Here is a 57,170-nt window from a genome sequence, read left to right as displayed (position 1 = left end):
TCAGCCACCTGGTCACCCACGCATACCGCCACCGAAATGGCCATGCAACGCTCGCCGCACGAACCGTAGGCCGCCCCCATCAGTGCGCTCACGGCATTGTCCAGGTCGGCATCCGGCATCAGCACCGCATGGTTCTTCGCACCACCCAGAGCCTGCACACGCTTGCCGCGCTTGGTGCCTTCAGCGTAAATGTACTCGGCGATCGGAGTCGAACCGACGAAGCTCAGGGCCTTCACTTCCGGCGCTTCGATCAGCGCATCCACCGCTTCCTTGTCGCCATGCACCACGTTGAGGATACCCTTCGGAAGGCCGGCTTCCAGCAGCAGCTGGGCGATGAACAGAGTCGAGCTCGGGTCGCGCTCGGAAGGCTTGAGGATGAAGGCGTTGCCGCAGGCGATGGCCAGTGGGTACATCCACAGCGGCACCATGGCCGGGAAGTTGAACGGGGTGATACCGGCAACCACGCCCAGCGGCTGGAAGTCGGACCAGGCATCGATGTTCGGGCCGACGTTGCGGCTGTACTCGCCTTTGAGCACTTCAGGCGCGGCGCAGGCGAACTCGACATTCTCGATGCCACGCTTCAGTTCGCCGGCAGCATCTTCCAGGGTCTTGCCGTGCTCTTCGCTGATCATCTGCGAGATACGCGCTTCGTTCTGCTCCAGCAGTTGCTTGAAACGGAACATCACCTGGGCGCGCTTGGCCGGTGGGGTGTTGCGCCAGGCCGGGAAGGCAGTCTTGGCCGAGTCGATCGCTTCCTGCACGGTCGCGCGGCTGGCCAACTCGACTTTGCGCACGGCCTGGCCGGTGGACGGGTTGAAGACATCGGCGGTGCGCTCACCCTTGGTAACCAGTTCGCCATGGATCAGGTGCTGAACAATGCTCATGCAAAACTCCAGATAAAGAAGGTTGAGGCAGGCGCGCGATGCGTTCACGCGCCAGGCATCAGAATCGGAAAGATCAGTCGATCAGGTTCAGGGTTTCGCCTACTGCGTCGAACAGGCGATCCAGTTCCTGCGGCGTGGTGTTGAAGGTTGGGCCGAACTGCAGGGTGTCGCCACCGAAGCGTACATAGAAGCCTGCCTTCCACAGTTTCATCGCTGCCTCGTACGGACGCACGATGGCATCACCGTCGCGGGCAGCGATCTGGATCGCGCCGGCCAGGCCGTAGTTGCGGATATCGATGATGTTCTTGGTGCCCTTCACGCCATGCAGCAGCTTCTCGAAGTGCGGCGCTAGCTCGGCGGCGGCCTGCACCAGGTTTTCCTTCTGCAGCAGGTCCAGCGCGGCGATACCGGCGGCGCAGGCTACCGGGTGGGCCGAGTAGGTGTAGCCGTGCGGGAATTCCACGGCGTACTCCGGGGTCGGCTGGTTCATGAAGGTCTGGTAGATCTCGCTGCTGGCGATAACCGCGCCCATCGGGATAGCGCCGTTGGTCACCTGCTTGGCGATGCACATAAGGTCCGGGGTCACGCCGAAGGCTTCGGAGCCAGTCATCGCGCCCATGCGACCGAAGCCGGTAATCACTTCGTCGAAGATCAGCAAGATGTTGTGCTGGGTGCAGATTTCACGCAGGCGCTTCAGGTAACCCTTCGGCGGCGGCAGAACACCAGCCGAACCCGCCAGCGGCTCTACGATCACGGCAGCGATGTTGGAGGCGTCGTGCAGCTCGATCAGCTTGAGCATCTCGTCAGCGAGGGCGATACCACCCTCTTCCGGCATGCCTTTGGAGAAGGCGTTGACCGGCAGCACGGTGTGAGGCAGGTGGTCGACATCCAGCAGCTGACCGAACAGCTTGCGGTTACCGTTGACGCCACCGAGGCTGGTGCCGGCGATGTTCACGCCGTGGTAGCCGCGAGCACGGCCGATAATCTTGGTCTTGGTCGCCTGGCCTTTCAGGCGCCAGTAGGCACGCACCATCTTCAGCGCGGTGTCGGCACACTCGGAACCGGAGTTGGTATAGAACACATGGTTCAGGTCGCCCGGGGTAAGTTCGGTGATCTTCTCGGCCAGCTGGAACGACAGCGGGTGGCCGAACTGGAAGGCCGGGGAGTAGTCCAGTGTGCCGATCTGGCGAGCCACCGCTTCGGTGATTTCCTTGCGGGTGTGCCCGGCGCCGCAGGTCCACAAACCGGACAGGGCATCGAAGATCTTGCGCCCCTGGTCGTCGAACAGGTAGCTGCCTTCGGCCGCCACGATCAGGCGTGGGTCGCGCTGGAAGTTGCGGTTGGCGGTGTAGGGCATCCAGTGCGCATCCAGCTTGAGCTGGCTGGCGATACCGGCGGGGGCGGTTTCGGGCATGTTCATCGGCGGTTCCTCGGAAGACGATTAGGCAACGATGGATGTTGTTGCAGCTAAATTGGCACGGCGATAAAGTCTGGAAAAGCCAACATTTCTAATCTTCAGACAGGCCCTGACTAAACTAATGAGCCGACGCCCCGATCCACTCGCCCAAGTCAGCGATTTTGACATCCGCCTGCTGAAGATCTACCGCAGTGTCGTAGAGTGCGGCGGTTTCTCGGCCGCCGAAAACGTGCTGGGCATTGGCCGTTCGGCCATCAGCCAGCAGATGAACGACCTCGAGCAACGCCTCGGCCTGCGCCTGTGCCAGCGCGGCCGCGCCGGGTTCTCACTGACCGAGGAAGGCCGCGAGGTCTACCACTCGGCGCTGCAACTGCTCAGCGCCCTGGAAAGCTTCCGCACCGAGGTCAACGGCCTGCACCAGCATTTGCGTGGAGAGCTGAACATTGGCCTGACCGACAACCTTGTGACGCTGCCGCACATGCGCATTACCCATGCCCTGGCCGAGCTCAAGGACCGCGGCCCCGATGTGCGCATCCAGATCCGCATGATCGCACCCAGCCAGGTCGAGCACGGTGTGCTCGATGGCAGCCTGCATGTCGGCGTGGTGCCGCAGACCAGCCCGCTGTCGGGCCTCGAGTACCAGCCGCTGTACAGTGAGCGCTCACTGCTGTACTGCGCAGTCGGCCACCCGCTGTTCTATGCCGATGACCAGCAGATCGACGACGACCGCCTCAACAGCCAGGAAGCCATCACCCCCACCTTCCGCCTGCCGGCCGAAATCCAGGCGCATTACCAGGCACTGAATTGCACGGCCAGTGCTTCGGACCGCGAAGGCATGGCGTTTCTCATCCTTACCGGGCGCTACATCGGCTACCTGCCAGACCACTACGCCACGTTCTGGGTGCAGCAAGGCCGCTTGCGTGCCCTCAAGCCCCGGGAACGCTTCTATGACCTGAGTCTCAGCTGGGTAACGCGCAAGGGCCGGCGGCCGAACCTGGTACTGGAAAGCTTCCTCGAAAGCCTGGCTGCGACACGCTGATGCCAGTCTGTGCCGCAAACGCTTGTCACTTCGGCACAGGCAGGTAATCTTGTCCGACAGCCGCAGCCACTGACCCGTACGGAATCGTCCATGACCCTAGAAGTCCCTGCGCATCGCCTCTCCGCCTCGGGCAAGCCCGCGGGCCGCATCCGCCAGAAGAACGAACAGGCCATTATCCAGGCCGCCGAAGACGAGTTTGCCCGCCATGGTTTCAAGGGCACCAGCATGAACACCATCGCCCTCAAGGCGGGGTTGCCCAAGGCCAATCTGCATTACTACTTCACCAACAAGCTGGGCCTGTACATTGCCGTACTCAGCAACATCATCGAGTTGTGGGACAGCACCTTCAACGCCTTGAGCGTCGACGACGATCCGGGCGAAGCCCTGAGCCAGTACATCCGCACCAAGATGGAGTTCTCCCGGCGCAACCCGCAAGCCTCGCGGATTTTCGCCATGGAAGTGATCAGCGGCGGCACCTGCCTGAGCGAATACTTCAGTGCCGACTACCGCGAATGGTTCCGCGGCCGGGCCGCGGTGTTCCAGGCCTGGATCGAAGCCGGAAAGATGGACCCGGTCGACCCGGTGCACCTGATCTTCCTGCTGTGGGGCAGCACCCAGCACTACGCCGACTTCGCCACCCAGATCTGCCAGGTGACCGGCCGCAGCCGCCTGACCAAGCAGGACATGGAAGACGCGAGCAACAATCTTATCCACATCATTTTGAAGGGCTGCGGCATCAAGCCGGCTGCCTGATCGTCATTTATGCCTTCTACCCTGCTCGACCTCTGCGAGTACCGCGAGGAAATCCGCAAAAGCCGCTTCATCACCCTGGCCGGGCCGATCAGCAGTGCCGCCGACGCGATGAGTTTCATCGAACGCCACAGCGACCTGGCCGCCACCCACAACTGCTGGGCCTGGAAGCTTGGCGCCCAGTACCGCAGCAGCGATGACGGCGAACCTGGCGGTACCGCGGGGCGGCCAATCCTCGCGGCCATCGAGGCGCAGGACTGCGACCAGGTGGTGGTGCTGGTAATCCGCTGGTACGGCGGCATTCAGCTGGGAACTGGCGGCTTGGCCAGGGCCTACGGCGGCGGCGCCAACAAATGCCTGCAACAGGCACCCAAGCGGCTTCTGGTGCAGCGCAGCGAATTCACCTGCAGTTGCAGTTTCAGCGAACTGGCACTGGTGAAGCTGCGCCTGGCAGAGGTTGACGGCCTGGTTCTGGACGAACAATTCACCGCCAATGGCGTGGACCTGCTGATTGCACTCGGCGACACCCATCTGGCGCAAATTCAGCAGCAGTTGGCCGACTTGAGCCGCGGGCGCATTCTGCTCGAAGCACGTTGAACATTGCCCACAACAACTGTGGGCCGGCCTGTGGATAAGCTTGGGGCATTCGCTTGCAGGCAGCATTAATCAAGGGCTACAGAGGCTTGATCATATTTTGATCACCATTTGATGACAGCCGCAAACCGTTGATGCTCCTGAGGTTATCCCCAGGTCCCCAGCCTGCGTACCCCCCGCAAGCAATCTGCGCTTGCACACAATAACTGTGGACCAGCTTGTGGATAACCCGTGCGCCAACAGGCCGAAGGCCACGCCGTACAAGGGCCTGACGCAACTGGTGATTTTTCGTACAGCCCACCACGAGGCGCTCGGCACCACAGTGCATTATCCTCAATATCCTTCTTCGAACCGATCACGGAGCGCATCCAAATGGCTAACGCAAAAACCGCACTCATCATCGGCGCCTCGCGCGGGCTAGGCCTGGGCCTGGTGCAACGCCTCCAGGAAGACGGCTGGAACATCACCGCCACCGTGCGCAACCCGCAGCAGCCCGGCGCCCTGGCGGACGTGCCCGGCGTGCGCATCGAACAGCTGGAAATGAACGACACGACCCAGCTCGATGGCCTCAAGCAACGCCTGCAAGACCAAGTCTTCGACCTGGTGTTCATCAACGCCGGGGTCATGGGGCCTCTGCCGCAAGACCTGGAGACGGTGCAGAACAAGGACATCGGCGACCTGTTCATGACCAACGCCGTGGCGCCAATCCGCGTGGCTCGCCGCCTGGTCGGTCAGGTACGCGAAAGCAGCGGCGTGCTGGCCTTCATGAGCTCGATCCTCGGCAGCGTGACCATCCCCGATGGCGGCGAAATCTGCCTGTACAAGGCCAGCAAGGCGGCCCTGAACTCGATGATCAACAGCTTCGTCGTCGAGCAACAACGCCCCGACCTGTGCGTGCTGGCCATGCACCCGGGCTGGGTGAAAACCGACATGGGCGGTGAAAACGCCGAGATCGACGTGCTGACCAGCACCCGCGGCATGCTTGAACAGATCAAGGCGCAAAGCGGCAACGGCGGCCTGCGCTTCATCAACTACAAGGGCGAACCCTTGGTCTGGTGATTCACCAGGTCGCAGCCTGGCCGGGCGCAATGCCCGGCAAGGCTCTGTAGAATGGCGGCAACCGTACCTGATTGAGATGACCCACCATGTATGACTGGTTGAACGCCCTGCCCAAGGCCGAACTGCACCTGCACCTGGAAGGCTCGCTGGAGCCCGAGCTGCTGTTCGCCCTGGCCGAGCGCAACAAGATCGCCCTGCCCTGGGCCGATGTGGAGACCTTGCGCGGTGCCTATGCCTTCAACAACCTGCAGGAGTTCCTCGACCTGTATTACCAGGGCGCCGACGTGCTGCGCACCGAGCAGGACTTCTACGACCTGACCTGGGCCTACCTGCAACGCTGCAAGGCGCAGAACGTGATCCACACCGAACCGTTCTTCGACCCACAGACCCACACCGACCGCGGCATCCCCTTCGAGGTGGTGCTCAACGGCATCAACCAGGCGTTGAAGGACGGTCGCGAGCAACTGGGCATCAGCAGTGGCCTGATCCTCAGCTTCCTGCGCCACCTCAGCGAAGATGAAGCACAGAAAACCCTCGACCAGGCCCTGCCATTCCGCGATGCGTTCATCGCCGTTGGCCTGGACAGCTCGGAAATGGGGCACCCACCGAGCAAGTTCCAGCGAGTGTTCGACCGCGCCCGCAGCGAAGGCCTGGTCGCCGTTGCCCATGCCGGCGAGGAAGGCCCGCCCGAGTACATCTGGGAAGCCCTGGACCTGCTGAAGGTCAAGCGTATCGACCACGGTGTGCGCGCCATCGAGGACGAGCGCCTGATGCAGCGCATCATCGACGAGCAGATCCCGCTCACGGTGTGCCCGCTGTCGAACACCAAGCTGTGCGTGTTCGACCACATGAGCCAACACAACATCCTCGAGATGCTCGAGCGCGGCGTGAAGGTCACGGTCAACTCTGACGACCCGGCCTACTTCGGCGGCTATGTCACCGAAAACTTCCACGCCCTGTACACCCATTTGGGCATGACCGAAGACCAGGCCCGTCGACTGGCCCAGAACAGCCTGGATGCCCGGCTGGCCTGAATGACCTGACGGCGACATATCTGTGGCGCCGTCAACCTACCTGCAACGTCGGCACGCGGGCAATGCGATTGATCTGCTGGATACCCAACGCAGAAATATGCAATGCCCGCGAGTCCTCGGCCTCGCGCATCCAGCCAGATTGCAGGAACAGCCGGAACAAGGCCTGCCCCAGCACGCCGCCCAGGTGCGGCCCATGGTCGTTCCACTCGGTGCAGCGGCAGATCACGCAGCCACGTTGCTGGTGCGGCGCCAAGGCATCGATGTAGACCCCGACCAAAGCCAGCTGCGTCCGCCCCTCTTCGCTTACCATCAACTGCCGACCACTACCCTCCAGCCAGCCGGCCACCACCAGACGGTGATACAGCTCACCGGCCAGTTCCCCGCCCAGGTGATCGCCACAGCGACGCGCCCTGCGTATCGACATGGGCAGCGGTGATACCGGTGCCTTGGCCCGCTCCCCCCTGGCACTCTCCAACTGGACACTGGCCAGGGCCTCCACCGCTGCCCCGACTTGCGGGGTGGCCAGCCGGAAGTAGCGCTTGCGCCCCCGCGCTTCGTGCCGGAGCAAACCGGCCGACGACAACAACGAAAGATGAGCGCAGGCCGATGACGAGGTCAGGCCTGTCATTACCGCGAGCTCGTTGGCCAGCCGCGGCGTGCCATCGATCAATGCCCACAACATGGCACTGCGCTTGGGGTCGGCCATCAGGCTGGCAATCTGGCTGATACTGCTGGCTGCGTTCATGTCCCTGTAACTCCCTGCAAGTTCACTGTGTGGATGCGATGGCCACCCCTGGCAGGGAAGCGCCTCTCGCTGGCACTGGCCTGGTTCGCCAGTATAAGCCGCAAAAAACGCCATTCAGGCAGCGCCGCGCAGTGGTGCCACAGGCAAAATACCACTGGGTATGCCTACCCATGGCAAGCAGTGAAGCAGTGCGTGAAAGCTGCCCGGACCGCGTGGGCAAGCAGCCCGGCACACATGGCAGGAGCCCGGGAACGACAGGCGGAAAAAACACCGGATGCAACTTCGGACGCGGCCGACAACCAATTTCCACAAGTAGCGCAAGCCAAAGCGAAGGTTCCACGTGCTTGCGGGCATTGCACCCCAAGCAGGAAAAAACATGTAGAAAACATTCTTGCCGACCGTCAGTCAGGACACTGATGCAGGTCATGGCGGGCAGAAGGTGCAGCGCTACACTTCATCCGCTCTCCCCCTTTGGAGGTATGCCGCGATGAAAATTGTCGTCAGTGCGTCGAGCCGAAACCCCGCTTGCCCCTGGCAGGTCCAGCTCGATCAACACGTGGTCAGTTTCCGCAGCGAGGCCGAGGCGCGTGCCTTCGTCGCCACGCTGGAAACCCGCCTGCATGCACCTCACCCGCTTATGCGGGAGCCTTGGCCGGCAAGCGTCGGGTCAGCAGCGCGACACTGACCACCAGCGCCCCGCACAGGCTGATCACCAGCGCCATCGGTACCGCACTGCCATCATGCAGCAGCCCGACCAGCGCTGCTGCGCCGGCGGCAACGCTGAACTGCAGGCAGCCCATCAGCGCCGAGGCACTGCCGGCCCGCGCCCCCTGCCCGCTCATGGCACAGGCAGAGGCGTTGGGGATGATGCAGCCAAGGCTGGAGATGCAGACGAACAGCGGTACCAGCAGTGGCCACAGCTGTGTTGGCCGCATTGCCGCCACGGCCAGCAACACCAAGCCCGCAGCCAGGTACAGCCACACCGCACGCGCCAACAGAAACGCCGGCCCGCGCTTGGCCAGCAAGCGTGCATTCACCTGCGCCACCAGGATGAAGCCGGCGGCATTGGTGCCGAACAACCAGCCGTAATGCTCGGCCGGCACGCCGTAGAGCTTGATGAACACGAAAGGTGAACCGGCGATGTAGGCAAACATGCCGGCGATGGCGATACCACCGGTCAGGGCATGGCCGACGAACACCCGGTCAGCGAACAGACGCAAGTATTGGCGCATGGCGCCAGACAGCGGTTGCCGCGGTATGTGCTCGGGCAGGCTTTCCGGCAGGCCCAGGCTGACCGCCAGCAGGCAGCCGGCACTGAACAGGCTCAGGGCGAGGAAGATCGATTGCCAGCCGGCCACGTTCACCAGCACCCCGCCCAGCATCGGTGCCAGGATTGGCGCCAGGCCCATGACTAGCATCAGCTGCGAGAACACTTTGGCCGAGGCCACCGGGTCGCACTTGTCACTGACGATGGCCCGCGAAAGCACCATCCCGGCGCAACCGCCCAACGCCTGGACAAACCGCGCCAGCACCAGGGTATCGAGGTTGGGGGCATAGGCACAGGCCAGTGACGCCAGGGTGAACAGGGTCACCCCGAACATCAGCGGCTTGCGTCGGCCAAAGCGGTCAGCCACCGGCCCGTAGGCCAGTTGCCCGATGGACAGGCCAAGGAAGTAGGCGGCCAAAGTGGCCTGGACGTGTTTTTCATCGGTGGCGAACGCCTGCGCCATGGCCGGGAAAGCAGGCAGGTAGAAGTCGATCGCCAAGGGCCCGAACGCACTGAGTGCGCCCAGGATGAGCACCATTCGCAGGTTCATCAGGAATCCATAGCAGGCTAAGCAAGTGCTCGATTCTACCTGCTGCGGGCCCTATCGACATGAAAACATTTGCAACAATACCGAGCCTGGAGCGCCCCCTGTGGGAGCGGGCGTGCCCGCGAATCAGGCGGCGCGGTGGATGGCACCGGCTACGCCGGTGTTCGCGGGCACGCCCGCTCCCACAGGTCAGTATTCAGGCCGCCTCGACCTGATAACCTTCATCGCGAATGGCCGTGAGGATCCGCTCCTGAGCCAACTCGCTCTGCACCCGTACCTGCCTGGCCGCCAGATCGACCTCCACCTTGGCCGCGGCATCCTGTTCCTGCACCGCCCGGGTCACGGCTTTCACGCAATGGCCACAGGTCATGCCTTGTACATTGAACACTTGCATGGGGGTTACCTCCTTCGGGTTTTCCACAAGTCTCAAGCTTGCCATCGGGGCAAGGTCAAGACTTGCCGACACCAGCCGGGGTGGAAATCCGCGCGCGCGTCGGCCAAGCTGCGCCTTTGATGATCAGGCAAGCAGGAGATTCTTCATGTTCAGGGCAGCATTGGGCGTCGTCGGGCTATTGAGCACGCTGGCTGCAGTGCCACCGGCCAGCGCCGAGGGCAACTCGGACTACAGCGTGCTGATCATTTCCCGGGAGCGTCTGGAAGTGGCCACCAGTTGCGAAATCGGCATCTACCTCAACGACCAGCTCTCCGGGCGCGTGTTCCAGGAGCAGTCCACCTCGTTCAACCTGCCGCCCGGCCCGGTGGACGTGCGCCTGCGCCTGCTGCCCGGGCAAATGCCCGGCTGCGCCCCGGGTGTCGAGGACCAACGCAGCACGCGACTGAACCTGCAGGCGGGCCAGATCAACAAATACCGCATCGCCATGGGGCAATATGGGCTGGAGTTGAAGCGAGCCGGCCTGGGCTATTGACCTTACCTGCGTGGCAAGGTTGATGCTGGAGGCCTGTCCAAGGAGGAGAGCCATGCCCGCATCCACCACATACGACCTGCCGATCTCCGGCATGACCTGCGCCAGTTGTGCCAGCCGGGTCGAACGCGCCCTGCGCAAGGTCACCGGCACTGAACAGGTCAGCGTCAACCTCGCCACCGAACAGGCCCGGGTCCAGGCCCCGGTCAACAGTCTGCCCGCGCTGGTCGAGGCCATACGCGAAGCCGGCTATGGCGTGCCCACCCGCACCGTCGAACTGCAGATTGGCGGCATGACCTGCGCCAGTTGCGTCGGCCGCGTAGAGCGCGCTCTCGGCAAGCTGCCGGGTGTTGAACGGGTCAGCGTCAACCTGGCCAGCGAACGCGCTCACCTCGAAGTGCTCGCGGCCCTCGACGACAACCTGCTGATCGACGCCGTGCAAAAGGCCGGCTACAGCGCCAGCCTGCCGCAAACCGCCAAGGACGACCAGCACGCTGCCCAGCACCGCCTGCGTAACGAACGCCTGGCGGTCGGCGCAGCGTTGCTGCTCGCCCTGCCGCTGGTGGTACCAATGGTGGTGCAGCCATTTGGCGTGCACTGGATGTTGCCAGCGTGGGTGCAGTTCCTGCTGGCCACACCGGTGCAGTTCATTCTCGGCGCGCGGTTCTACGTGGCCGCCTGGAAAGCCGTGCGCGCCGGGACTGGCAACATGGACCTGCTGGTAGCCCTGGGCACCAGCGCCGGCTACGGCCTGAGCCTGTACCAGTGGGCGCAAGCCCCCGCCGGCATGGCCCCTCACCTGTACTTCGAAGCTTCGGCCGTGGTGATTGCCCTGGTGCTGCTGGGCAAGTACCTGGAAAGCCGTGCCAAGCGCCAGACTGCCAGCGCCATCCGTGCCCTCGAAGCCCTTCGCCCGGAACGGGCCGTGCGCCTGGTCGATGGCCAGGAAGAGGACGTGGCCATTGCACAACTGCGCCTCGGCGACCTGGTACTGGTCAAACCCGGCGAGCGCTTCCCGGTCGATGGCGTGGTGGAAGACGGCAGCAGCCATGCCGATGAAGCCTTGATCAGCGGCGAGAGCCTGCCGGTGCCCAAGCAGCCAGGGGACAGGGTCACCGGTGGCGCCATCAACGGCGAAGGCCGGCTGCTGGTACGCACCCAGGCACTGGGTACCGAAACCGTGCTGGCACGCATCATCCGCCTGGTGGAAGATGCCCAGGCGGCCAAGGCACCGATCCAGAAGCTGGTCGACCGGGTCAGCCAGGTATTCGTCCCGGCCGTGCTGGTACTGGCGCTGATCACCCTGGTCGGTTGGTGGCTGGCTGGCGCGCCACTGGAAACCGCGCTGATCAATGCCGTCGCGGTACTGGTCATCGCCTGCCCCTGCGCCCTCGGCCTGGCCACACCCGCCGCGATCATGGCCGGCACCGGGGTCGCCGCCCGCCATGGCATCCTGATCAAGGACGCCGAAGCCCTGGAGCGCGCCCATGCGGTCAACCGTGTGGTGTTCGACAAGACCGGCACCCTCACCTCCGGCAGCCCGCGCGTTGTCCACAGCCAGGCGCAGGTGGGCAGCAGCGCCGACCTGCACCGCCTGGCCGGTGCCCTGCAGCGCGGCAGCGAACACCCGCTGGCCAAGGCGGTACTGGATGCCTGTGCCGAACAGGGCCTGGACGTGCCTGGCGTTGCTGACAGCCAGTCGCTGACCGGGCGTGGTATTGCCGGGCGTGTGGAAGGCCGCGAGTTGGCCCTGGGCAACCGCCGCCTGCTCGATGAAAGCGCCCTGCCACCCGGCGACCTGGCCGCCAAGGCCCAGGCCTGGGAAGCCGAGGGGCGCACCCTGTCATGGCTTATCGAACGCGGCGCGCAGCCGCGTGTGCTGGGCCTGTTCGCCTTTGGTGACAGCCTCAAGCCCGGCGCCGCGCAGGCGATCGATACCCTGCACGCGCAACACATCAGCAGCCACCTGCTGACCGGCGACAACCGCGGCAGCGCCAAAGTGGTGGCCGATGCCCTGGGCATCGACGACGTGCATGCCGAAGTGCTGCCGGCCGACAAGGCCGCGACCGTGACTGCACTCAAGCAGGATGGCGTGGTCGCCATGGTCGGGGATGGCATCAATGATGCGCCGGCGCTGGCCGCCGCCGATATCGGCATTGCCATGGGCGGCGGTACCGATGTGGCCATGCAGGCCGCCGGCATCACCCTGATGCGCGGCGACCCACGCCTGGTACCGGCCGCCCTGGAGATCAGCCGCAAGACCTATGCGAAGATCCGCCAGAACCTGTTCTGGGCGTTCATCTATAACCTGATCGGCATCCCGCTGGCCGCGCTGGGTTACCTCAACCCGGTACTGGCCGGCGCCGCCATGGCCCTGTCCAGCGTCAGCGTGGTGAGCAACGCGCTGTGGCTCAAGGCGTGGAAACCCACCAGCAACACCCAGGAGGCCCCATGAACATAGGCCAGGCCGCCCGCCGCAGCGGGCTCAGCACCAAGATGATCCGTTACTACGAGTCCATCGGCCTGCTCAAACCCGCCACGCGCAGTGACAGCGGCTACCGCCTTTACCAGGCGGAAGACTTGCACAGCCTGGCCTTCATCAAGCGCTCCCGCGACCTGGGCTTTTCCCTCGAGGAGGTCGGCAAGCTGTTGACCTTGTGGCAGGACCGCCAGCGTGCCAGCGCCGATGTGAAAGCGCTGGCCATGCAACACATCGATGAGCTGAACCGGCGCATTGAAGAGCTGGTGAGCCTGCGCGACACCCTTGGCGAACTGGTATCGCACTGCCAGGGAGACGAGCGCCCGGACTGCCCGATCCTCAAGGATCTGGCCAATGGCTCTGCTAATGGCTGCTGTCACTGAGCCACCCGCAACGTTTGGTATGCCATATACGTCCAAACACGACCGAATAGTCACCAACTGCGACTTTATCCAATAAATACGGGCGTTTTCCTACATTAAACCCGGATGCTGCCGATGCAATTGTTACCTGCCTCGTGTGTCGAAAATAACAAATCCGGGAGCGTCGATGAGCATCAAACAGAAACTGACCTGGGCATTCGCGGTCATCGCCGGCTTGCCCATAATCCTTGTGGCCACCCTGGTGGTCCTCAACCTGCGTGGCGAAGCCCGCGACGGATTCCTCGATGGCAGCAGCCGGGAAATCCGCCAGGTCAGCAACGCGATGAACATCTTCTTCCAGGGCATCAACCAGAATGTCGAGTACCTGGCTGCGCAGCCGATGGTCGCCGCCACGGGTAGCGAACTGAACAAGTACATGAGCGCAACCCCGTCCTACGAATTGGGCGACCAGGCCAACAAGCTGCTGGAGTTCATGACCCGCCTGGCCACCACGCATCCCAGCTATGCGTACCTGTCCTACGGGGTGAATGACGGTGGCTATGTCGGCTGGCCGGCCGGGCAGAAGTTCGTCAATTACGACCCGCGCACCCGACCCTGGTACCAATTGGCAATGGCCAACCCCGGCAAGACCTTGCGTACCGGCGCCTACTACTGGGCTGCCGACGACGCCGTGCTGGTCAGCACCGTGCGCACCGTCGCCAACCAATTGGGCAACCCTGGCGGCGTGGTCAACGTCGACGTCTCGCTCAAAGGCCTCACCGAGATCGTCCAGCAGATCAAGCTGGGCGAAAGCGGCTACGTGCTACTGGTGGAGAACAACGGCAACGTACTGGTCGACCCTCGGGACGCCAAGCATAACTTCAAGCAACTGGCGAGCTTTGGCGACGGGTACGCCGAGCTGGCCAAGCACGGCAAGGGGCTGGCCGAAGTGGAGCTGAATGGCGTGCGCTACATGGCCAACATCTACCCGGACGAACAGCTGGGCTGGACCTTGATCGGCCTGATCGAACAAAGCGAAGTGATGCAGACCACCACCCGCCTGACCTGGTTGGTCGGCGTGGTGGCCCTGGTACTGGCCGCGCTGTTCGCCGTGGTCGGTGCCACCTTTGCCAAGCTGATCGTGCGTCCGATCAACAGCGTCACCAGCGGCCTGGAAGATATCGCCCAGGGCGAGGGCGACCTGACCCGCAACCTGGAGATCCGTGGCCGCGACGAAACAGCGCAACTGGCCAGCTGGTTCAACCAGTTCCTCGGTGCCATTCGCAGCCTGATCCAGCACATCGGGGCTGCCGCCAGCAAGATACTCAGCACCTCCAGCAGCTCGACCCGCGTTTCCAGCGACATGGCCGAAGCCGCAGGCCGCCAGCGCGAAGCGGTGGACATGGTCTCTACCGCCTTCCACGAAATGGTCGCCACCGCCAACGAAGTGGCACGTTCCTGCAGCCAGGCGGCACAGTCGGCCGACAGCGGCCAGCAGCAGGCCCGCGAAGGCCAGCAGCAAATCGATGCCGCGGTACATAGCGTTGACCGCCTGAGCCAGGAGATAGAACAGTCGGCGCAGTCGATCCAGCAGCTGGAGCGTGACAGCAACGCCATCCAGTCGATCCTCGGCACCATCCGCTCGATTGCCGAGCAGACCAACCTGCTGGCACTCAACGCCGCCATCGAAGCGGCCCGTGCCGGCGAGCAGGGCCGTGGCTTTGCCGTGGTTGCCGACGAGGTGCGGGCGCTGGCCAAGCGCACTGCCGACTCCACCGCCGAGATCGACGGCCTGCTGGGCAACCTGGCCAGCCGCACTGCCGAGGTTGCCGCACAGATGCACGCCAGCCTGGAGGTTTCGCAGCAGTCGGTGAGCCGCATCGGCCTGGCCCGTGACAGCTTCGGGCAGATCCGCGAGTCGGTGGATGTGATCCGCGACATGAACACCCAGATTGCCACGGCGGCCGAAGAGCAGCACCAGGTGGCCGAAGACATCAACCGGCACATCAGCCAGATTCATGGCGATGCGCAGCTGGTGGCCGAACTGGCCCAAGCGGCGCGGATGGATTCGGAGAGCCTGGCCGGGTTGTCCAATGAGCTGGATTCACTGGTGCGCAGGTTCCGTACCTGATGTTTTGCCTGCCCCGGCCTAATCGCCGGCAAGCCGGCTCCCACAGGTACTGCACAGGCCCTGAGTGCAGTGGGATCCTGTGGGAGCTGGCTTGCCGGCGATTAGGCCGGTGCAGGCAAACAATGCCTGATTGCCTAAAGCTTCAATTCCCCCGGCGTCGCGCCGAACAATTGCTTGAACGCCGCAATGTAAGCCGAGGTGGAGTCATATCCACACCCCAACGCCGCCTCGGTCACACTCTCCCCGGCCTCCAGCAGCGCCAGCGACGACAACAGCCGCATACGCTGCCGCCAGTTGCGAAAACTCAAGCCCGTCTCCCGCTGGAACAGCCGCATCAGCGTCTTCTCCGAGCAACCCAACTCTCGCGCCCACTGCTGCAAGGTCTGCGACTGGTCCGGTGCAGCGATCAGACCATTGCACAGCGCCAGCAACCCCGGGTGCCGTGGCAGTGGCAACGAAAAGCCGACTTCGGGCAGCATGCGCAACTGGTCGAGCAGCACCGCCACCAGCCGCGCCTCGGCACTGTCACCCTCCGGGTAGTCTGCCGGGAACAGGCAGAACTGCTTGATCAGTTCGCGCGCCAGCGGGGTCACTTCCAGTACCCGGCATTGCTTCGGTGCCCAAGGGCAGGCATCCCGGCGCACGTAAAGGCTGCGCATTTCGGCCTGCATTGAGGTGACCACTTCATGTTCGGCATCGGCTGGTATCCATACGCCCCACTGGGGCGGGGCGAAGTAGCTGCCTTCCTGTGTATACACCCCGAGGACGCCGCTGATGGCGTAGGAGAACTGCACCCAGTCGTGCTGGTGGCGGGTGGTCCAGGAGCCGGCGCCAAGGCTTTCGGCTCGTGCATAGAGCGGCCTGGGCAGGTGGTCCAGCGCCGGAATGGGGCGGGGGTGTCCGATGATGGGCATGGTGGTTTCTTTTAGTTCTGACCAGACAAGCCTAACAGCTCAGCGCTCGACGATGACGGTCACCCCCTGCCCGCCCGCAGCGCAGATCGATATCAACCCCCGCCCCTTCCCCGACCTCGCCAGCAGCTTGGCCAGGTTGGCCAATATCCGCCCCCCGGTCGCGGCAAACGGGTGCCCGGCCGCCAGTGAACTGCCCTTGACGTTGAGTTTGCTGCGGTCAATCGCCCCGAGCGGCGCATCCAGCCCCAGCCGTTCGCGGCAATAATCGGCATCTTCCCAGGCCTTGAGCGTGCACAGCACCTGGGCAGCAAAGGCTTCGTGAATCTCGTAATAGTCAAAGTCCTGCAGCGTCAGGCCATTGCGCGCCAACAGCCGCGGCACCGCATACACCGGCGCCATCAACAGCCCTTCGCGACCAGTAACGAAATCCACCGCAGCGGTTTCACCATCGACCAGATAGGCCAGCACCGACAGCCCCTGCTGCTCGGCCCATTCCTCGCTGCCCAGCAACACTAGCGAAGCACCATCGGTCAGCGGTGTGGAGTTGCCCGCCGTCAGCGTGCCCTGCCCGCTGCGGTCGAAGGCTGGCTTGAGCTTGGCCAATTGTTCCAGGGTCAGGTCGGGGCGCAGGTTGTTATCACGGGTCAACGACAGAAACGGCGTCAGCAGGTCATCCTGCCACCCTTCGGCGTATGCGGCAGCCAGCGCCTGGTGGCTCAGCAGCGCCAGTTCGTCCTGCTCGGCACGGCCAATGCGCCAGGCCTGGGCCATGCGTTCGCAATGCTCGCCCATAGACAACCCGGTGCGCGGCTCACCGTTGCGCGGTAATTCGGGTTTCAGGTGGTGAGGACGCAGCTTGAGAAATGGCTTGAGCCGTTCGCCCAGGCTCTTGCCACGGTTGGCCTGCAACAGGATGTGGCGCAGGCCTTCGTTGACCGCAATCGGCGCATCGGAGGTGGTGTCCACACCGCCGGCTATGCCGCAGTCGATCTGCCCCAGGGCAATCTTGTTGGCCACCAGCAGTGCCGCCTCTAGCCCCGTCCCGCAGGCTTGCTGGATGTCATAGGCTGGCGTCAGCGGCGACAGGCGCGAACCCAGCACGCACTCACGTGTCAGGTTCATGTCTCGCGAGTGCTTGAGCACAGCGCCAGCCACCACCTCCCCCATGCGCAACCCATGCAAGCGGTAGCGTTCGATCAGCCCTTCGAGGGCGACGGTTAGCATCGCCTGGTTGCTGGCCGTGGCGTAGGCGCCATTGGAACGGGCGAAGGGAATTCGGTTGCCGCCCAGGATCGCGACCCGGCGAAGTGAACGCATGCGCTTGTTCCTCCTGAAACAATTTGATCCGTACAGCCTAGGTGTTTTTACCGCATTCGAACGACCTTGCCACAAAGTTGGTCCACACTTTCAAGCTTGCCTTCCGGGAGACCCACTCATGAGCGATCGCTACCTCGGCTTTGCCAACTCCAACCTCGGCCGCCGCCTTGTGGATGCCCTTGGCCTGCCACGTCCGGCGCCGCTGGAGCGTTGGCAGGCAGGCCGCCTGCGCCCGGTCGAAGGTGCCCTGGTACTGGGTGGCGGGCCACTGGCGAGCCAGGTCGAAGCCATTGCCCCGCGCCTGACCGACACGCTTTACAGCTTCAATACCGACAACCTCCAGGCCGAGGCATGGGTGGCTGGCCTGGGGCCGAAGATCAAGGCCGTGGTATTTGATGCCAGTCATCTGTCCGACAGCGACGCGTTGAAGCAGTTGCGCGAGTTTTTCCAGCCACTGCTGCGCAGCCTGGCATCGTGCGCCCATGTGGTGCTGCTGGGCCGCGCGCCAGAAAGCCTCGACGACCCGTTGGCCAGCATTGCCCAACGAGCCCTGGAAGGCTTCAGCCGCTCGCTGGCCAAGGAACTGCGCAACGGTGCGACCACGCAGTTGCTGTATGTCGGCCCCGGCGCGGAGGACCAGCTGGAAGGCGCCCTGCGCTTCTTCCTCTCGCCCAAGAGCGCCTTCATTTCCGGCCAGGTGCTGCGCCTGCATGCCTGCGCCAGCCAGGTCGAGGACTGGACACGGCCGCTGGCTGGCCGCCGCGCCCTGGTAACCGGGGCCGCACGCGGCATCGGTGCCGCCATTGCGGAAACCCTGGCGCGGGACGGTGCCGACGTACTGCTGCTGGACGTGCCGCAAGCCAGCCAGGACCTCGACGCCCTGGCCGCACGTCTGGGTGGCAAGGCGCTGCCCCTGGACATCTGCGCCGGCGACGCGGCAACGCAACTGCTTGCGGCCCTGCCCGACGGCGTCGACATCGTGGTGCACAACGCCGGTATCACACGCGACAAGACCCTGGCCAACATGACCCCGGAATACTGGGACGCGGTGCTGGCGGTAAACCTCAAGGCACCGCAGGTGCTGACACAGGCGCTGTACGACAACGGCGCCCTGGGTGAAAACGCGCGCATCACCCTGCTGGCCTCGGTCAGCGGTATCGCCGGCAACCGCGGGCAGGCCAACTATGCCGCGAGCAAGGCCGGGCTGATCGGCCTGGCCCAGGCGTGGGCGCCCCGGCTCGCCGAGCGCGGCGGCAGCATCAATGCCGTGGCACCCGGTTTCATCGAAACCCACATGACCGCCGCCATGCCCATGGGCCTGCGCGAGGCCGGGCGACGCTTGAGTTCGCTTGGCCAGGGCGGCCGCCCGCAGGATGTCGCCGAAGCCATCGCCTGGCTCAGCCAGCCGGGCTCCGGTGCAGTCAACGGCCAGGTGCTGCGGGTATGCGGCCAGGCCTTGATGGGGGCCTGAACATGAGCCGACACTGGCACGACCTGCACAGCCCGGCTTCGCGCGCCAGCCTGTACCTGCGCGCGGCAAGCAAGCGCACCATCAGCGGCGACCAGCTGCCGGACGACGGCCTGCGCTGTTTCATTCGCGTCCAGTCGGGCAACCTGGCCGCCTATCGTCGGCTGTGCCACTTCACCGACGATGGCCGCCTGCCGGGTACTTATCCACATGTCATGGCGTTCACGCTGCAGCTGCAGTTGATGACCGCGCCAAACTTCCCCTTCCCGCTGCTCGGCCTGGTGCACCTGCACAACCGCATCGAGGTGCTGCGCCCGCTGGGCGGTATCGAAGGGCTGCGCTTTGCGGTGCATGCAGGCAATCTGCAAGCGCATGCCAAGGGCGGCACCTTCGACCTGGTCACCGAAGCCGAAGACGGCATCGGCCTGCTCTGGCGCGAGACCAGCCGCATGCTGGTGCGCGGGCTGAAGCTGGAAAGCCAGGCAGGCGAGCCTGCCGAGGACGAACCGCAAGCGCTGCCAGAGGCGACCCGCTGGTACGCCGACAGCGATATCGGCCGGCGTTATGCCAAGGTCTGCGGGGACTACAACCCGATCCACCTCAGCGCGGCCAGTGCCCGGCTCTTCGGCTTCCCCACGGCCATTGCCCATGGCATGTGGAGCAAGGCCATGGCCCTGGCGGCACTGCGCGGGCACCTGCCGCACAGTGGCTATGCCTTCGAGGTGGATTTCCGCAAGCCGGTGCGGTTGCCATCGGAGGTGGTGCTCGGTGCCAGTGAGGCGGGGGCTGCGGGAGAGCTGCAGCTGGATGGGCATGGCGGGGTGCTGCACATGGTCGGGCGCTGGGACCGGCTTTGAATCGTGAGGCTGCTTCGCAGCCTTTTCGCGACACAAGGCCGCTCCCACAGGTACCGCATTCGGCTTGATGCCAGTGCCCTCCTGTGGGAGCGGCCTTGCGTCGCGATGGGCCGCAAAGCGGCCCCCTTGCTTTGCATCAGGCCTGCGCAGAAGCTATGCAGCATTAGGAGACCCCCGATGAATCTGCAAGAACTCACCCAACGCCTGCACCAGATCCGCGACAACAACGACTGGCGCGGCTTTCACAGCCCGAAGAACCTCGCCATGGCCGCCAGTGTCGAAATGGCCGAGCTGGTGGAAATCTTCCAGTGGCTGAGCGAAGACCAATCGCGCCAGCTGCCAGCCGATAAGCTGGCCCATGCCGGCCAGGAAATCGGCGATGTGGTGCTCTACCTGTTGCTGCTGTGCAGCGAACTTGGCCTGGACATGGACCAGGTAGTGCGAGCCAAGCTGGCCGACAGCGAGAGGCGCTTCGCCCGATGAACGACCGTCACTTCGATGAGCTGGCTACCCGCTTTGCCGAAAAGATCTACGGCGGCGCCAAGGGCGCGATCCGCCTGGCCGTGCTGCAGGCCGACCTGGCCGAAGCCCTGCCTGACCGCCCGCTGCGCATCCTCGACATCGGTGCCGGGTTGGGTCACATGGCTTTGTGGCTGGCCCAGCGCGGCCACCAGCTGACCCTGGCCGAACCCGCCGCGCCCATGCTCGACGGCGCACGGGCGCGCTTTGCCGAAGCCGGCCAACCGGCCTCCTTCATCCAGGCCCCCTGGCAAGACCTGCTTGGCCAGCTGACCGAACCCTACGATCTGGTGCTATGCCACGCCGTACTCGAGTGGCTGGCCGAGCCCGAAAGCATCCTGCCGGTGCTGCACCAGCTCACGGCCCCTTCCGGGTGGCTGTCGCTGGCCTTCTACAACCGCGACGCCCTGGTCTATCGCAACCTGCTCAAGGGCCATTTCCGCAAGTTGCGCAGCAACCGGCTGGAAGGTGAAAAGCAGAGCCTGACCCCGCAAAAACCGCTTGATCCACGGGAACTCAGGGCGCAACTTGATCCTATGTGGCAGGTTGAAAGCGAAAGTGGCGTGCGGGTGTTCCACGACTACATGCCCAAGGAATTCCAAGGCAAGGCCGAGCTGCTCGACCTGCTGGAAATGGAACTGGCCTACCGTCGCCACCCCAGCTTCGCCGGGCTCGGCCGCTACCTGCACTGGGTCTGTCGCCCCCGTTGACCTGCCCGCCGGGAGGAATACATGCCGTACCGTCTGTTGTGCCTGGCCGTGCTGCCGCTTGCCCTGGCTGGCTGCCAGGGCAGCAACCCCTACGTGGCCAGCAGCCGCCCGTTACCACCGGCACCGGCCCAGGCGGCCAGCACCTTCGATGCCAGTGCCTACCCGACACCGGCCCGTGATTACGGGCACTACCGTAGCTGGAGCTGGCTCAACGGCCAGTTGCCCAGTGGCTCGGTCGATACCGACCCGGCGCAACTGGCTGATGCCGTCAGCGGCGCACTGGACCAGCATGGCCTGCGTCCCGCCCGGGGCGGCCCCGGCGACTTGCTGGTCAGCGCCGACATACGCCTGGAAAAGCGCTTGCGCCAGGTACGTGACTACGATGCCTACGACCCTTACTACGGCCCGTATCCCTATGGCGGTGTCGGCTATGGCGGCTACCGCCATGGCTATGGGGGCTATGCCAGCGTGCCCATCGTGCGCACCTACGAAGTGCAGGTGATGGTGGTGCGTATCGACCTGTACGACGCCCGCAGCGGCCAGCCGGTATGGAGTGCCAGTGCCGAAAGCGGCAGCGACAAGGACTCGCCGCGTGAACGCGAAAGCGCCCTGCGCGATTCTGTGCACAAGGCGCTCAACGGCTATCCTCCCAGTTGATATCCAACGGAGAACCATCATGTTGCGCCGTCTCGTTCTACTGTCATTCGCGTTGTTGCTCGCCGCCTGCTCCAGCAATAACGTCCAGCAGGATTTCGATGCCAGCCGTGACTTTGCCGCCTACCGCAGCTGGGCATGGCAGGAACCGGGCCTGCAGTACCGCCCGGACGATCCACGAATCAAGAGCGACCTGACCGAGCAGCGCATTCGCCAGGCAGTCGCAAGCCAACTCGACCAGCGTGGCCTGCGCCCGGTACAAGGCGGCGCCCGGCCGGACGTGACAGTGCGCGCGTACCTGATCGTCGAGCAGCGCCAGCAACAGATCACCACCAACTACGGCGGTGGCTGGGGAGGCTACTGGGGCGGCTACTGGGGTGGCCCGATGTACAACGAAACTCGCAGCGTCGACTACAAGGTCGCCACTATCCAGATCGACCTGTTCGATGGGCGTGACGGCAAGCTGGTGTGGCGCGGCAGTGCCGAGCAGATCATGAACAACTACCCGCCAAGCCCCGAGGAACGCAACAGCGCGATCCAGAACACCGTGACCAAGGTGTTGGCCAACTACCCGCCGGGGAGCAAGAAGTAACACCGAGCGCGGTTATGCAGGCACCGCAGCCCCTGTGGGAGCGGGTTTACCCGCGAAGAAAACAACGCGGTGCATGGCACCGGCTTTGCCGGTGTTCGCGGGTGAACCCGCTCCCACAAGGGTCGCCTGCGAGGCCTGTTTCAACAGCGACAAAATCCATCCCGGCCACGCCTTTTTCCCTCTCCCGCTCCACTCCCCGCAGGTTCCCGTCTATCTTCACTTAAGGAAACCTGACTGACCGGGTAGATGTGTTCAACATTTGGGAAGGGCGACCTGCCAATGCAAAGCATTGTTCTCCTGCTGTGGCTTGCCTTGTGCTCCGAACAGGACGTGCGTCAACGCCAGATATCCAACATGCTCACCCTGGGTGTGGCTGCCTGCGCCCTGGCTTGGCTTTTCGCCACTGGCCGCAGCTGGATCGGCGCCGATGCCAGCGATGCCGGATGGGCGCTGGCCATCGTCATGTTGCTGACCCTGCCCGGCTACATGCTCGGCCGTTTCGGTGCCGATGACGTCAAGCTGATGGGCGCCCTGGCCCTGGCCACCAGCCCGCAATACGTGCTTGGCACCTTCATCGGCGCCGGCGTCAGCGTGCTGCTGTGGCTGCTTACCCGCCGGCGCCTGTGGACGTTGCTCAACCCCAAGGTAAAAAAGCGCTTGCAGGCTTTGACCGAGGAAATGGGTGACAAGCAGGCGTTCGTCCCCTATGTGCTCACCGGTTTTCTTTTGACTGCTGTATGGATCCAGTGAGCAATCTCGTGGTCCGATGGCTGTACAGAATATGTAATTTGTACAAACCCACTACCCCCGACTATTTTTAGTTTGCAGAGCGCTTGGCCCGGGAGCAGGACCGCGTAACGACAGGGAGTTGATCGTGTCCAGAGCATTCAGTGATGTGAAGATATTGGTGGTCGATGACCAACCAGTGATAGTCGAACAATTGTGTGAGTTTCTCGAAACCAAGGGTTACCGCTGCCTGCCGGCCCACTCCACTGACGAAGCCCTGGAACGTTACCTCGCAGACGAGACCATTGGCGTGGTCATCTGTGACCTGCACATGCCTGGTCGTGATGGTATTGAACTGGTCCGCGAACTGAAGATACAAGGCGGGCAGCGCGCGTTCGAGGCCATCATGGTGACCGGTCGAGCGGAGAAGCAGGATGTGATCCGAGCGTTGCGCGAGGGCTTTGCCGATTACTACCAGAAACCCATGGACCTCGATGAACTGCTGGAGGGCGTACGCCGCCAGGAACAGGCCGTGCAGGAGCGCCAGCGCAGCTTCCGCGAGCTGGGCGGGTTGAGCCAGCGTCTGCAAGAGCTGGCAGAGTCGATGGACGAGCTTTACCAGGACCTGCAAAAAGCCCGGGGCCAGGGCATGCACCGGCGTGCCAGCGATGTGGACGAGAGTGAAAGCGAACTGCCAGCGGCGTTCGAGAAGCTGTCGCCACGCCAGCTGGAAGTAGCCCGCCTGGTGGGCAAGGGCCAGACCAACTACCAGATCGCCTGTGAGCTGGGCATTACCGAGAATACCGTGAAGCTGTATGTGTCGCAGGTGCTGCGCCTGACCCACATGCACAACCGCACCCAGCTGGCACTGGCACTGACACCCAGTTCGTCGCCGGTGCATCAGCGGTTTACTACCCATTGAGTGACCAGTAGGCACACCGCTTTTTTGTAGGAGCAGCCTTGCGCTGCGAAAGGGCCCTCATGGCATACAAAAGATTGCGCCTGAAATGGCCTCTTTGCAGCACAAGGCTGCTCCTACAGATCCTCGGTTCACCTGTTACAACTGGATAGCCAGTTTTAACGTCACGCGCGGCGCGCGGTCCAGGCTGTCCAATGCCACATCGGCCAAAGGCTTGGCCACCTCCAGCGCCACATTGAACAAGCGCCCATCGCCCAATCGCACCCCAAGCGCCGCCGAAGCCAGGTGGGCATCCTCCACAGGCCCTCGGTTATGCCATGCCTGCGCCGTGTCCACCACCACATAGGGCTGCACCAACGCCAGCCAGCTGCCGTGCATGCTGTAGTTCACCTCGTAAGCCAAACCCCAGCCCTTGTCGCCGTCCGCCTGGTCGCGCGGGTAGCCACGGCCGAAATTTTGCCCGCCAAATCCCGCACGCTCGCTGTCAGGCAGCTGGTCATCGCTCCAGTACAACGCCCCGGACACCACCCCCTGCCAGTTACCTAGCAACGTGTTGCTCTGCAAGCCGGAAAGCCGCAACCGCAGAAAATCCAGATCGTAGTCGGCATCGCTACGCGCCCCCAGATAATCCAGGCCCTGATAGACCCCGGCGCTGACGATGCGCAAACGGCCCTCTTCCACCTTGCGCCAGTCGCCCTCGAATGACAGCGCACGCACGTAGGTGTCGTAGTCCCGTGCCGATGGCAACCCATCTACCCGGTCCTCGAAGTGCTCACTGACCGAATACACCTGCCCCTGCACCACCATCCATTCATCCGGCCTGACGATCACCGGCTGGCGCAGGCCGATCGCATAGCGATCGCTGTCGCGCTTGCGGGTGATGTCACGGCCATCGTCCAGACGAATCCGCGTGCCGGGTTCGCTGCGGTAGCGCGAAGCCGACAGCAGCAGCTGGCTGCCGCCCGCGTCCAGGTACTGGCTGTAGGACAGGCGCTGGTAATGCACCTGGTCATCCCCCGGCGGCAGCAACAGGCTGGCCTCGATCTGTTCGGCAAAGCGGGTCTGGGCGTGGCTGGTTGCCGTCAGCAGCGCCTGCGCATCGTCGCGGTTGCCATCAGCAACGATAACAGCAGCGCTGAACGGCTTGCGCTGCGCATGCACGGTCAACCGCGCAGCACCATCAGCGGTTTGCGCCACGGCCAGCTGCGGCTCTATCGTTACCCCCGGCAGGCGCTCGGCCAGGCCCAGGTAGCGCTCCAGCGTTTCTCGGGTCAGCGGGCGCTCGGTGGCAAGCCGCTCCAGCAGCTGATGCAGATAGGCGCCGGCCGGGCCGATATCGCCGTCCACGCGGTAATCACGGATATAACCTTCGACCAGCACCACATTGACCCGGCCATCGGCCACTTCCTGCGGCGGCAGGTAGGCGTACGACAACAGGTAGCCTTCCTGCCGATAGCGCTGGGTCAGGCGCGCGGTGTACTGCTGCAGCTCGCCCAACGTGGTCTGGCGCCCGATCAGCGGTTGGTAGTGTTCGCGCAGGTCGCTCAGGGGGAACACCGTGCCGCCTTCGAAGCGCACTTTATGCAGCACCAGCCGGGTATTCGCAGGCGCCCACGCGGGGCTGTCGCCATCCTCCCCGGCCAGCTGCAGGTGAGCACTGACCGGGCGGTAGGCGTCTATCGGCAGGTTGGCGCCGGGTAGGCGACGTTCGTACTCATGGCTGTCGAGGAAACCTGGCAAAGGCTCGGCATGGGCCGCAAGCGCCCAGGGCAGCAACAACAGGGGCACGGCCAGAGGACGCATAGGGCGCTCCATGTTCCCTGGGGCCGCAAAGCGGACCCAAATTGCTTGACTGTCAGGCATCAGGGGCGCCAGCCGGTCACACCCGTTACCTGCAAGCGTAGGTGCTGCCTCGGCCCTCGTCGAACGGCTACTCGCTGATCTGGAACGCCACGCGCGCCGTCTCGCCGCTTTCATCCAGCGCGCTGATTTCGGCCTGGCCTACCTGTTGGAAGCGCACCAGCAGGCTGTCCTGGCCCTGGGTTTCGCCCAATGGCTGGCCGTTGAGGAACCACCAGCGCCGACCGCCGCCGCCCAGTGCCGACACATGCAGTTGCAACGGCTCGCTGCTGGTGGCCGGGCGGCGCAGGTTGTCGCCTGGGCGCACGCCCACGATCGAAAGCGGTGGCGCGCTGGCCGGCACCTGCGGCGGGCAGGCCGGGTCGATGGCCGGCAGGCGCGCCGCACGCCGCTCCACACGTGGCAGCCAAGGCTCCAGCGGGGCGGGCCATAGGGCGATATCGCGGGCCTTGGCGCCCGGGCAACTGCCATCGACGCGCAGCCCCTGGTCGTTGACCCATACGCTTTCGCGCAGGCCCAGGCCGAGTGGCTGGTCGGCGGCCTGCAGGGTTGGCGGCGTAGTGCCGTCCAAAGTCCAGGCGAAACGCTGACGCCGGCAGTTGGGGTCCTTTTTGCTCATCGGCTGGCCCAGTGGCCAACAGATCGCAGCCACGCCGACGTTCGCCGGCACCCGCTCCACCGGCACGCTGATGCCACGCTGGCTGTCACGGTTGCTCAGCAGGTCGTGCACCTGCAGCATCAGCGGCGCTGCCGAAGCCAGCCCGAATTGGCCGGGGACCGGTGTGCCATCGGGGCGGCCAATCCATACGCCGATCAGGTAGCGCGGGCCCACGCCGATCGACCAGGCATCGCGAAAGCCGTAGCTTGTGCCCGTCTTCCACGCCAGTTGCGGGCGTTGCACCAGCTCGGCATGCGGGTCGCGGTCGGGGCGCGCCTGGCCGCTGAGGATGCGCCGGATGATCCACGCCGCCCCTGGCGACAGCAGGCGCCGTTCCAGCAACGGATCCTGTGGTTGCAGGCGCACCCTCGCACTATTGCCACCCCGCGCCAGCGCAGCGTAGCCACCCACCAGGTCCTCCAGGCGGCTGCCCGCACCACCCAGGATCAACGACAGGTTGGGCTCTGCCAGAGGCGGCAATATCAGCGGCATGCCCGCCATGCGCAGTTGCGCGGCAAAGCGTTTCGGACCATAGGCCTCCAACAGCTGCACCGCCGGCAGGTTGAGCGACAGCGCAAGCGCCGAACTGGCCGACACCGGCCCGCTGAAGCCCATGGAGAAGTTGCCGGGGCGGTAGTCGCCATAGCGTCGCGGCACATCCTGCAACAACGACTCGGAATGGATCAGGCCATCATCCAGTGCCATGCCGTAGAGGAACGGCTTTAGAGTGGAGCCCGGCGAGCGCAACGAACGCACCATGTCGACATGCCCGAAGCGGCGCTCGTCAGCCAGGTCGATAGAACCCAGGTAGGCACGCACCGCCATCGTCTGCGCATCGACCACCAGGATGGCGGCGGAGGTGCGCTCCGGCAGCCGTGCCCGCCAGCCCAGCAGCAGGTCTTCGAGGCGCCGCTGCAGTGCGGCGTCGAGCGTGGTACGGATCAGCGGCGGGCTGTCGGCGCTGTTCAGGCGCCGGGCCAGCAACGGCGCGAGAGCCGGCTCCTGACGTGGCGCCAGTACAAGGGGCTCTTCGGCAGCCTCACGGATTTGCTGAGCCGGCCACACCTGGTATTCGGCCAGGCGTTGCAGCACCTTGTCCCGGGCGCGCTGCGCACGCTCGGGGTGACGGTCCGGGCGCAAGCGGCTGGGCGCCTGGGGCAGCACGGCCAGCAGTGCCGCTTCGGCCGGGGTCAGGTGCATGGGCGACTTGCCAAGGTAGGCCCAGCTGGCCGCCGCCACGCCCTGCAGGGTGCCGCCGAAGGGCGCGCGGTCCAGGTAGATCTGCAGGATTTCGCGCTTGGACAAGTGCCATTCCAGCTGCGCCGTGCGCCATAGTTGGCGCAGCTTGCCGGCCAGGGTGCGCTCATGCGGGTCGAGCAGGCGTGCGACCTGCATCGACAGCGTGCTGCCGCCCGACACCACACGCCCGCCACGCAGGTTCAGCCAGGCAGCGCGAGCCAGGGCCAGCGGGTTGACTCCGGGGTGGCTGTAGAACCAGCGGTCTTCGTAGGTGAGCAGCGCCTGCAGATACAGCGGCGAGACTTCGTCGGAGCTGACCGGGTAGCGCCATACGCCATCGGCATCGGCAAAGCGCCACAACGGCGTGCCGTCCTCGGCCAGCACCACCCGGGCCAGGTCGTCTCCGGGCATGGGCAGCGGCCATAGGCGGTCGGCCAGCCACAACAGGCCGAACAGCACCAGCATGCCGATCGCCGTGGCGCGCAACAGCCTGCCCGCACGGGTATGCGGCCGCGTTAAGCTTGGCATCGGGAACCGACCTGGCCAGGTGATGGCCAAAGGCTTGGGAACGGCAACATCGCCGATTCGTTCATCAGGAAGCAACTATGCATGTAGAAGGTTTTTTCGAGTGGCTGGGCCAGGCGCTGGGGTCATTGATCCGCTTCATCGTCGACGCATTGAGCGGGCTGTTCAACCTGCTGGCCAGTGCCGGTGGCAATTTCATCGATGGCCTGGCGCGCACCTTGGGCATGGAGACCTCGCTGCTCAGCATCCTCGCCCTGATCATCGGGCTGGTGCTGCTGTACTCGGCAATCCGCGCGTTCATGCGCGCCTCGATCATCCTCGGGATCATCTGGCTGTTGCTGGGGTTGTGGGTGATGAGCTGGGTGATTCACTGAACAGGGCCGGGGGCCGCGTTGCGGCCCAATCGCCGGCAAGCCAGCTCCCACCTCGACCGCGTCGCCCTCAAGCCATGCTCCATCCTGTGGGAGCTGGCTTGCCGGCGATGAGGCCGGTAAAGGCGACAAAATTCTAGCGGGCTTTTACGGTCATCTCCCCTTGCCCATCCCCCACGGCCTGCAGGTTTGGCCGGTACATCGATTCAACCTGCGGCGGCGGCACGCGATAGGTGCCCGGGGTCACCGCCCGAGCCAGATACAGCAGGTGGGTGGTGCCATAGCTGTCCAGCTTGAGCGCGGCGACGTAACGATCATCGCGATACTCCTGGTGCACCACGCTGGCGTTCTGCATCGATTCGCGCCATTCCTTCACCGCACTGCTGGCGTTTTCCAGGCTGGCGGCACTTTGCGCCAGGTTCTGGTTTTCCAGCTCCAGGCCCGCCGGTAGCAAGTCCACCACCAGCGCATCCGGCACCCGGTCTTCAGCCTTGAGCGCCAGGTGCACCAGCACCAGGTCGCCGCTGCGCAGGTTATGCAGGTCCAACGGCTGACCATTCATGCCCAGGTACTCACGGCGGATCTGCATGCCGTTGCCACCGGCCGCAGGCGTCTGGCGTGGGTAACCCGACAAGGTCAGTTGCTGGTACAGCGTCTCGCTGCCTTGGTTCTGCACACTAAGCGGCGAAGCCAGCAACGGGCCTTCGAGCTTCATGCCAGACTCGGCATTGTTGAACTCGCGCACTTCACCCGCGCTGTCCAGGCGCGCCTGCCACTGGCCTTCCGGTTTGCCCAGCAGGCCACGGCCGGCCAGGAACAGCGCATTGCGCTCCTGGGTCGACAGCCAGCGGTTGGCCGCCAGCTCATCCGACAGGGCGAACAGGCGCTGGTCGACCTGGCGGCTGGCCAGGTTGCTTTCCTGCAGCAGCGCCAGGATCAGTGCCTGGTCGCGCAGGGCGCTACCATAGTCGGCCATCCAGCCTTTACCGCGGCTGATGCCCAGGCCCGCCTGCAGGGCCTGCTCGGCACGCGGCTTGTCGCCCATCTTGTCCAGCGCCACCGCCAGTTGCACAAGTGGCAGGCCAGAGCGGGCGTCGGCGCGGCGTTCGAACAAGCCGCGCAGTGCCCCCAGAGGCGCCTGCTGGCTGCGCGACAGCACCAATGCCGCATAGGCCTGCACGGCGAAGCGGGTGTGTTCGGCGTTCTCGCTGTAGTCGACTTCGATCAGGTTGCGCTCCTGCAGGTAGCGCAGCAGGCGCTCGCTGGCCTTCTTCAGCGCTTCGGCCGGCACACCATAGCCTTGGTCACGGGCGCGCAGCAGGAAGTCGGTGACATAGGCGGTCAGCCAGTATTCTTCCTCGCTGTCCGAGCTCCAAAGGCCGAAGCTGCCGTTGTAGCGCTGCATGCCCAGCAGGTGCTCGATACCCATCTCGATCTTGCGCTTGCGCACATCGGCTGGCTCGCCCTTGATGCCCAGGCGCTTGAGGCTGTCGGCATCGGCGTACAGCGACGGGTAGAGGCCGCTGGTGGTCTGCTCCAGGCAACCGTAGGGGTAGGCTTCGAGGGCACGGATCTGCTCGGCCAGGTTCAGCGGTGGCCGGCTCGACAAGGCCAGGCTGGCTTCAAGCCCGGCGGGTTCGAAGGCGGCCAGGTCTGCTTCAGGCAAGATCCATGGCTGGTCCTTCAAGGCCACGCGGTAGTGCTTGAGCATCGCCGGGTAGGCCGGGCGCACGCCCAGCGTCCACTCGCGTTCGAACGCGCCGGTCGGCTCGTTCGGCAGTTGCAGGCCAGTAACCCGCACATGTACCTTGCCCTGCCCCAGGCCACCCTGGGCCTGTACCGGGATCATCAGCGTCGAGCGCTGGCCTTCAGCCAGGGCTACGTTTTGCACGGCGTTGGCCGCCAGGCTCAGCTGCCCTTCGGTGCTGATTTCAACATTCAGTTGCTGGGCACGACCAGACAGGTTGGCCAGGTCCAGCGCCAGGCTGGTACGGTCGCCACCGGCCAGGAAACGCGGCGCCGAGAGTTCGGCGATCAGCGGCGCGGCGACCACGGTCTTGCCTTCGGCCATGCCGAACTGTTCCTCGGTCCAGGCCTGGGCCATCAGCCGCAGTTCGCCATTGAAGTCGGGGATATCGACCGTGGCCTGGCCCTCGCCCTTGTCGTCCAGGGTCACCGGCAGGCTCTGCTGGGCGACGATGGTCACCGTGGTGTTGGGGCGCTTGCCACCCTTGGCCATCGCTGCGTCACCACCAAATGCCAGGCTGGCCAGGCGGCCCTGGCCGGCTTCGATCAACTGGCCGTAGATATCCAGCTGGTCAGCACCGTAAGCCTTGCGCCCGAACAGGCTGGCGAATGGGTCGGGGGTCTTGAAGTCGGTGATGTTGAGGATGCCCACGTCCACCGCCGACAACAGCACATGCACCTGTTCAGGCACGCTGCCATCGGCATTTGCAGCCTTGATCTTCACGGTCAGCGGCTGTTTCGGGCGCATTTTCTCCGGCGCCTGCAGGCTCACCGCCAGCTTGCGTTCGGCGCGGTTCAGCGGCAGGTGCAGCACGCCCACCGCGCGTTTCGGCGTGGCGTTGGCCTTGCGCTCACCCGGGCGGATCACCAGCGCGCTGATGTACAGGTCGTGGCGGGCCCACTGCTTGTCCAGCTGCACGTCGAACGTCTTGCCCTCGGCGGGCACGTCGATCTCCTGCCACCACAGCGGGCCATCGCTGGACTCGATCATCAGGTAGCCACTGCCGGCTGCGGGCGGGGTGACGGTGACCTTGGCGGTAGCGCCGTCGGCGTAGGCCGGTTTGTCCAGCGCCAGCTTGACCTGGTCCGGCCGCACCGCGCCGCCTTCGGCGTTGTCCTGGGCGCGATAGCCTGCCCAGAAGCGCGCGCTGGACACCAGGCCCGTCTCCGGGTCCTCCACCTCGACACGGTAAGGGCCCCATTCCACCTGGAAGCTCAGCTTGGCGGTGGAGCCAGCCTTGACGCTTACGGTCTCTTCGCTCTGGGTCAGGAACTTCTCGTTGTAGGCGTAGCTCCAGCCATCGCTCTGCGAGTAGTTCCAGTAGTAGTCGCGGCGCTCGCGCACCAGCCGCACCTTGAGGTCGTTGGCCGCCAGTTTCTTGCCGTTGCGGTCGGCCACCAGGAACTCGAACTCCACCGGCCCGTCACTGTCGGTTTCCTCGCCATCGAACAGGCCACGCAGGCCTGGCAGGCGCTCGGCCGGCCAGATGGGTTGTTCCAGGCGGCGGGTAATCGGCCGGCCACCGGACTCCTGCAGGCTGGCCTGCACGGTCAGTTGCAGCGGCGAGCGGGCTTCGGCCCAGCGGCTTTCGATATCGACCACGGCCTTGCCGGCCTGGTCGAGGGTAACTTCGTCCAGCTCCAGGTCCTGGTTCAGCTCGGTTTCGGTGACCGAGCCGAACTGGTAGCCAGGCAGCGCCGGTACCGCCTCGCGCAGCGGGCGAACATAGGCCTGGCCGCTCAGGCGGTTGCCGGCAGCCGGGGCGCCGTAAAGGTAACGGCCATTGACCTGGATACGCGCATCCTGATCCGGAGACAACGGTTTGCTGCTGCCTTTGAGTTCCAGCGCCAGGCGCTCGGGCAGGAAGTCTTCGACGAGAAATTCATACACCTGCTTGCGCCCGCCGCCCAGGTCGAGCAGCAGTTGCCAGCGGCCGGTCGGGGCCTCGCTGGCCAGCTGCAGCTGGTACTGGTACAGGCCATTGCCGTCGGCTTCCCAGACGAACTTGCGGCTGACCTGCTCATCCGGGCGACGCACTTCCACGCTCACTGGCTGCGCCTTGACCGGCTTGCCGTCCTGGTCGCGCAGCAGGCCGTTGAGCAACACCGTTTCCCCGGGGCGATACAGGTCACGCGGGCCGAAGATGAAGAACTGCAGCGGGTTGGCCTGCGGGCCGGTGATGTCGAACTCGGCCAGGTCCAGCGCTGCGCTGCTCAGGCGCAGCAGGGTGGTGTGCACGCCCTGGGTGGCGATCAGGGTGTCGGCCTTGGGCGTGATCGGCAGCTGGGCGTGGCCATCGCTGTCGGTGCTGGCCTGAGCCAGCAGCTTGCCCTTGTCGTCATGGATTTCCAGGTTGACGCCGTTCATCGCCTTGCCACCTTCCAGGGCCTGGGCGAACACATCGAGGCGGTCACGGTAGCGATGCGCGGACACACCGATGTCGCTGAGAGTGAACAGGGTCGCTGGTTGCGAGTAGTCGTAAGTGCCCGAGGCTCGCATCACCGCCAGGTACACGCCTGGCTCCTGCAGCGGCTTGATGCCGGCGATCGGCAGCAGCACGGTCTCGCGGGTGTTGCGTGCGGGGTTGAGGTCGAAGCGGCCGCTGTAGACCAGATCGGCCATGTCCAGGGTTTCCTTGGACTGGTAGTAGTAAAGGCTGCTGTTGCGCCCCCAGTTGACCAGGAAGGTCGAGAGCATGTCCGGCTTCACGCGGAAGAACTCGACATCGACCTTGTCGACGTTGAGGGCGATCACCGGCAGGCCCTCGGCCAGGCGCGTGGGCAGCAGCGAACCGCGGCTGGCGAAGCCGATGGTCGGCTGCATGTCGCGGGTTTCCAGGCGGCTGATCGACTCGCTGTCCAGTTGCTTGCCATTGACCGCCAGCAGGCCCTTGTCGACGGTCAGCACCAGCTTGCGCTGCGGCTCCAGATGGCGCAGACGCAGCTCCATCTGGTTGTCGGAGAGCTCCCAGGCGCCGTCGAGCTTGCCTTTGACGGTGTCGACCAGGTGCACTTTGCTGGCGAAGTCCTGCTTGGCATCCAGCGGCGCGGAGAAGCTGATCGACAGCGTCGCGGCGCCATCGAGCTGCACTTCGGAAACATCCAGCACCGTCAGCTCGCGGCCCTCGTAGCGTTTGGCGAGTACGGCCGGGTCTTCGCGTTGGGGTGCCGGGGTGGCGGCGGGCGCTGTGGCCGCCGGCTTTTCGGATGGCGCCGGCTTGTCCGGCGTCGAAGAGTCACAGGCACTGAGCAAAGCCAGCGCGCAGGCCAGCAACAATCCTTTGTTGAACATGGAGTAGAACTCTTTGGCAGCGTGTACGTGAGGGCAGCAACTATAGCGCAACTATGGTCGCGCGAATTGGCTGCATGGCCGGTACACTGCTGGCAATTTAGAAAAGCGGGGGGCGCTTTGCGCCCCTTTCGCGACACAAGGTCGCTCCTACAGAGACCGCGGCAACCTGGAAGGCCTTGCGGCCCCTGTAGGAGCGACCTTGTGTCGCGAAAGGGCTGCGCAGCAGCCCCAGGATCCCCAGGACGCCCGATGACCTCACTGACCACCGACTGGCAGCACCGCCCCACCCACCACAAGGTCTGGGCCCTGGCCGCGCCGATGATCCTGTCCAACATCTCCGTGCCGCTGGTAGCCCTGGTCGACAGCACGGTCATCGGCCACCTCCCCCACGCCCACCAGTTGGGTGCCGTAGCCGTGGGCGCCACGCTGTTCACCTTCATGGTCGGCCTGATGGGCTTCCTGCGCATGGGCTCCACCGGCTTCGCCGCCCAGGCCGCCGGCCGAGGCGACGGGGCAGCGTTGCGCCAGGTACTGGTACAAGGGCTGTTGCTGGCGGTCGGCTTCGCCCTGCTGATCGGCCTGCTGGCCCTGCCCTTCAGCCAGCTGGCGCTGCACGCGATGCAACCCAGCGCGGCCCTGCAGCAAGCCACCGAAGACTTCTTCCATACCCGCTTGCTTGGCCTGCCCGCGGCACTGGCCAGCTACGCCCTGGTCGGCTGGTTCCTCGGCACCCAGAACGCCAGGGCACCACTGGCCATCCTGCTGACCACCAACCTGCTGAACATCGCCTTGAACCTGTGGTTCGTGCTTGGCCTGGGCTGGGGCGTACTAGGTTCGGCGCGGGCGTCGGTGATTGCAGAATGGAGCGCCGCCCTGCTCGGCCTGGCCCTGACCCGCCCGGCCCTGCGCGCCTACCCGGGGCAGATCGTGTGGGCGGCGCTCAAGCGCTGGCAGGCCTGGCGACCGCTGCTGGCGGTGAACCGCGACATCTTCCTGCGCAGCCTGGCGCTGCAACTGGTGTTCCTGCTGATCACCGTGCAAGGCGCTCGTCTGGGCGAAGCCACCGTGGCGGCCAATGCCCTGCTGCTCAACGGCCTGCTGCTGACTGCCTATGCGCTTGACGGGTTGGCGCACGCGGTAGAGGCCTTGTGCGGCCATGCCATTGGCGCCCGCGACCGCGACACATTGCGCCGCTCGCTGGTGGTGGCCTGTGGCTGGTCGCTGATCACCAGCCTGGGGTTTGCCGGGTTGTTCCTGCTGGGCGGGCACCTGTTCATCGATTTGCAGACCGACATCGAGAGTGTGCGGGCAGCGGCTTATCCGTACCTGCCGTACCTGGCATTGCTGCCGTTGATTGCGGTGTGGAGTTATTTGCTGGATGGCTTGTTCATAGGCGCGACCCGGGCGCGGGAGATGCGTAATGCGATGTTGGTTTCGGTGGTGATTGCGCTGCCCTTGGGGGGGCTCATGAGTGGGTTTGGCAACCATGGGTTGTGGTTGGCGTTTCTCGGGTTCATGGGGTTGCGGGCAGTGACGTTGGGGTGGGTGGGATGGCGGTTGCAGGAAAAAGGGCTTTGGGTTCAGTAATGCCGGGGCCGCTCCCACATTGATCGGCGTACGCAGGACTTTGTGGGAGCGGCCTTGTGTCGCGAAATGAGGGCGAAGCCCTCACCTGCGGATTCACAGCCACACACAATCCCAATGTGGATAATCACCAGCCCGCCGCACCAGACCAGCCCGAATGGGATTGGCGATGATGTAGCGCGCCACTGCCCTCACGTCCTCCTCGCGGCGCAAAGCCCGATCATGAAAGCTGGTCTGCCAGATATGCCGCCTTTCAGCCCCAACCTTGTACAGCGCACAACTGCTTCTGGACTTGAACTCGCACATCAGCCTACCCAGGCTCGACGGCCCAAGCTCGACAAGCCAGTGAAGATGATCCGGCATCAAGACCCACGCCAGAGATCGACACGCCTTGCGCTCTTCGCTGAGCCGCAATTGCTGGATAACTGTTCTGGCGAACAAGAAGTCTTTGAACAACGGTGTTCGGTTGCGGGTGGTCGTGGTGAGCAGGTAGAGACGCCCTGGATCGGACACTCGGCCACTACGTAAACGATGGGAGCCGGGACTTTCCATGTCATCCTCCTCTGAACATTGCATTCAAAGGTAGCGGCGCTGATGCGATAGGCGAGGACTGGACCATTACCAGGTATGACGCGGTGAGGGCTTCGCCCTCATATCGCGACGCAAGGCCGCTCCCACAAAAAAAGCGGGAGCGGCCTGGCAATTACGACGACAGGTACGAAGACCGAGTCAGACCAAGGCGCAAAGCATCCAGGAACTGAGTCCGCTCCCGCGCAGTGATCTTGGCGCTGGCCACCTTGTCACGGTAATGCGTCATCAACTCCTCCGGCGACAGGTGCACATAGCGCAGCATGTCTTCGATGGTGTCGTGGGTCTCGATACCGGCGTGGTACACGCTACCGTCGGCGTTCTGGTAGATGTTCACCGAGTCGGTGTCACCGAACAGGTTGTGCATGTCACCGAGGATTTCCTGGTAGGCACCGACCAGGAACACACCCAGCAAGTAGTCCTCGCCCTCCTTCACCGCATGCACCGGCATGCTGGTCTCGATGCTCTGCTCGTCGACGTACTGGTTGATCTTGCCGTCGGAGTCGCAGGTCAGGTCCTGCAGCACGGCACGACGCATCGGCTCTTCGTCCAGGCGGTGCAGCGGGATGATCGGCAATACCTGGCCGATGGCCCAGGTGTCCGGCAGGCTCTGGAACACCGAGAAGTTGCAGATGTACTTGTCGGCCAGCTTGTCGTTCAGCTCGTCCAGCACCTGGCGGTGCGAGCGCTGGCGGGCTTTCAGCGAGTTGTGCAGGCGGCGGCACACGGCAAAGTAGCACTGCTCGGCCAGGGCCTTCTCGGCCAGGCTGATCTTGCCATCGGCATACTGCGCAGCCACGTCACCCATGTAGTGGGTGGCGCGCCAGTAGGTCTCGGTCACCATCTCGATATCGGTCGGGCCGAGCAGGTCGACCAGCCACTGCACGGTCTCGGGCAGGGCTTCCTTGTTCTCGATGGTCGGCACGTCGTCGTTGTGCTTCTCGACGTCGGTCACCTGGATCACCAGCATGGCGTGGTGGGCGGTCAGCGAACGGCCGCTCTCGGAGAAGATGTGCGGGTGCGGCAGGCCCTGCGCGTCGCAGAATTCCTTGAGCATGCCCACCACCACGCCGGCGTAGTCGTCCATGTCGTAGTTGATCGAGCTGGCATTGCGCGAATGGGTACCGTCGTAGTCCACGCCCAGACCACCGCCAACGTCGATATGGTCGACCGGCAGGCCCAGCGCACGCAGCTCACCGTAGTAACGGATGGCTTCCTTGAAGCCGTGTTGGTAGTCCGCCAGGTTGGCGATCTGCGAGCCCATGTGGAAGTGAAGCAGGCGGATACCTTGGTCCAGGCCGGCATCGCGGAAGCGCTGTACCACCGAAATCAGCTGGGCGGCGGACAAGCCGAACTTGGACTTCTCGCCACCGGTGTCGGCCCACTTGCTCGAGGCCAGCGACGACAGGCGCACGCGCAGGCCGACTTGCGGCTTGACCTTGAGCTCGGCGGCCTCGTCGATCACCAGGGCCACTTCCGACTCTTTCTCGATGACGATGAACACGTTGTGGCCGAGCTTCTGGCCCATCAGCGCCAGGCGGATGAACTCGCGGTCCTTGTAGCCGTTGCAGACGATGGTGCCACCCTTCGGCGCCAGCGCCAGCACTGCCAGCAGCTCAGGCTTGGAGCCGGCTTCCAGGCCAATGGAGACGTTCTGCGTGGCGATGATGTTTTCCACCACCGCTTCCTGCTGGTTGACCTTGATCGGGTACAGCGCGGTGTACTTGCTCTGGTATTCCAGGCGCGCGATGTTGGCATCGAAGGCGCCGGTCAGCTGGCGCACGCGGTCCTGCAGAATGTCGGGGAAGCGCACCAGCAATGGCAGCGACAGGCCGCTCTGGCGCAGTTCGTCGACCTGTTCGAACAGGTCGATCGGTGCGCTTTTGGGGCCGTTGGGGCGTACTTCGACGCGCCCGGCTTCATTGATGGCGAAATAACCAGCGCCCCAATGGCGGATGCCATAAACACTGCGGCTGTCGGCCACGGTCCATTGGCTACCATCGTCTTTGCGTGTGCGTCGTACGGACATTCAAGTCCCCTATAGATAAGTCGAAGACACTGCCCCGCAAGGAGGCGGGCGCAGTGTAAAAGCCAAAAATGACGATTCGTCCGTGCCCTGGATAGACCCTGGTCACGGCAACGAGTTTAGAAAGCACTGGGCAAAAAATCGCGTGGCCGCATCAGCCGCCGGAATTTTTCGCCTTGAAGCCCTGCTTGGTCAGCTCACCGATCAGCAGTTCGACATGGTCGCCCTGGATTTCGATGACCCCATCCTTCAGGGCGCCACCGGTACCACAGCGGCGCTTGAGGGTAGAGGCCAGCTCCTTGAGCTGATCGAGCGGCAGCGGCACGCCGGTGACGGTGGTCACGGTCTTGCCGCCGCGGCCCTTGCTTTCGCGGCGCACACGGGCAATGCCATCGCCTTCGGGGATGACCTGCTGCTTGCAGGTACAGGCATCCACCGGCTGGCTACAGTCGGGGCAGTGCCGACCGGTGTCGGTGGAGTAAACGAGACCGCCAAGGGCGGCGAAGGAAGAAGCTTTCTTGGCCACTTTTGTTCCTCTGTGCTGAGGACAAAAACTGGTCGGCCCCAGGGGGTTGAGCCCGACCGCGAAGCCCCACTCTGGCAGGGGCGGCGCTACCACCGCAAGACCTGCGGCAGCCCGAAAAGGGCGCGCAGTGTAACGATAAATCCAGCTGTTGCTAAGTACTGGAATGCGGCATTTTGCGAATGTTTTGCGACTCCTTTCGACACTGGGGCTGCTTTGCAGCCCGATCGCGACACAAGGCCGCTCCTACAAAGCCCTGCGTACCCCGATCAATGTAGGAGCGGCCTTGTGTCGCGAAAGGACCGCAAAGCGGTCCACGGCGTCATCCCAGGCTGGCTTTATAGCGCTGCAACGCCGCCAACGAGTCCGGGCAATACGGCTTGGTCAGACTTTCTTGCTCAGCCTGCTCCAGGCCAATGAACCGCGCCTCGATCACCTCTTCCGGCTGTAACCGCAACGGCGCATCCGACACCGCCGAATACACCGCACACCACAAGTGGTTATCCGGCTGGTCAAAGTAGAACCGCTCATGAAAACGCAGCTCCACACCGTCGATCCCCAGCTCCTCGGCCAGCTCCCGCGCCGCCGAATCGGCATACGCCTCCCCGGCCGTCACCATGCCGCCTGCCGCCACATCCCAGTAACCCGGGTACAGCGCCTTGCTCAGGGTACGCCGGTGCACGCACAGTTCACCGACACTGTTGAACAGCAGAATGAACGTGCAACGCCCTATCAGGCCGCGCTCGCGCAGTTCGGCCCGGGGCAAGGCACCCAGCACCCGGTCGGCTTCATCCACCCAGGTGACCAGTTCTCGGTCGGAAGCCGCCCGGTGGGCGGCCTCGTTCGGGCTGATCGCCATCATCAACCCTGCGACAGCAGCTGACGCAGGTCGATGACCGCCGCGTTGGCCCGGGAAATGTAGTTGGCCATGACCAGTGAGTGGTTGGCCCACATGCCGAAGCCGCTGCCGTTGAGCACCATCGGGCTCCACAGGGCTTCCTGCGAGGCTTCCAGCTCACGGATGATCTGGCGCACGCTGACCGTGGCGTTCTTCTTCGCCAGCACGTCGGCAAAGTCCACCTCGATGGCGCGCAGCAGGTGCGACAGCGCCCAGGCCTGGCCACGGGCTTCGTAGAACACGTTGTCGATCTGCAGCCATGGGGTTTCCACCAGCTCCTCGTCCACCTGCGGCGCCTGGCCGGCGACCAGCGACTCGGTCTTCAGCGTGGTGTTGAGCTTGACCCGGCCAACGCTGGCCGACAGGCGCTGCGACAGCGAGCCCAGGCGGGTGGCCACGTCACCCAGCCAGTTGTTCAGGTTGTCGGCACGGGTATAGAAGATTGCGCCCTTGTCGCCGGCAGCCAGACGGGTCTGGTAGCGGGTCAGCGACTTGATGCCCTCTTCGAACTCCGACTCGCTCGACGGCAGGATCCAGCTCTTGTTGTCGAAGTTGAAACGCGGCTCGGCCTTGGCCAGGTCGGCGTCTTCGGTCGACTGCGACTGCGAACGGGCGAAGTCCTTGCGCAAGGCACGGGACAGGTCGCGCACCTGGACCAGCACGCCATATTCCCAGCTCGGCATGTTGTCCATCCACAGCCCTGGCGGGAAGCGGTCGTTGGAAATGTAGCCACCAGGCTTGTTCAGCAAGGTGCCGGCCACGGTCTTGAGGGTTTCGATAGTGGTGTAGCCCACCACCATCTGCTGGCCGGTACGCTCGGCTGCGGCCTGGGCGTTCTGCTGCACCGGGAACAGCTCCGGCTCCTGGCTCCAGTACCAGCCCAGGCCGATGCACACCAGCAGGTACAACCCGATCAGGGTCCCCAGGGCACGGCTCCAGAGGCCGCCAAGATAGCTACGGGCGGCGGCGCCACGGCCGTCGACACGCTCGCGGGGCTCGGCTTTGGCCTCGCGGTTTTTCCAGTCCAGCATGGCTTTGTCCTTAATCAGTCACGACGGTTCAGGGGCTTGGACCACAGGCCTACGCCAGGGTGCCACGGCAAGCCCGCGTGGCAGCACTATAAAGCAGACACCGCCTTACGCATAAGCGACCAATCGGTCAGCAACTGAATATTCGTTCTGGCCGCTTTGTTGACACAGGGCACTCACGCACCTGAAAAGAACTGCTAGCATAGAGCCATCATTGCCCCTGCACACCCCAACCTACAAGTAGCCAGGACATGAGCCAAGCAGCCGAGCCGAGCCCGCTGTGCCCCGCCCAACAGCTGACGCGTAGCGGCCTGCGCAAGGACGACCCGCTCGATCAGGTGCTGCTGCCGCCCCTGCGCAAGCCGGTGTACATCCTGCTGCAGGACCACGAGCGCGCCCAGCGCCTAGCCCAGCAACTGGAATTCTTTGGCCTGGTGGTGCAGGCGCTTGCCAGCGCCGCGGCGTTTCAGGCCTCGATCAGCGAATACCCGCCCTCGGCCATCATCATGGATGTCGACTTCAACGGTGCCGGCCAAGGCCTGCTGTTGGCTGCCCAGATGCAGCAGGGGCTGGCCCGACATATACCACTGCTGTTCTTCAGCCATCACGAAACCGACACCCCGACCCGCCTGGCCGCCGTGCGCGCCGGTGGCCAGGACTTCCTCACCGGCACCCTGGAAGCCTCCAGCCTGTTGGAAAAGGTCGAACTGCTGACCAATGCAACCCAGCACGACCCGTTGCGCGTACTGGTCATCGACGACTCACGCACCCAGGCGCTGTACACCGAGCGCGTGCTGGCCAGCGCCGGCATGATCACCCGCAGCCTGACCGACCCGATCCGCACCATGGCCGAGCTGGCTGACTTCCAACCCGACCTGATCATCCTCGACCTGTACATGCCGGCCTGCACCGGCCCCGAACTGGCCAAGGTGATCCGCCACAGCGACCGTTATGTGAGTGTGCCGATCATCTATCTGTCTGCCGAGGACGACCTGGACAAGCAGCTGGATGCCATGAGCGAAGGCGGTGATGACTTCCTGACCAAGCCGTTTCGCTCACGCCACCTGATCACCACCGTGCGCAACCGCGCCGCCCGCGCCCGGCACCTGAAGGCGCGCATGGTGCGCGACAGCCTGACCGGGTTGTACAACCACACCCACATCCTGCAATTGCTGGAAGACTGCAGCTTCCGCGCCCGTCGCGAGCAGCTGCCGTTGTGCTTTGCCATGCTCGACATCGACCACTTCAAGAAGATCAACGACCGCCACGGTCACCCCATGGGCGACCGGGTGATCAAGAGCCTGGCGCTGTTTCTCAAGCAGCGCTTGCGCAAGACCGATTTCATTGGCCGTTACGGCGGTGAAGAGTTCGCCATTGTCATGCCCAATACCGCACTGGACGCGGCGCACAAGGTTCTGGACGAAATCCGCAGGCGCTTTGCCGAGATCCTCTACCCGGCGCAGCCACGGGACTTGCAGTGCACCTTCAGTGCAGGGGTGGTGCAGTTGGATGAGGGGCTGGATGCGCTGACCATGGCCAGTGCGGCGGACGAGGCGCTGTATCGGGCCAAGCATGCCGGGCGTAATTGTGTAGTCCGTGTGGAGCCTTGAGTTTCTTATAGCCTGCACTGGCCTCTTCGCAGCACAAGGCTGCTCCTACAGGTATCGCACGCGCTGTAGGAGCAGCCTTGTGCTGCGAAGAGGCCAGTGCAGGCGGCCACCAATAGAGGCACTGTGCCACTTTTTTATGGCGCCAACCCCCTGTCGTCATCACCCCGTCACAAAATCGCAATAACTTCAGCCACCGACCTCTCCCTCCCCCGCAGGAAGCTCGCGGCTATGCGCCTGAAGTGGCTGACCAATTTCAACACCCTGTTGCTGGTAACCGTGTGTATCGCCCTGGGCGCCACCTTGTGGTGGTCGCAACGGGCCCTGGAGCGCCCCTACCAACTGATGGAGCGCTACCTGGGCCTGTCCCAGCAGTTCCAGAACCAGGCGGCCCGCAACATCCAGGCGTACCTGGGCAGCGGCGATGCCCTGCGCCATGCCGCGGCGATGGAGGCCAACCAGCAGTTGCAGGCCGCGCTGGCCGAGTGGCCCAGCGAACTGGCCGACAAACTGCGCCCCAGCCTGGACAGCCTGCAGGCCTTTACCGCCGAGGAGCTGCTGGCCGCCGGCAAGCTGGCCGGCGACCCGCAAGCCCTGCTGCTGCAGGCCGAGCGGGAACTGGGTGCCAACTTCGAACAGCTGGCCGGCTACGCCCGCGACAGCGGCAACGCCGACGCAAACCGCTACCTGGTGCCACTGCTCGACGCCACCGTGCACCTCGGTCGCCTGTCGCTGGCCCGGGACAAGCTGGTCAGCAGCGGCCGCCCGGAGCTGGCCGACGAAGTGGAGCGCGAGCTGCAGCTGATCCGTGCCCAGGCCCAGGCGATCGATGCCTTGCCCTTGTTCGGCGTAACCCATACCGCCGAATCCGGTGCCGACGACTTCGCCGCGATGATGGGCCTGGAAACCCAGGCCAGCGCCCAGCAGGAAGACATTGCCGTCGGCCTCAAGCGCGAACTGCAGAGCCTGCTCGGCCGCTACCCGGCCGAGCTGCAGCGCACCCGCGAACAGATCGAGCGCCGCGTCGCCCTGGCCGCCAGCACCGGCCAGCGCCTGGAGGCCGTGCAACAGGCCATTGCGGCGCTGGAGCCCGAGGTACGCGCCCAGCACGCGAAAATTGCCGCTGAAGTGCGAATCATCCAGGGCCTTATGATCGGCCTGATCCTACTTATCGCCCTGCTGATCGACACCTTGCAACGCCGCCTGGCGCGCACCCTGACCGGCCTGGCCCCTGCCCTGTCGCGCTGGGCCGAGGGTGATTTCGCCGAGGCCATCGCCCTGGGGAGGACCAACCGCGAACTGCGCGACATCCAGGAATCGCTCAACCGCCTGCGCCAGTATCTGGTAGAGCTGGTCGGCACCATCCGCCACAACGCCGAGCAGGTTGCTGGCAGCAGCCACGCCCTGGCCGGCATGAGCGCCGCCCTGCATGACGGCGCCGAACGCCAGGCCGGCGATACAGGGCAGATCCGCGATGCCCTGGGTGAACTGGAAGCGACCATCCAGCAAGTGGCCGGCGACGCCAGCGCCGCAGCTGACGCCAGCCGCGATGCCGGGCGTGCAGTGGAGCAGGGCCAGGCGGTGATCGGCCAGAGCCTGTCGGGCTTGCGTGAGTTGGTCGACGAGGTGCAGGGCAACGCCCGCATGATCGAGCAACTGGCGGAGGAGTCGGCCACCATCGGCGGCGTCCTGACGGTGATCCGCTCGATTGCCGAGCAGACCAACCTGCTGGCGCTGAATGCCGCGATCGAAGCGGCCCGCGCCGGTGAGATGGGCCGTGGTTTTGCCGTGGTGGCCGATGAGGTGCGTTCGCTGGCACAGCGCACCACCGGGGCGACCGGCGAGATTCAGGCACTGATCGACCGCTTGCAGCAGGCAGCCAGAAGTTCGGTGGCCGGAATGCGTGCGCAGCTTGAGCATGCCGAGGCCACGGCCAACCAGGCCCAGGCGGCGGACGGGGCGCTGGACGAGATCGTCTGTGCCATTCGCACCATTTCGGACACTGCGGTGCGGATTGCCGATGTCACGGCGCAGCAGAGTGGTGCCGTGAGTGAGATTCGCGACCACAGCGAGCGGATTCATGAGCTGGGTGAGGACAACCTGCAGCGCATTGGCGAGGGGCGCGAGCAAGGCGAGCAGTTGCTGAGCCTGGGTGGTGAACTGAACCGGGCGGTGCGGGCCTTCAGAGTCTAGGTTGGCCTGTGCTGGCCTCTTCGCGGGTAAACCCGCCCCCACAGAGATAGCGCATGGCTTGAGGTTTATGCGGTCGAGGTGGGAGCGGGTTTACCCGCGAAGAGGCCGGCACAGGCAGCACATGAGCCAGCGGCCATGTGTCGCCCCCGCCACCAGCATGGCCCCAACCCGCACCAACTCCGCTATCATGCCCAGCACGTTCCACCTCGCGAGTCCGCCATGCGCCGCCTGTTTTTCCTGCTGTTCCTGCTGCTGGCCAGCCCTGCCTTCGCCACGGGCCTGCTCGACAACCGCCCCAGCGCCACCCTCGGCGCAGCTTCGCTGGCCAACAACGCCGACTTCCTGCCGGTACACGAAGCGTTCAAGCTCAGCCTGGTCCAGGCCGATGCGCAAACCATCAAGCTGCGCTTCGTCGCAACCGACGGCTACTACCTCTATCGCCACCGTTTCCAGTTCCGCACCGAACCGGCCGACATTGCCCTGGGCACACCAAGCATCCCCAAGGGCGAGGCCAAGCACGATGAGTTCTTCGGCGATGTCGAGGTGTACCACGGCGTGCTCGATATCGAGCTCCCGCGCAATGACCCGCGCGCCTTCACCCTGCTGGTGGGCTACCAGGGCTGCGCCGACAAAGGCCTGTGCTACCCGCCAGAAACCGCACGCCTGAACATCGATGGCGAAGGCGGCAAAAGCACCCCGGCCGGCGGTGAACACGCCTGGACCTGGAAGTCGCTGCTGCTGTTCTTCCTCGCTGGGGTCGGCCTGACGTTCACCCCCTGCGTGCTGCCGATGCTGCCGATCCTTTCCGGCGTGGTGCTGCGCGGCCAGGCTGGCGGCCTGCGCGGTTTGGCGTTGTCGCTGGCCTATGTGCTGCCGATGGCGGCCAGCTTCGCGGTACTCGGTGCGTTGATGGGGTTGTTCGGCGCCGGCCTGAACCTGCAGGCGCGCCTGCAGTCGGCCTGGGTACTGGTGCCCTTCGCGCTGTTTTTCGTGGTATTTGCCCTGGCCATGTTCGGCCTGTTCGAACTGAAACTGCCGCAAGCCCTGAGCAACCGCCTGAACAATGTGGCCAGCCACACCCGGGGCGGCTCGCTGCTGGGCGCGGCAATACTGGGCGTACTCTCCAGCCTGCTGGTTTCGCCCTGTGTGTCGGCGCCGCTGGCCGGTGCGCTGCTGTACATCAGCGCCAGCGGCGATGCCCTGGGCGGCGCACTCAAGCTGTTCGCCCTAGGCCTGGGCATGGGCGCACCATTGCTGCTGGTGGCTACTGGTGGCGCGGCCTGGCTGCCGAAAAGCGGCCCTTGGCTGAACACGGTGAAGAACGCCATCGGCGTCCTGCTGCTGGGCTTGGCCATCGGTTTGCTCAGCCGTGTGCTGCCAGGCCCGCTGACCTTGCTGCTGGTCGGTTTCCTCGCCGCTGGCGTGGCGCTGTTCCTCGGTGCCCTCGAATTTGTCGTCAAGACCGCGCGCCAGCGCCTGGCCCAACTGCTCGGCCTGGCCCTGCTGGTGTACGCCCTGGCCTGCTGGTACGGCGCCCTCAGCGGCCACGGCGACCCACTGCGCCCGCTGCCGCCGGCAACCCTTGTGGCCACCGGCAACGGGCCCGCGGTGCAGGCGGATAGCTGGCAGACGATCACTACCCCCGCCGCACTGGACGCTGCCCTGGCCCAGGCCAAGGCAGCCGGCCAGCCGGTGCTCTTGGACTGGTACGCCGACTGGTGCATCAGTTGCAAGGTGATCGAACGCGAGGTGCTCACCACGCCGCAGGTGCAAGCGCAACTGGCCGGCTTCAAGCTGCTGCGTTTTGACATCACCGAAAGCAATGCCGAACAACGCAGCCTGCTCGATCGCTACCGGCTGTTCGGCCCGCCCGCCCTGCTGTTCTTTGCCGCGAACGGTAGCGAAATAACCGCTGATCGGGTCATTGGCGAGATAAATGCCAGTGAATTTGCGCAAATTCTCACACGCGTGCGCGGTAAAGTCGGTCTATAACTTCCCGCGAGCTGTGAAAAATCCAGAAATCAGTGACCAAATTTAATTATTTGGTCACATACTTCGCGCGAACCTCGGACATCGTGCTGGCTATTGCCGGGAACTGGACACTTGCCGTCGCTTTACGGCACACTCGCCGCGCTGTGTCGAATTGCCCTACAAATCCAAGGAATCCGCAGATGGCAACGCTACTGGTGCTCCACGGCCCCAACCTCAACCTGCTCGGTACCCGCGAGCCTGGCCACTACGGCGCCGTGACCCTGGCCCAGATCAACCAGGACCTGGAGCAACGTGCCCGCGCCGCAGGCCACCATCTGCAGTACCTGCAGAGCAACGCCGAATACGAACTGATCGACCGCATTCACGCCGCACGCAACGAGGGTGTGGACTTCATCCTGATCAATCCGGCTGCTTTCACCCACACAAGCGTCGCATTACGTGACGCATTGCTTGCGGTGAGCATCCCATTCATCGAAGTGCACCTGTCCAACGTGCACAAACGCGAACCGTTCCGCCACCACTCCTACTTTTCCGATGTTGCAGTAGGGGTGATCTGCGGCCTGGGCGCCAGCGGTTATCGCCTGGCCCTGGAATCCGCGCTGGAACAACTGGCTGCCAACGCACAGCCCAAATGATGAAAACCCTGGCCTCAGTGGGCCAGGGTTCGAGAGAAACGTTTCAGATACGTTTTTTGTATTTCGCCCCCTGACCGAACCTTTGGGAGTTGATGATTAATGGATATCCGTAAAGTCAAGAAACTGATCGAGCTGCTGGAAGAGTCTGGCATCGATGAACTGGAGATCAAGGAAGGCGAAGAGTCGGTCCGTATCAGCCGTCACAGCAAGACCCCGGCTGCCCAGCAGTACTTCGCACCGGCTCCGGTAGCCGCCGCTCCTGTTGCTGCCCCGGTCGCCGCTGCCGCTCCGGCCGCTGAAGCCGCTGCCGCCGCCCCGGCCCTGAAAGGCACCGTGATCCGCTCGCCGATGGTAGGTACCTTCTACCGCAAGCCTTCGCCGACCTCGCCGAACTTCGCTGAAGTTGGCCAGACCGTGAAGAAAGGCGACACCCTGTGCATCGTCGAAGCCATGAAGATGATGAACCACATCGAAGCCGATGTTGGCGGTGTCATCGACGCCATCCTGGTAGAAGACGGCCAGCCGGTTGAGTTCGACCAGCCGCTGTTCACCGTCGTTTGAATCGCGGAGAGCCAACGATGTCTGGGAAGCTCGAAAAAGTCCTGATCGCCAACCGCGGGGAAATTGCCCTGCGGATCCTGCGTGCCTGCAAAGAGCTGGGTATCAAGACAGTCGCCGTGCACTCCACCGCCGACCGTGAACTGATGCACCTGGGCCTGGCAGACGAGTCGGTCTGCATCGGCCCTGCATCGTCCAAGGATTCCTACCTGCATATCCCGGCGATCATCGCTGCCGCCGAAGTGACCGGCGCCACCGCTATCCACCCGGGCTACGGCTTCCTGGCGGAAAACGCCGACTTCGCCGAGCAGGTGGAAAAATCCGGTTTCGCCTTCATCGGCCCGAAAGCCGACACCATTCGCCTGATGGGCGACAAGGTTTCGGCCAAGGACGCGATGATCAAGTCGGGCGTACCGACTGTGCCGGGCTCCGATGGCCCGCTGCCGGAAGATGAAGAAGTCGCCCTGGCGATTGCTCGTGACGTCGGCTACCCAGTGATCATCAAGGCCGCCGGTGGCGGTGGTGGTCGCGGCATGCGCGTGGTGCACAAGGAAGAGGACCTGATTTCCTCGGCCAAGCTCACCCGTACCGAAGCCGGTGCAGCCTTCGGTAACCCGATGGTCTACCTGGAGAAGTTCCTGACCAACCCACGCCACGTGGAAGTCCAGGTACTGTCCGACGGCCAGGGCAACGCCATTCACCTGGGCGACCGTGACTGCTCGCTGCAGCGCCGTCACCAGAAGGTACTGGAAGAAGCGCCAGCCCCGGGCATCGACGAGAAAGCCCGTCAGGAAGTGTTCAAGCGCTGCGTCGATGCGTGCATCGAGATCGGCTACCGTGGTGCGGGTACTTTCGAGTTCCTGTACGAGAACGGCCGCTTCTACTTCATCGAGATGAACACCCGCGTGCAGGTTGAGCACCCGGTGTCGGAGATGGTGACCGGTATCGACATCGTCAAGGAGATGCTGAGCATCGCCGCTGGCAACAAGCTGTCGTTCCGCCAGGAAGACGTGGTCATCCGTGGCCATGCGCTGGAATGCCGTATCAACGCCGAAGACCCGAAGAAGTTCATCCCGAGCCCAGGCAAGGTGAAGCACTTCCACGCCCCGGGTGGCAACGGCGTGCGTGTTGATTCGCACCTGTACAGCGGTTACTCGGTTCCGCCGAACTACGACTCGCTGATCGGCAAGCTGATCACCTACGGCAAGGACCGCGACGAAGCCATGGCGCGCATGCGCAATGCCCTGGACGAGATCGTCGTCGACGGCATCAAGACCAACATCCCGCTGCACCGCGACCTGGTGCGTGATGAAGGTTTCTGCAAAGGCGGCGTCAACATTCACTACCTCGAGCACAAACTGGCCAGCCAGGAGTGATCGCGTAGTGTGATGTACCGAAACCCCGGACTTGTTCCGGGGTTTTTTATGGGTCACTGGTTTGGCAGAAGCCCTGTAGGAGCAGCCTTGTGCTGCGAAGAGGGCATTACTTCCCAAACAAATTTGTTGCTCATGCCGGCCCTTTCGCAGCACAAGGCTGCTCCTACAGGTCCGCGTGACTCAGCCCTTCATCCGCGGCATCTCGATGTGATGCTCATGCACCCGCCGGTACAAGGTCGCCCGCGATATCCCCAGAGCCCGCGCCGCATCGGCCGGCTTCCAGCGATGGCGGATCAGCGCATCCAGCAGCAACTGCCGGGCCGGACAGGACATGCTGCTTTCAGCCGACGCGACTACCTCGCCGCGCACCTCCTGCGGCAGGTCCTGCATCTGCACCTGCCCGCCCTCACTCACCGCACAGGCATAGCGCAACACCTGCCGCAGCTGGCGCAAGTTCCCCGGCCAGCGATAGACCAGCAGCGCCTGCAGCGCATCATCCGCCAACATCACCTCGACCCCGCAGGCCTCGGCCTCCTCGACCAGCAACTGGTGAATCAACCCCAAGCGGTCCTCACGCTCGCGCAGCGGCGGCAATTCGAAGCGGGCATTGGCCAGGCGGAAGTAAAGATCCTCGCGAAAACGCCCATCCTCCACCATCGCCGCCAAATCGCGGTGGGTCGCGCAAATCACCTGGATATCCACTCGCTCCCGCCGCGCCGCGCCCAGCGGCGCCACTTCACCCTCCGCCAGCACGCGCAGCAACCGGGTTTGCAGGTTCAGCGGCATGTCACCGATTTCGTCGAGGAACAGCGTGCCGCCATCGGCCTGCTGCAACAGCCCCTGCATACCTTTGCTGGAAGCCCCGGTGAAGGCCCCGGCCACATAGCCGAACAGCTCGCTCTCGATCAGGCTTTCCGGGATGGCCGCGCAGTTCAGGGTGACGAACGGGCCATCGCGACGCAGGCTTTGCTGATGCAGCTGGCGGGCGAACACCTCTTTGCCAGCCCCCGTCTCGCCTTGCACAAGCACCGCCAGATTGCAGTCCTTGACCCGCGTGGCCAGCCGCAGATGCTGCTCGATACGGGCGTCCTGGGCCTGGCGCAACGGCTGCGCACGCTGGCGCTGGCTGGGGGCGCTGACCCGGCCGTACAGCCCACCCAGGCCCGGCAGGCGTTGCGCAGACGATGCGTTCACGCGGCGCAGCTGATCCATGTCGAACAGCTCGCCAATGTGCTCGGGCAAACGCCCCAGATGCTCCACCAGCCGCTGGCGCGCCAGGCTGTTGATCGCCTGCAGACGGCCATCGCCATCCCAGGCCAGCAGGTAGTCGGGCTGGCTTTCCACATAGCCCGGCGTGCCATGGGCACGCATCACCCAATGGCCCTGGGCACTGTGCATGAAGAAGGCATTTTCGATCTCGCGCGCAGTCTGCTCGACCAATTGGCGGATCAGGTGCTGGCTGCGGCGGTCGTCCGGCGACTGCAAGGCCGAGACATCCACCACGCCCAGCAACTCGCCCAGCGGGTCGAAGACCGGTGCCGCCGTACAGGTCAGGCCAATGAACGCAGCGCGGAAGTGGTCGCGCTTGTGCACCGTAACCGGCGCCTTGCTGGTCAACACCGCCGCCACGCCGCAGGTGCCCTCCTCGCCCTCCGACCAGCAGGTGCCCAGGTACAGCCCGGCCTTGCGGCAGTCGTTGCGGATGGCAGACTCGACCCGATAATCGATGGTGCGCCCCAAGGCGTCGGTGAGCAGCACGCAGTAGTCGGCACCGCGCACTCGCTCATGCAGGCGGGCCACGGCATCGCTGGCGATACGCAGGAACAGTTCGGCGCGCTCGCGGCATTCGTTGAGCAGGCTTTGGGACAGAATGCGCGGCCCCTGCTGGGACCCGGGGTCGAGGCGGTACAGCTCCATGGAACGGCGCCATGAATCGAGGATCAGCGGTGGCACCGGCGCCTGCGGCAGGCGGTCGGCATTCTTCAGCACCCTGCTGATGCAGTCGACATGGGCTCGGGAGTTCGCGGCAAGCATTCAGGCCCTCCGGTTCTCGTTGCTGTTTTTATCGTTGTCCGGCCATTAAGCGCTTCCGGGCATGCCCCGACAAGCACTGCGTGATTACCGGCCGGCTTGAGACGCAGCGTCTCAGCGTCTCGGCCATGCCATACCTCGGCTGGCACCCGGCGTCTCGCCAGCCCGGCCATACGTTCCGGCCAGAGCGCAACGAAACCGCTCTGCCTCGGTGATTTCAGCCAACCCAAGGAAAACTGGCACCGCGCTTGCTCCGGCACTGGCAAACAAGAAACGAGGTGCGCCATGCCGCTACCCGCCCCAACTGTCGGCATCATTGCCAACCCTGCCTCTGGCCGCGACCTGCGCCGCCTGACTGCCAATGCCGGGCTCTATTCGAGTACCGACAAGGCATCGGCGATCCAGCGCCTGCTCGCTGCCTTCGGTGCTACCGGCATCGGCCAGGTGCTGCTGCCCAGCGACATGACCGGCATCGCCGCTGCCGTGCTCAAGGCCAGCCAGGGCCCGGTCGCCCAGGACCAGCACTGGCCGGCCATCGAAATCCTCGACCTGCCGCTGACCCAGACCGTTGCCGATACCCGCCTGGCCACCCGCCAAATGGTCGAGCACGGTGTGGCGATGATCGCCGTGCTTGGCGGCGACGGCACCCACAAGGCAGTCGCTGCCGAGGCCGGGGACGTGCCGCTGCTGACCTTGTCCACCGGCACCAACAATGCCTTCCCCGAACTGCGCGAGGCCACCAGCGCCGGCCTGGCCGGCGGCCTGCTTGCCAGCGGCCGGGTACCGCCCAGCATCGGCCTGCGCCGCAACAAGCGCCTGCTGGTGAAGGTGCCCGAACAACAGCTTGCCGAATGGGCACTGGTGGAGGTGGCGGTGTCGCCTCAGCGCTTCATCGGCGCTCGGGCACTGAGCCGCAGCGAAGACCTTTGCGAAGTCTTCGCGTGTTTCGCCGAACCCCATGCCATCGGCCTCTCGGCCCTGTGCGGCCTGTGGTGCCCGGTCTCGCGGCAGGACCCGCACGGTGCCTGGGTACGCCTGAACCCCGGTGCCGAACAAGCGCTGCTCGCACCGCTGGCACCCGGCCTGTTGCAAGGCTGCGGCATCACCGCCAGCGGCGCCCTGACGCCCGGCGTAGCCCATCGCCTGAGCCTGGCCAGCGGCACCCTGGCGCTGGACGGCGAGCGCGAAATCGAATTCGCCGAGCATGACAGCCCCACCATCACCCTCGACCACCAAGGCCCATTGAGCGTGGACGTCGAGGCCGTACTGGCGCACGCCGCCCGCCATCACTTGCTGGCCGTGCCCCGTGGCCATCGGCTGCACCCTGCAAACCCGTGTTGAGACAACCCCGGAGAACAACAAGATGTCCAATCAACTCAGTACCGAACAACTGCTGCATGCCTATGAAGTGATGCGCACCATCCGTGCCTTCGAAGAACGCCTGCACGTCGAGTTCGCCACCGGCGAGATCCCTGGCTTCGTGCACCTGTATGCCGGCGAAGAGGCTTCCGCCGCCGGAGTCATGGCCCACCTGCGCGATAGCGACTGTATCGCCTCGACCCACCGCGGCCACGGCCACTGCATCGCCAAGGGTGTGGACGTGTACGGCATGATGGCCGAAATCTACGGCAAGAAGACCGGCGTGTGCGGCGGCAAGGGCGGTTCGATGCACATCGCCGACCTGGAAAAAGGCATGCTCGGCGCCAACGGCATCGTCGGTGCCGGCGCTCCGCTGGTGGCCGGGGCGGCGCTGGCGGCCAAGATCAAAGGCCGCGACGATGTATCGGTGGCCTTCTTCGGCGATGGCGCTTCCAACGAAGGCGCCGTGTTCGAAGCCATGAACATGGCCTCGATCATGAACCTGCCGTGCATCTTCGTGGCCGAGAACAACGGCTACGCCGAAGCCACCGCCTCGACCTGGTCGGTTGCCTGCGACCATATCGCCGATCGCGCGGCCGGGTTCGGCATGCCCGGTGTCACCATCGACGGTTTCGACTTCTTTGCCGTGTACGAGGCCGCCGGCGCTGCCATCGAACGTGCGCGTTCCGGGCAAGGCCCGTCGCTGATCGAGGTCAAGCTCAGCCGCTACTACGGCCATTTCGAAGGCGATGCACAAACCTACCGCGCCCCGGACGAAGTGAAGAACCTGCGCGAATCCCGCGACTGCCTCATGCAGTTCCGCAACAAGACCACCCGCGCCGGCCTGCTCACGGCTGCGCAACTGGACGCCATCGACGCCCGCGTCGAGGACCTGATCGAAGACGCCGTGCGCCGCGCCAAGTCCGATCCCAAGCCACAGCCCGCCGACCTGCTCACCGACGTCTACGTCGCCTACCCCTGAGCCGCGGATTACAAGAACAACAGGAGAATCACCATGGCAAGAAAGATCAGCTACCAGCAGGCCATCAACGAAGCCCTGGCCCAGGAAATGCGCCGCGACAACACTGTATTCATCATTGGCGAAGACGTTGCCGGCGGCGCCGGTGCCCCCGGCGAGGATGACGCCTGGGGGGGCGTGCTGGGCGTGACCAAGGGCCTTTACCATCAGTTCCCGGGGCGCGTGCTCGACGCACCGCTGTCGGAAATCGGCTACGTCGGCGCTGCCGTCGGTGCTGCCACCCAGGGCCTGCGCCCGGTGTGCGAGCTGATGTTCGTCGACTTCGCCGGCTGCTGCCTGGACCAGATCCTCAACCAGGCCGCCAAGTTCCGCTACATGTTCGGCGGCAAGGCGGTAACCCCGCTGGTGATGCGCACCATGTACGGCGCCGGCCTGCGCGCGGCGGCCCAGCACTCGCAGATGCTCACCTCGCTGTGGACGCACATTCCCGGCCTGAAGGTGGTCTGCCCGTCCTCGCCGTACGATGCCAAGGGCCTGTTGATACAGGCGATCCGCGACAACGACCCGGTGATCTTCTGCGAGCACAAGCTGCTCTACAGCATGCAGGGAGAGGTGCCGGAAGAGGTGTACACCGTACCGTTCGGTGAGGCCAACTTCCTGCGTGATGGCGAGGACGTGACCCTGGTCACCTATGGCCGCATGGTGCATGTGGCGCTGGAGGCCGCCAACAACCTGGCCCGCCAGGGTATCGACTGCGAAGTGCTGGACCTGCGCACCACCAGCCCGCTGGATGAGGACAGCATCCTGGAAAGCGTGGAAAAGACCGGCCGCCTGGTGGTGATCGACGAAGCCAACCCGCGTTGCTCCATGGCCACCGACATCAGCGCGCTGGTGGCACAGAAGGCCTTCGGCGCGCTCAAGGGCCCGATCGAAATGGTCACCGCCCCGCATACTCCTGTGCCGTTCTCCGATGCACTGGAAGACCTGTACATCCCTGACGCGGCGAAGATCGAGGCTGCGGTACGCAAAGTGATCGAAGCCGCAAGGAGTGCCGCATGAGCCAGATCCATACCCTGACCATGCCCAAGTGGGGCCTGTCGATGACCGAGGGCCGGGTGGATACCTGGCTGAAGCAGGAAGGTGACGAAATCAACAAGGGCGACGAGGTGCTGGACGTCGAGACCGACAAGATCAGCAGCAGCGTCGAAGCCCCGTTCAGCGGTGTGTTGCGCCGCCAGGTGGCCAGGCCTGATGAAACCCTGCCGGTCGGTGCCCTGCTGGCGGTGGTGGTGGAAGGCGAAGCCGAAGAAGCCGAAATCGATGCCGTGGTGCAGCGCTTCCAGGCCGAGTTCGTCGCCGAGGGGGGCGCCGACCAGGCCCAAGGGCCGGCGCCACAGAAGGCTGAAGTGGCTGGCCGGCAGTTGCGCTGGTTCGAGCTCGGTGAAGGCGGCACGCCGCTGGTGCTGGTGCACGGTTTTGGTGGCGACCTCAACAACTGGCTGTTCAACCACCCGGCGCTGGCTGCCGAGCGACGGGTAATCGCCCTCGACCTGCCGGGCCATGGCGAGTCGGCCAAGGCCCTGCAACGGGGCGACCTGGATGAGTTGAGCGAAACCGTACTGGCCCTGCTCGACCACCTGGACATCGCCAAGGCCCACCTGGCCGGCCACTCCATGGGCGGCGCGGTCAGCCTGAACGTGGCGCGCCTGGCGCCGCAACGGGTGGCCAGCCTGAGCCTGGTGGCCAGTGCCGGGCTGGGCGAGGAGATCAACGGACAGTACCTGCAAGGCTTCGTCGCTGCCGCCAACCGCAATGCCCTCAAACCGCAGATGGTACAGCTGTTTGCCGACCCCGCACTGGTAACGCGGCAGATGCTGGAGGACATGCTCAAGTTCAAGCGCCTGGAAGGCGTGGACGACGCGTTGCGCCTGTTGGCATCGGCCATCGCTGACGGCGACCGGCAGCGCCACGACCTGCGCGGGGTGCTGGGACAACACCCGGCCCTGGTGGTGTGGGGCGGCAAGGACGCGATCATCCCGGCCAGCCATGCCGAAGGGCTGGAGGCTGAAGTGCTGGTGCTGCCCGAGGCTGGCCATATGGTGCAAATGGAGGCGGCCGAACAGGTCAACCAGCAACTGCTCGCGTTCCTGCGCAAGCACTAAGCCCTTTCCGTGAGCCTGGAGAACAACAATGAACGACCTGAGCCACACCCACATGCGCGCCGCCGTCTGGCATGGCCGCAATGATATTCGCGTCGAACAGGTGCCCCTGCCGGCCGACCCTGCGCCCGGCTGGGTGCAGATCAAGGTGGACTGGTGCGGCATCTGCGGCTCCGACCTGCACGAATACGTCGCTGGCCCGGTATTCATCCCGGTGGAGGCACCGCACCCGCTGACCGGCATCCAGGGCCAGTGCATCCTCGGCCACGAGTTCTGCGGCCAGATCGCCAAGCTGGGTGAAGGCGTGGAAGGTTTTGCCGTCGGTGACCCGGTGGCTGCGGACGCCTGCCAGCATTGCGGCACCTGCTACTACTGCACCCACGGCCTGTACAACATCTGCGAGCGCCTGGCCTTCACCGGCCTGATGAACAACGGCGCCTTTGCCGAACTGGTCAACGTGCCCGCCAACCTGCTGTACCTGCTGCCGCAGGGTTTCCCGGCAGAGGCCGGGGCGCTGATCGAACCGCTGGCGGTGGGCATGCATGCGGTAAAGAAGGCCGGCAGCCTGCTTGGCCAGACGGTGGTGGTAGTTGGAGCCGGCACCATCGGTTTGTGCACCATCATGTGTGCCAAGGCGGCTGGCGCGGCGCAGGTGATCGCCCTGGAAATGTCCTCGGCGCGCAAGGCCAAGGCCAAAGAGGTTGGCGCCAGCGTGGTGCTGGACCCCAGCCAGTGCGACGCCCTGGTGGAAATCCGCAAGCTCACTGCCGGGCTGGGCGCGGATGTGAGTTTTGAATGCATCGGCAACAAGCACACGGCCAAGCTGGCCATCGACACCATCCGCAAGGCGGGCAAGTGCGTGTTGGTGGGGATATTCGAGGAGCCTAGCGAGTTCAACTTCTTCGAACTGGTATCCACCGAAAAGCAGGTGCTGGGAGCGTTGGCGTACAACGGCGAGTTTGCCGATGTGATTGCCTTCATCGCTGACGGCAGGCTGGACATTCGCCCGCTGGTGACCGGGCGGATCGGGCTGGAGCAGATTGTCGAGCTGGGCTTCGAGGAGTTGGTCAACAACAAGGAGGAGAACGTGAAGATCATCGTTTCGCCGGGCGTGCGCTGATTGCACCTCAAAGGCAACACGTAACCTGTGGGAGCGGGCGTGCCCGCGAATCAGGCAACTCGGTGGATGGCACCGGCTTCGCCGGTGTTCGCGGCTAAAGCCGCTCCCACAGGTATTGCGCAAAGCTGAAGGTCACCGCAATACCTGTGGGAGCGGGTTCACCCGCGAAGAAGACCACACGGTACATGGCACCGGCTTCGCCGGTGTTCTCGGGCACGCCCGCTGCCACAGGTTCCGTGCCAGCTTTTCAATGCAGTGCAGGCTCGAGAGCTGCGCCAGCACATGCGTTCGCTGTTTCAGGACCCCATTCTGCGTCATACTCGGCAGACCTATTGCCCGGTTCTCGCCATGCGTTCACTGCTCCCCGTCACCCTGGTCCTGCTGCTCGCCGCCTGCGGCGATGGCGAATCGCTGCTCCCGCCGGACGCGCGCCTCCCTGACGGTGGGCGGTACCGGGGGCAGGTGGTCGATGGCCTGCTGCAAGGCGAGGGCCGGATCGACTACCCCAACGGCAGCTGGTACGCCGGTACCTTCAAGGACGGCCAATGGCACGGTCAGGGCGAATGGCACGGCCGCAACGGCGAGGTGTACCGCGGCCAGTTCGCCGCAGGGCTGTTCCAGGGGCTGGGCGAGCTGACTACCCCGGGTAGCCACTATGCCGGCACCTTCAGCCACGGCCGCCGCGACGGCGAAGGCACCCTCAAGCAAGCCGACCAGACCTACCGCGGCCAGTTCAAGGACGACCTGTACGAAGGCGCCGGCGAGCTGGAACTGGCCGACGGCAGCCGCTACCAGGGCCTGTTCGCCAAGGGCAAGCCCAACGGCGCTGGGGTGCGCAGCGATGCCAGCGGCAACCAGTTCAGCGGCCACTTCATCAATGGCCAGCTGGAAGGCAGCGGCACCTACGACAGCGTTG

Annotated in this window: 48 protein-coding genes and 1 pseudogene (2 of these 49 only partly in view); 33 read left to right on the top strand and 16 right to left on the bottom strand. The window is 64.6% G+C overall.

Going from position 1 to position 57,170, the window contains the following annotated elements; genetic code table 11:
- A protein-coding gene (locus CAG18_RS20855) for a CoA-acylating methylmalonate-semialdehyde dehydrogenase (protein WP_085721452.1) crosses the window boundary here: on the bottom strand, nt 1-884 show its 5' portion. It extends 610 nt beyond the left edge of the window; the window shows 884 of its 1,494 coding nt (coding positions 1-884); the start codon lies at nt 882-884; its stop codon lies off the left edge, out of view.
- Between the two features lie 73 nt (nt 885-957).
- Entirely contained in the window at nt 958-2,304 is a 1,347-nt protein-coding gene (locus CAG18_RS20850; protein ID WP_085721451.1) for an aspartate aminotransferase family protein, read from the bottom strand.
- A gap of 118 nt (nt 2,305-2,422) precedes the next feature.
- On the opposite strand from CAG18_RS20850, the gene CAG18_RS20845 reads away from it, so the two are divergent.
- The 5 genes from CAG18_RS20845 to CAG18_RS20825 all read left to right on the top strand — a co-directional run bounded on the left by CAG18_RS20845 (nt 2,423) and on the right by CAG18_RS20825 (nt 6,777).
- A complete protein-coding gene (locus CAG18_RS20845) occupies nt 2,423-3,340 on the top strand; it encodes a LysR family transcriptional regulator (protein WP_013970743.1) in 918 nt (305 codons plus the stop codon).
- Nucleotides 3,341-3,430: 90 nt separating this feature from the next.
- On the top strand, nt 3,431-4,093 hold the full coding sequence (locus CAG18_RS20840) for a TetR/AcrR family transcriptional regulator (protein ID WP_003257076.1): 663 nt from the start codon (nt 3,431-3,433) through the stop codon (nt 4,091-4,093).
- A gap of 9 nt (nt 4,094-4,102) precedes the next feature.
- Nucleotides 4,103-4,687: a YigZ family protein gene (locus CAG18_RS20835; protein WP_015268839.1), complete on the top strand. Its 585-nt coding sequence runs from the start codon at nt 4,103-4,105 to the stop codon at nt 4,685-4,687.
- Nucleotides 4,688-5,056: 369 nt separating this feature from the next.
- Entirely contained in the window at nt 5,057-5,743 is a 687-nt protein-coding gene (locus tag CAG18_RS20830; RefSeq protein WP_085721450.1) for an SDR family oxidoreductase, read from the top strand.
- Nucleotides 5,744-5,829: 86 nt separating this feature from the next.
- Complete coding sequence (locus CAG18_RS20825) at nt 5,830-6,777, top strand: adenosine deaminase (RefSeq protein ID WP_013970740.1); 948 nt, start codon at nt 5,830-5,832, stop codon at nt 6,775-6,777.
- A 31-nt stretch (nt 6,778-6,808) separates the two neighbouring features.
- On the opposite strand, the gene CAG18_RS20820 is transcribed toward CAG18_RS20825, so the two are convergent.
- Nucleotides 6,809-7,522, bottom strand: a complete 714-nt coding sequence (locus CAG18_RS20820) for a helix-turn-helix transcriptional regulator (RefSeq protein ID WP_085721449.1) — start codon at nt 7,520-7,522, stop codon at nt 6,809-6,811.
- Nucleotides 7,523-8,009: 487 nt separating this feature from the next.
- Between CAG18_RS20820 and CAG18_RS27350 the strand changes: the two genes are divergently transcribed.
- Complete coding sequence (locus CAG18_RS27350; protein ID WP_015268837.1) at nt 8,010-8,207, top strand: hypothetical protein; 198 nt, start codon at nt 8,010-8,012, stop codon at nt 8,205-8,207.
- On the opposite strand, the gene CAG18_RS20810 is transcribed toward CAG18_RS27350, so the two are convergent.
- Nucleotides 8,158-9,339, bottom strand: coding sequence for a multidrug effflux MFS transporter (locus CAG18_RS20810; protein ID WP_015268836.1), 1,182 nt, complete (start codon nt 9,337-9,339; stop codon nt 8,158-8,160). The two genes, CAG18_RS27350 and CAG18_RS20810, sit on opposite strands and share 50 nt — an antisense overlap.
- Nucleotides 9,340-9,532: 193 nt before the next feature.
- Complete coding sequence (locus CAG18_RS20805; RefSeq protein WP_003257072.1) at nt 9,533-9,730, bottom strand: heavy-metal-associated domain-containing protein; 198 nt, start codon at nt 9,728-9,730, stop codon at nt 9,533-9,535.
- A 145-nt stretch (nt 9,731-9,875) separates the two neighbouring features.
- On the opposite strand from CAG18_RS20805, the gene CAG18_RS20800 reads away from it, so the two are divergent.
- The 5 genes and pseudogenes from CAG18_RS20800 (at nt 9,876) to CAG18_RS27545 (ending at nt 15,231) form a co-directional block, all read left to right on the top strand.
- Entirely contained in the window at nt 9,876-10,262 is a 387-nt protein-coding gene (locus CAG18_RS20800) for a hypothetical protein (RefSeq protein ID WP_061303955.1), read from the top strand.
- 52 nt (nt 10,263-10,314) lie between these two features.
- Nucleotides 10,315-12,714 (top strand): heavy metal translocating P-type ATPase, encoded by a 2,400-nt coding sequence (locus tag CAG18_RS20795; protein WP_085721448.1) that lies wholly within the window; start codon nt 10,315-10,317, stop codon nt 12,712-12,714.
- Nucleotides 12,711-13,121, top strand: a complete 411-nt coding sequence (cueR, locus tag CAG18_RS20790) for a Cu(I)-responsive transcriptional regulator (RefSeq protein WP_061303951.1) — start codon at nt 12,711-12,713, stop codon at nt 13,119-13,121. Before CAG18_RS20795 ends, cueR begins: the two co-directional genes overlap by 4 nt.
- A gap of 166 nt (nt 13,122-13,287) precedes the next feature.
- Nucleotides 13,288-14,373 (top strand): annotated as a pseudogene (locus tag CAG18_RS27550) (cache domain-containing protein); the annotation flags it as partial.
- Nucleotides 14,374-14,463: 90 nt separating this feature from the next.
- Entirely contained in the window at nt 14,464-15,231 is a 768-nt protein-coding gene (locus CAG18_RS27545; protein WP_371807317.1) for a methyl-accepting chemotaxis protein, read from the top strand.
- 134 nt (nt 15,232-15,365) lie between these two features.
- Here the strand turns inward: CAG18_RS27545 and CAG18_RS20780 are convergent, their stop codons facing one another.
- Nucleotides 15,366-16,145, bottom strand: a complete 780-nt coding sequence (locus CAG18_RS20780; protein WP_085721446.1) for a helix-turn-helix transcriptional regulator — start codon at nt 16,143-16,145, stop codon at nt 15,366-15,368.
- Between the two features lie 39 nt (nt 16,146-16,184).
- Complete coding sequence (locus tag CAG18_RS20775) at nt 16,185-17,462, bottom strand: acetyl-CoA C-acetyltransferase (RefSeq protein WP_023662416.1); 1,278 nt, start codon at nt 17,460-17,462, stop codon at nt 16,185-16,187.
- A gap of 118 nt (nt 17,463-17,580) precedes the next feature.
- Between CAG18_RS20775 and CAG18_RS20770 the strand changes: the two genes are divergently transcribed.
- From CAG18_RS20770 to CAG18_RS20730, 8 genes are all read left to right on the top strand, one after another.
- On the top strand, nt 17,581-18,933 hold the full coding sequence (locus CAG18_RS20770; RefSeq protein WP_085721445.1) for a 3-oxoacyl-ACP reductase: 1,353 nt from the start codon (nt 17,581-17,583) through the stop codon (nt 18,931-18,933).
- A gap of 2 nt (nt 18,934-18,935) precedes the next feature.
- Nucleotides 18,936-19,787 (top strand): MaoC/PaaZ C-terminal domain-containing protein, encoded by an 852-nt coding sequence (locus CAG18_RS20765; protein ID WP_085721455.1) that lies wholly within the window; start codon nt 18,936-18,938, stop codon nt 19,785-19,787.
- A 177-nt stretch (nt 19,788-19,964) separates the two neighbouring features.
- On the top strand, nt 19,965-20,270 hold the full coding sequence (locus CAG18_RS20760; RefSeq protein ID WP_013970728.1) for a MazG-like family protein: 306 nt from the start codon (nt 19,965-19,967) through the stop codon (nt 20,268-20,270).
- A complete protein-coding gene (locus CAG18_RS20755) occupies nt 20,267-21,016 on the top strand; it encodes a methyltransferase domain-containing protein (RefSeq protein ID WP_085721444.1) in 750 nt (249 codons plus the stop codon). The genes CAG18_RS20760 and CAG18_RS20755 overlap by 4 nt, the downstream gene beginning before the upstream one ends.
- A 21-nt stretch (nt 21,017-21,037) precedes the next feature.
- Nucleotides 21,038-21,673 carry a DUF4136 domain-containing protein gene (locus tag CAG18_RS20750; protein WP_003257064.1) on the top strand — a complete coding sequence of 212 codons (636 nt, stop codon included), beginning with the start codon at nt 21,038-21,040 and terminating at the stop codon, nt 21,671-21,673.
- 19 nt (nt 21,674-21,692) lie between these two features.
- Complete coding sequence (locus CAG18_RS20745; RefSeq protein WP_039614657.1) at nt 21,693-22,262, top strand: DUF4136 domain-containing protein; 570 nt, start codon at nt 21,693-21,695, stop codon at nt 22,260-22,262.
- A gap of 279 nt (nt 22,263-22,541) precedes the next feature.
- On the top strand, nt 22,542-23,012 hold the full coding sequence (locus CAG18_RS20735; protein WP_013970724.1) for a prepilin peptidase: 471 nt from the start codon (nt 22,542-22,544) through the stop codon (nt 23,010-23,012).
- Between the two features lie 124 nt (nt 23,013-23,136).
- Nucleotides 23,137-23,910 (top strand): response regulator transcription factor, encoded by a 774-nt coding sequence (locus CAG18_RS20730; protein WP_085721454.1) that lies wholly within the window; start codon nt 23,137-23,139, stop codon nt 23,908-23,910.
- Between the two features lie 135 nt (nt 23,911-24,045).
- Here CAG18_RS20730 and CAG18_RS20725 read toward each other — a convergent pair whose 3' ends face one another.
- Nucleotides 24,046-25,710, bottom strand: coding sequence for a ShlB/FhaC/HecB family hemolysin secretion/activation protein (locus tag CAG18_RS20725; RefSeq protein ID WP_085721443.1), 1,665 nt, complete (start codon nt 25,708-25,710; stop codon nt 24,046-24,048).
- Between the two features lie 127 nt (nt 25,711-25,837).
- Entirely contained in the window at nt 25,838-28,192 is a 2,355-nt protein-coding gene (pbpC, locus tag CAG18_RS20720; RefSeq protein WP_054572848.1) for a peptidoglycan glycosyltransferase PbpC, read from the bottom strand.
- A 77-nt stretch (nt 28,193-28,269) separates the two neighbouring features.
- On the opposite strand from pbpC, the gene CAG18_RS20715 reads away from it, so the two are divergent.
- The gene (locus CAG18_RS20715) at nt 28,270-28,563 is read left to right on the top strand and encodes a hypothetical protein (protein ID WP_025337571.1); all 294 of its coding nucleotides are present in this window, start codon (nt 28,270-28,272) and stop codon (nt 28,561-28,563) included.
- 133 nt (nt 28,564-28,696) lie between these two features.
- On the opposite strand, the gene CAG18_RS20710 is transcribed toward CAG18_RS20715, so the two are convergent.
- Complete coding sequence (locus tag CAG18_RS20710; RefSeq protein ID WP_085721442.1) at nt 28,697-33,598, bottom strand: alpha-2-macroglobulin; 4,902 nt, start codon at nt 33,596-33,598, stop codon at nt 28,697-28,699.
- Between the two features lie 249 nt (nt 33,599-33,847).
- Here CAG18_RS20710 and CAG18_RS20705 point away from each other — a divergent pair, with 249 nt between their 5' ends.
- Nucleotides 33,848-35,185 carry an MATE family efflux transporter gene (locus CAG18_RS20705; RefSeq protein WP_085721441.1) on the top strand — a complete coding sequence of 446 codons (1,338 nt, stop codon included), beginning with the start codon at nt 33,848-33,850 and terminating at the stop codon, nt 35,183-35,185.
- Between the two features lie 93 nt (nt 35,186-35,278).
- Here the strand turns inward: CAG18_RS20705 and CAG18_RS20700 are convergent, their stop codons facing one another.
- The 5 genes from CAG18_RS20700 to CAG18_RS20680 form a co-directional block, all read right to left on the bottom strand.
- Nucleotides 35,279-35,734, bottom strand: a complete 456-nt coding sequence (locus tag CAG18_RS20700) for a transposase (protein ID WP_085721440.1) — start codon at nt 35,732-35,734, stop codon at nt 35,279-35,281.
- Between the two features lie 151 nt (nt 35,735-35,885).
- Entirely contained in the window at nt 35,886-37,799 is a 1,914-nt protein-coding gene (speA, locus tag CAG18_RS20695) for an arginine decarboxylase (protein ID WP_025337567.1), read from the bottom strand.
- A 151-nt stretch (nt 37,800-37,950) separates the two neighbouring features.
- Entirely contained in the window at nt 37,951-38,322 is a 372-nt protein-coding gene (locus tag CAG18_RS20690) for a translation initiation factor Sui1 (protein WP_085721439.1), read from the bottom strand.
- A 319-nt stretch (nt 38,323-38,641) separates the two neighbouring features.
- Complete coding sequence (locus CAG18_RS20685; protein ID WP_085721438.1) at nt 38,642-39,178, bottom strand: NUDIX hydrolase; 537 nt, start codon at nt 39,176-39,178, stop codon at nt 38,642-38,644.
- Nucleotides 39,179-39,180: 2 nt separating this feature from the next.
- Nucleotides 39,181-40,248, bottom strand: coding sequence for a DUF2333 family protein (locus CAG18_RS20680; protein ID WP_013970713.1), 1,068 nt, complete (start codon nt 40,246-40,248; stop codon nt 39,181-39,183).
- Nucleotides 40,249-40,496: 248 nt separating this feature from the next.
- Here CAG18_RS20680 and CAG18_RS20675 point away from each other — a divergent pair, with 248 nt between their 5' ends.
- From CAG18_RS20675 to accC, 6 genes are all read left to right on the top strand, one after another.
- Nucleotides 40,497-41,855 carry a diguanylate cyclase gene (locus CAG18_RS20675; protein WP_015268816.1) on the top strand — a complete coding sequence of 453 codons (1,359 nt, stop codon included), beginning with the start codon at nt 40,497-40,499 and terminating at the stop codon, nt 41,853-41,855.
- Between the two features lie 228 nt (nt 41,856-42,083).
- A complete protein-coding gene (locus CAG18_RS20670; protein ID WP_085721437.1) occupies nt 42,084-44,045 on the top strand; it encodes a methyl-accepting chemotaxis protein in 1,962 nt (653 codons plus the stop codon).
- A 219-nt stretch (nt 44,046-44,264) separates the two neighbouring features.
- Nucleotides 44,265-46,037: a protein-disulfide reductase DsbD gene (locus CAG18_RS20665; protein ID WP_085721453.1), complete on the top strand. Its 1,773-nt coding sequence runs from the start codon at nt 44,265-44,267 to the stop codon at nt 46,035-46,037.
- A gap of 179 nt (nt 46,038-46,216) precedes the next feature.
- Entirely contained in the window at nt 46,217-46,672 is a 456-nt protein-coding gene (aroQ, locus tag CAG18_RS20660) for a type II 3-dehydroquinate dehydratase (RefSeq protein WP_003255330.1), read from the top strand.
- Between the two features lie 99 nt (nt 46,673-46,771).
- Nucleotides 46,772-47,233, top strand: a complete 462-nt coding sequence (gene accB, locus CAG18_RS20655) for an acetyl-CoA carboxylase biotin carboxyl carrier protein (protein WP_015268813.1) — start codon at nt 46,772-46,774, stop codon at nt 47,231-47,233.
- A 17-nt stretch (nt 47,234-47,250) separates the two neighbouring features.
- Nucleotides 47,251-48,606, top strand: coding sequence for an acetyl-CoA carboxylase biotin carboxylase subunit (gene accC / locus CAG18_RS20650; RefSeq protein ID WP_003257054.1), 1,356 nt, complete (start codon nt 47,251-47,253; stop codon nt 48,604-48,606).
- 180 nt (nt 48,607-48,786) lie between these two features.
- On the opposite strand, the gene CAG18_RS20645 is transcribed toward accC, so the two are convergent.
- Entirely contained in the window at nt 48,787-50,640 is a 1,854-nt protein-coding gene (locus tag CAG18_RS20645; protein WP_085721436.1) for a sigma-54-dependent Fis family transcriptional regulator, read from the bottom strand.
- A gap of 282 nt (nt 50,641-50,922) precedes the next feature.
- Here CAG18_RS20645 and CAG18_RS20640 point away from each other — a divergent pair, with 282 nt between their 5' ends.
- The 6 genes from CAG18_RS20640 to CAG18_RS20610 all read left to right on the top strand — a co-directional run.
- On the top strand, nt 50,923-51,978 hold the full coding sequence (locus tag CAG18_RS20640) for an ATP-NAD kinase family protein (RefSeq protein ID WP_085721435.1): 1,056 nt from the start codon (nt 50,923-50,925) through the stop codon (nt 51,976-51,978).
- A 22-nt stretch (nt 51,979-52,000) separates the two neighbouring features.
- Nucleotides 52,001-52,978 (top strand): thiamine pyrophosphate-dependent dehydrogenase E1 component subunit alpha, encoded by a 978-nt coding sequence (locus CAG18_RS20635; RefSeq protein ID WP_015268810.1) that lies wholly within the window; start codon nt 52,001-52,003, stop codon nt 52,976-52,978.
- A 33-nt stretch (nt 52,979-53,011) separates the two neighbouring features.
- Nucleotides 53,012-54,034, top strand: a complete 1,023-nt coding sequence (locus tag CAG18_RS20630; protein WP_085721434.1) for an alpha-ketoacid dehydrogenase subunit beta — start codon at nt 53,012-53,014, stop codon at nt 54,032-54,034.
- Entirely contained in the window at nt 54,031-55,137 is a 1,107-nt protein-coding gene (locus tag CAG18_RS20625; RefSeq protein WP_039614647.1) for an acetoin dehydrogenase dihydrolipoyllysine-residue acetyltransferase subunit, read from the top strand. Before CAG18_RS20630 ends, CAG18_RS20625 begins: the two co-directional genes overlap by 4 nt.
- 52 nt (nt 55,138-55,189) lie before the next feature.
- Complete coding sequence (locus CAG18_RS20620) at nt 55,190-56,254, top strand: 2,3-butanediol dehydrogenase (RefSeq protein WP_223998105.1); 1,065 nt, start codon at nt 55,190-55,192, stop codon at nt 56,252-56,254.
- A 348-nt stretch (nt 56,255-56,602) separates the two neighbouring features.
- Nucleotides 56,603-57,170, top strand: the 5' portion of a protein-coding gene (locus CAG18_RS20610; protein WP_043936054.1) for a C13 family peptidase. Its footprint extends 1,166 nt past the window's final position; only the first 568 of its 1,734 coding nucleotides appear in the window; it begins with the start codon at nt 56,603-56,605; the stop codon falls past the right edge of the window.

Origin of the sequence: Pseudomonas sp. B22(2017) (assembly GCF_002113105.1) — a bacterium.
In the GTDB taxonomy this organism is placed as follows: Bacteria; Pseudomonadota; Gammaproteobacteria; order Pseudomonadales; family Pseudomonadaceae; genus Aquipseudomonas; species Aquipseudomonas asiatica.
The sequence above is the reverse complement of the archived record's forward strand: the minus strand, read 5'-3'. Positions and strand labels throughout refer to the sequence as shown.

What these genes read in the sequence shown, in the direction of transcription:
- CAG18_RS20810 (WP_015268836.1), bottom strand. Translation starts at nt 9,339, where the DNA reads ATGAACCTGCGAATGGTGCTCATCCTGGGCGCACTCAGTGCGTTCGGG.
- CAG18_RS20680 (WP_013970713.1), bottom strand. Translation starts at nt 40,248, where the DNA reads ATGCTGGACTGGAAAAACCGCGAGGCCAAAGCCGAGCCCCGCGAGCGT.
- speA (WP_025337567.1), bottom strand. Translation starts at nt 37,799, where the DNA reads ATGTCCGTACGACGCACACGCAAAGACGATGGTAGCCAATGGACCGTG.
- CAG18_RS20700 (WP_085721440.1), bottom strand. Translation starts at nt 35,734, where the DNA reads ATGGAAAGTCCCGGCTCCCATCGTTTACGTAGTGGCCGAGTGTCCGAT.
- accC (WP_003257054.1), top strand. Translation starts at nt 47,251, where the DNA reads ATGTCTGGGAAGCTCGAAAAAGTCCTGATCGCCAACCGCGGGGAAATT.
- CAG18_RS20640 (WP_085721435.1), top strand. Translation starts at nt 50,923, where the DNA reads ATGCCGCTACCCGCCCCAACTGTCGGCATCATTGCCAACCCTGCCTCT.
- CAG18_RS20765 (WP_085721455.1), top strand. Translation starts at nt 18,936, where the DNA reads ATGAGCCGACACTGGCACGACCTGCACAGCCCGGCTTCGCGCGCCAGC.
- CAG18_RS20800 (WP_061303955.1), top strand. Translation starts at nt 9,876, where the DNA reads ATGTTCAGGGCAGCATTGGGCGTCGTCGGGCTATTGAGCACGCTGGCT.
- CAG18_RS20685 (WP_085721438.1), bottom strand. Translation starts at nt 39,178, where the DNA reads ATGGCGATCAGCCCGAACGAGGCCGCCCACCGGGCGGCTTCCGACCGA.
- CAG18_RS27350 (WP_015268837.1), top strand. Translation starts at nt 8,010, where the DNA reads ATGAAAATTGTCGTCAGTGCGTCGAGCCGAAACCCCGCTTGCCCCTGG.
- CAG18_RS20850 (WP_085721451.1), bottom strand. Translation starts at nt 2,304, where the DNA reads ATGAACATGCCCGAAACCGCCCCCGCCGGTATCGCCAGCCAGCTCAAG.
- accB (WP_015268813.1), top strand. Translation starts at nt 46,772, where the DNA reads ATGGATATCCGTAAAGTCAAGAAACTGATCGAGCTGCTGGAAGAGTCT.
- CAG18_RS20715 (WP_025337571.1), top strand. Translation starts at nt 28,270, where the DNA reads ATGCATGTAGAAGGTTTTTTCGAGTGGCTGGGCCAGGCGCTGGGGTCA.
- CAG18_RS20635 (WP_015268810.1), top strand. Translation starts at nt 52,001, where the DNA reads ATGTCCAATCAACTCAGTACCGAACAACTGCTGCATGCCTATGAAGTG.
- CAG18_RS20840 (WP_003257076.1), top strand. Translation starts at nt 3,431, where the DNA reads ATGACCCTAGAAGTCCCTGCGCATCGCCTCTCCGCCTCGGGCAAGCCC.
- CAG18_RS20620 (WP_223998105.1), top strand. Translation starts at nt 55,190, where the DNA reads ATGCGCGCCGCCGTCTGGCATGGCCGCAATGATATTCGCGTCGAACAG.
- CAG18_RS20830 (WP_085721450.1), top strand. Translation starts at nt 5,057, where the DNA reads ATGGCTAACGCAAAAACCGCACTCATCATCGGCGCCTCGCGCGGGCTA.
- CAG18_RS20845 (WP_013970743.1), top strand. Translation starts at nt 2,423, where the DNA reads ATGAGCCGACGCCCCGATCCACTCGCCCAAGTCAGCGATTTTGACATC.
- CAG18_RS20805 (WP_003257072.1), bottom strand. Translation starts at nt 9,730, where the DNA reads ATGCAAGTGTTCAATGTACAAGGCATGACCTGTGGCCATTGCGTGAAA.
- pbpC (WP_054572848.1), bottom strand. Translation starts at nt 28,192, where the DNA reads ATGCCAAGCTTAACGCGGCCGCATACCCGTGCGGGCAGGCTGTTGCGC.
- CAG18_RS20625 (WP_039614647.1), top strand. Translation starts at nt 54,031, where the DNA reads ATGAGCCAGATCCATACCCTGACCATGCCCAAGTGGGGCCTGTCGATG.
- CAG18_RS20745 (WP_039614657.1), top strand. Translation starts at nt 21,693, where the DNA reads ATGTTGCGCCGTCTCGTTCTACTGTCATTCGCGTTGTTGCTCGCCGCC.
- CAG18_RS20835 (WP_015268839.1), top strand. Translation starts at nt 4,103, where the DNA reads ATGCCTTCTACCCTGCTCGACCTCTGCGAGTACCGCGAGGAAATCCGC.
- CAG18_RS20755 (WP_085721444.1), top strand. Translation starts at nt 20,267, where the DNA reads ATGAACGACCGTCACTTCGATGAGCTGGCTACCCGCTTTGCCGAAAAG.
- CAG18_RS20670 (WP_085721437.1), top strand. Translation starts at nt 42,084, where the DNA reads ATGCGCCTGAAGTGGCTGACCAATTTCAACACCCTGTTGCTGGTAACC.
- aroQ (WP_003255330.1), top strand. Translation starts at nt 46,217, where the DNA reads ATGGCAACGCTACTGGTGCTCCACGGCCCCAACCTCAACCTGCTCGGT.
- CAG18_RS20775 (WP_023662416.1), bottom strand. Translation starts at nt 17,462, where the DNA reads ATGCGTTCACTTCGCCGGGTCGCGATCCTGGGCGGCAACCGAATTCCC.
- CAG18_RS20825 (WP_013970740.1), top strand. Translation starts at nt 5,830, where the DNA reads ATGTATGACTGGTTGAACGCCCTGCCCAAGGCCGAACTGCACCTGCAC.
- CAG18_RS20735 (WP_013970724.1), top strand. Translation starts at nt 22,542, where the DNA reads ATGCAAAGCATTGTTCTCCTGCTGTGGCTTGCCTTGTGCTCCGAACAG.
- CAG18_RS20630 (WP_085721434.1), top strand. Translation starts at nt 53,012, where the DNA reads ATGGCAAGAAAGATCAGCTACCAGCAGGCCATCAACGAAGCCCTGGCC.
- CAG18_RS20725 (WP_085721443.1), bottom strand. Translation starts at nt 25,710, where the DNA reads ATGCGTCCTCTGGCCGTGCCCCTGTTGTTGCTGCCCTGGGCGCTTGCG.
- CAG18_RS20665 (WP_085721453.1), top strand. Translation starts at nt 44,265, where the DNA reads ATGCGCCGCCTGTTTTTCCTGCTGTTCCTGCTGCTGGCCAGCCCTGCC.
- CAG18_RS20820 (WP_085721449.1), bottom strand. Translation starts at nt 7,522, where the DNA reads ATGAACGCAGCCAGCAGTATCAGCCAGATTGCCAGCCTGATGGCCGAC.
- CAG18_RS20795 (WP_085721448.1), top strand. Translation starts at nt 10,315, where the DNA reads ATGCCCGCATCCACCACATACGACCTGCCGATCTCCGGCATGACCTGC.
- CAG18_RS20760 (WP_013970728.1), top strand. Translation starts at nt 19,965, where the DNA reads ATGAATCTGCAAGAACTCACCCAACGCCTGCACCAGATCCGCGACAAC.
- CAG18_RS20770 (WP_085721445.1), top strand. Translation starts at nt 17,581, where the DNA reads ATGAGCGATCGCTACCTCGGCTTTGCCAACTCCAACCTCGGCCGCCGC.
- CAG18_RS20705 (WP_085721441.1), top strand. Translation starts at nt 33,848, where the DNA reads ATGACCTCACTGACCACCGACTGGCAGCACCGCCCCACCCACCACAAG.
- CAG18_RS20780 (WP_085721446.1), bottom strand. Translation starts at nt 16,145, where the DNA reads ATGCCCATCATCGGACACCCCCGCCCCATTCCGGCGCTGGACCACCTG.
- CAG18_RS20750 (WP_003257064.1), top strand. Translation starts at nt 21,038, where the DNA reads ATGCCGTACCGTCTGTTGTGCCTGGCCGTGCTGCCGCTTGCCCTGGCT.
- CAG18_RS20645 (WP_085721436.1), bottom strand. Translation starts at nt 50,640, where the DNA reads ATGCTTGCCGCGAACTCCCGAGCCCATGTCGACTGCATCAGCAGGGTG.
- CAG18_RS20675 (WP_015268816.1), top strand. Translation starts at nt 40,497, where the DNA reads ATGAGCCAAGCAGCCGAGCCGAGCCCGCTGTGCCCCGCCCAACAGCTG.
- cueR (WP_061303951.1), top strand. Translation starts at nt 12,711, where the DNA reads ATGAACATAGGCCAGGCCGCCCGCCGCAGCGGGCTCAGCACCAAGATG.
- CAG18_RS20710 (WP_085721442.1), bottom strand. Translation starts at nt 33,598, where the DNA reads ATGTTCAACAAAGGATTGTTGCTGGCCTGCGCGCTGGCTTTGCTCAGT.
- CAG18_RS27545 (WP_371807317.1), top strand. Translation starts at nt 14,464, where the DNA reads ATGGCCGAAGCCGCAGGCCGCCAGCGCGAAGCGGTGGACATGGTCTCT.